Below are 54608 nucleotides of genomic sequence, written 5' to 3'. Positions count from 1 at the left end.
CTGCCTGACGGCGGTTCTCCGCATGGCCGGGCTCCGCCCGACCCGCCAGCGGGTGGCGCTGGCCGAATTGCTGTTCGGCGGCCCGCACCGCCATGTCAGCGCCGAGCAATTGCATGCCGAGGCCGGCACCGCCAAGGTCAATGTCTCGCTGGCCACCATCTACAATACCCTGCATCAATTCCATGAAGCCGGGCTGCTGCGCGAAGTCGCCATCGACGCCTCGCGCTCCTATTTCGACACCGACACTTCGGACCATCATCACTTCTTCGTGGAAGAAGAGCAGCGGATGATCGACATTCCCGCCGAGGCGGTCGCCTTCAAGTCGCTGCCGGCGGCGCCGGCCGGCATGGAAGTGGCGCATGTCGATGTGGTGATCCGCGTCCGCAAGACCCCGGCCTGATCCGGATCTGTCAAGCCTCTTGCAGGCATCGCCGCGACATTAGCCGCTCGTGACAAAGCGCTTCGGCTTGCCCATATTGGGGCCGGTTTCAACAGCAGCAAAGGTGGTCGATGCCTGAAAAGGTCAATCTGAACGCCTATTTCGAGCGAATCGGCTTTGCCGGCTCCATCGCACCTACATTGGCGACTCTGGGAATGCTGCATGCGCTGCATCCCGCGATCATCCCGTTTGAAAATCTCAATCCGCTGATGGGCGAGCCGGTGCGGCTCGACCAGCCCAGCCTGGAACGCAAGTTCCTGGCCGAAAAGCGCGGCGGCTATTGTTTCGAGCACAATCTGCTGTTCAAGCGCATGCTCGAAGACCTCGATTACACCACCCGTCCGCTCCTCGCCCGGGTGATCTGGAACAATCCCGACCATCTGGAGCGGCCGCCCAGCCATATGCTGCTGCTGGTCGAGGTCAACGGCCAGAATTATATCGCCGATGTCGGCTTTGGCGGATTGACGCTGACCGCGCCGCTGCGCCTGCGCGCCGGGGTGGAGCAGGAAACGCCGCACGAGACCTTCCGCCTCAGCGGCGGCGATCCCGACTGGACGCTGGAAGCCAGGATCGGCGAGGATTGGCGCGCCCTCTATAGCTTCAATCTCGATCCGGTCAGCGAGGACGCCATCGCCCTGCTCAACCAGGCCATCGCCGCCGACCCCGCCTCCCCGTTCACCCATGAATTGCGCGTCGCCCTGTCCCCGGGCGGACGCCGGCTCAAGCTGCATAATGCCGATTTCACCGTGCAGAGGGCCGAGGCGGACGCCGAAAAGCGCGAGATCACCCGGATGGAGACGCTGCGCTCGGTGCTGACCGAGGAATTCGGGCTGACCTTGCCCAATGACGAGCGGCTCGAACCGGCCCTGGCGCAATTCCTGCCCCCGGTCCCCCCGCCGGCCGAACCGCCGGCCGAACCGGCGCCGGAGCCGGCGCCGGAGCCGGAGCAGCCGCTCGATTCCGGACCATGATAGAGACGCTTCCGCAATGATCACCATTTTCGGCTCCACCAATCTCGACCAGATCGGTACCGTCACCCGCCTGCCCCAGCCGGGTGAAACCGTGGCGGGCGGCACCTTTTCCATGGCCCCGGGCGGCAAGGGCGCCAATCAGGCGCTGGCGGCGCGGCGCGCCGGCGCCGAGGTGCTGCATGTCTCGGCGGTGGGCGACGACGCCTTCGCCGCCCTGGCGACGCGGCTGCTCGACGAGGGCGGCGTCGACCTCTCCCAGCTCCGCAGGGCCGAGGCCGCCACCGGCATCGCCATGATCTTCGTCGACGAGCAGGGCGAGAACGTCATCGCCATCCTTCCCGGCGCCAATGGCACGCTCAGCGCCGCGGACGCCGAAACCGGCCTTAAAAATCTCGGCGCCGACGATATTCTTCTGGTCCAGCAGGAAGTGCCGCAGACCGCGACCCGCCGGGCGCTGGAAATCGCGCGGGAAAGGGGGGCGCGCAGCGTGCTCAATACCGCCCCCTACCTGGCCGACACCGCCGAACTGGCGCCGCTCGCTGATATCGTCATCGCCAATGAGACCGAATTCTCGCTGCTCTCCGGCCGGCCGATCGCCGAGCTGGACGCGGCCATGGCCGATTGGGTGCGGCAGACCGGCCGCACCATCGTCGTCACCCTCGGCCCCGATGGCGCCCGGGCCGTCACCCCCGATGGCGCGCTGGCCGTGCCAGCCCACAAGGTCGAGCCCGTCGACACGGTAGGCGCCGGCGACACCTTCTGCGGCTATCTCGCCGCCGCGCTCGATGCCGGGCTCGGGCTCGAACAGGCCCTGCGCCGCGCCGCAACGGCCGGCAGCCTCGCCTGCCTCAAACCGGGCGCCCAGCCGGCGATTCCCACCAAAGCAGAGGTCGACGCGGTTCTGAAAGCCTGAAGCCCTTCCGGCTTTGACGGAATCGGCGTCTCCCCCGCCCCCCACTCGTCACCCTCGCGCTTGACGCGAGGGCGTTACCGGCATCGCGAGAGCCCTCGCGTCAAACGCGAGGGCTCTTGCGGCAGGTCCACAAACAAAGAACCCTCGCGTCAAGCGCGAGGGTGACGAGCGGGGTGAGGCGCCGATTGCGTCAAAAGCGCAGCCGGCTCACCCTGAGCTCCGCGCGCGGACACCCAACAAAAAAGCGGGCCATGCGGCCCGCTTCTTCAAACATTGTGTTGCCCGGCGTTTACCTGGGGGCCAGCACCATGACCATCTGGCGGCCTTCCGAGCGCGGCTGGCTTTCCACCTTGGCGATGGTTTCGGTCTGTTCCCGGACCTTGAGCAGCAATTGCAGGCCCAGTTCCTGGTGCGCCATTTCGCGGCCGCGGAACCGCAGCGTCACCTTGACCCGGTCACCCTCGCCGAGGAACCGATGCACGGCCTTCATCTTGGTCTCGTAATCGTGGTCATCGATGTTCGGACGCATCTGAACTTCCTTGACCTCGATGACCTTCTGTTTCTTGCGCGTTTCGGCCGCCTTCTTCTGGGCGGCATATTTGTAGCGCCCGAGATCGAGCATCTTGGCCACGGGCGGATTGGAATTGGCGGCGATCAGAACCAGGTCGAGCCCGGCTTCCTGCGCTTCGGCCAGCGCCTCACGCGTTCCTACAATGCCGCGGTTTTCACCTTCTGCATCAATGAGTTGAACGTCGGGGCTGGTGATGTCCTCGTTGGCAAGCGGCCCATCTTTCTGGGGCGCAACGGGTCTCATGGGACGGCGAATGGCAAGCTTTCCTTATGCTATTGATACCAGGGGATGAAATCGGCTCTAAAATCGTGCTAGCGGGGCGCAAAGTCAACTGGCGCAACCAGCGATTTCTTCGCTGTTGCGCCGCAGAGACGCAGCACTTCCGCAGAAAAGAAAAGTCAGAATCCGCCCATGAGTTCCCTCAATCGATTTCGTCTCACCCTCGGCGCCGGATTCGAGGCCCGCGACATCGCGGTGGAGCAGCGCTCCGGCGCGGCGCCCGGCCTGTTCTGGCTCAACGGCTTCCGTTCGGTGATGAGCGGCGCCAAGGCCATGTCGCTCGATGCCCTGGGCGCCGAAAAGGGCCTGGCGGTCACCCGTTTCGATTATTCCGGCGACGGCCAGTCGGGCGGGCATTTCGATGACGGCACCATCAGCCGCTGGCTGGAAGAGGCCGAAGCGGTCCTCGCCCGCACCCATGGCCCGCAGATCGTCTGCGGCTCGTCGATGGGCGGCTGGATCGGCCTGTTGCTGGCGCGCCGCCAATTGGCCAAGGGCAAGCCGCTCAAAGGGCTGGTGCTGATCGCCCCGGCGGTGGACGCCACCTCTACCCTATTGCCGGCCCGCATGACCCCGGACCAGCAGCGCGACCTCGACCGGCAGGGCTATTTCGAGCGCCAAAGCCGCTATGGCGACGGGCTCTATCGCTATACCAGCAATTTCATCGCCGACGGCGCCCGGCACCAATTGCTGGGCTCGGTGATCGAAACCGGCTGCCCGGTGCATATCCTGCAGGGCGGCCAGGACCCGGACGTTCCGGCAGCCCATGCCCAGCGCCTGCTCACCCATATCCTGCACGACCCCGTCACCTTCACACTGATCCCCGATGGCGATCACCGCCTGAGCCGGGACGAAGATTTGCAGCGATTGCGCGCGGCGGTGCTGGGCATGATTTAGCGGCGCCCCATCCCTGCGCAGGCGGGGACCGCGGTTCAAGCGCCCGCAATGGTGGGATAGAGATCGACCCATCGGGGATTGGCGGTCTCAATCAACGCGATCTTCCAGGCCCGCCGCCATTTCTTCAGCCGCTTCTCGCGCAGGATGGCGTTCTCGGCGTCCTCGAAAATTTCGAAATAGACCAAGTGATGGATGTGGTAGCGGCTGGTGTGGCCCGGCACCAGCTCTTCGCGATGGATGTAAACCCGCCCGGCGAGATCACTCGTTACACCAATATAAAGCGCGCCATATTTACGACTGGCGAGGATATAAACAAAATATTGTGGTCCCATCGCCCCCCTCTAAACAGAGGTTCCCGCTTTCGCGGGAATGACTTTGGTGCAATATTGGGGGCCCGTCAACAAACTGCCAGCCACCGGAAAATTACCGCGTCATCCCCGCGCAGGCGGGGACCGCGGTTTCCTCTTACCGGACCGCCAATCTGGTCCGCTGCCTTCCTTCGGCGTCGAAATTGTCCGGTGCCAGCCAGCGTTCGAATTCGCCGCGCAGCGCCGTCCATTCGCTGTCGATGATCGAGAACCAGGCGGTGTCGCGGTTCTCGCCCTTGACGATCATGTCCTGGCGGAACAATCCTTCGAAGCGGAAGCCGAAACGGGTCGCGGCGGCCTTGGACGGTTCATTGCGATTGTTGCATTTCCATTCGAGGCGCCGATAGCCCAGATCGTCGAAGGCGTGGCGGGCGAACAGATAGAAGGCCTCCGTGGCCAGCGGCGAGCGCGCCATGGGCAGGCCCCAATAGATACCGCCGATCTCGATGGAGGCGTTATGCGGAAAGACGCGCAGCCAGCCCTGCCGGCCGACGGCGCGGCCGCTGGCCTGATCGATGACCGCGACATAGCGATCCGCTCCGTCCTGCACCGCGGCGATCCAGTCTTCGACCTCGCCGATATTGGCCGGCGGATGGCTCGGCAGCCAGCGATAGCGTTCCGCCGCCGCCGCGCCTGCGGAAATGGCGAAGAGATCGGCGGCGTGATGGGCGGCGACAGGTTCGAGCCGCACATAACGGCCTTGGAGGACCACGGGCTGGGGCGCGGATTTGGCGGGCTGGATGCTCATCGTTCACTGTCCCGGATCTGGGCGAGGCCGGCGCGGTAATCGGGATAGAGCAGCTCGATCCCCAGCGCCTGCTTGATGGCGCCATTGCTCACCCGCTTGTTGTCGCGATAAAAGCTGCGCTGCATCGGCGTCATCTCCGCCGTGTCGAAGGGCAGGTCCGGGGGCACAGCCATGCCGATCATGCCGGCGGCATGGGCGATCACGTCCTGGGGCGGCGCCGGTTCGTCATCGGCGAGATTGAAGGTTCCTGCCAGCCTGTTGGCCGCCGCCAGGCCGGTCACCCGGCCAATATCGGCGACATGGATGCGGTTGAAGACCTGGCCGGGCTTGACGATGCGCCGCGCCGTGCCCTGGCGCAATTTGTCGAATGTCGACCGCCCCGGCCCGTAAATGCCGGCCAGCCGCAGGATGCAGAGCGGCACGCCGCGCGCCGCCGCGTAATCGCGCCATTGCCGTTCGGCCAGCACCCGCAGGTCGGAGCGCATATTGCGCGGCACCAGCGGCGCGCGCTCATCGATCCATTCGCCGCCGAAATCCCCATAGACCCCGATAGTGGAATAATAGCACAGCCATTGCAGATCGGCGGCCGCATCCAGGTCCGCCCGATGCTGGCGCAGCACCGGATCGCCATCCGCATCCGGGGCGATCGACATGATCACATGCGTCATGCCTGATTTCAGGGCCGGACCCACTGCCGGCCCCGGCATCTTGCCGTCGAAAATCAGGGTCCGATGATAGCGATCCGCTAACGAATTGGCCTTATCGGCGGTCCTCACCGTTCCCAATGTGTTAACGAATTGGCCGCTTTCGTGCATGAAACGCGCGCTGCTCTGCGCCGAAAATCCCAACCCGAAAAATAAAGCCCGCATCAGACCGGTCCGTCCCATTCCGCCCGCACATCGCTATCGCTTTCGCGCCCCGATCTGTCCAGTTTTATCGCCTCGGCCCGCGCCGGATCGAGCCGCCGCAGCGCCCAGATGGCGGCGCCGCGCACCAAGGGCGAGGCATCGTCGAGCCGCGCCAGAATAGCGGGCAGTAGGTCGGCATTTCCAGAATTTCCTATGCCGATCAGGACGTTGCGGATGAACCGGCTATGGCCGATACGCTTGACCGGCGAGCCGGAAAACAGCGCCCGGAACCCGGCATCGTCCAATTGCGCCAATTCGGCCAGGGCCGGCCGCTCGAATTCGGCCCGGCTGCGCAATTTGGCCTCGCGGCTGATAGAGGCGAACTTGTTCCAGGGGCAGACGGCCAGGCAATCGTCGCAGCCATAGATGCGATTGCCCATGGGCGCGCGGAATTCGCGCGGAATTTGCCCTTTATGTTCAACGGAGTAATAGGCCAGGCACTTTCGCGCATCCAGCCGGAACGGCGCCGGAAAGGCATTGGTGGGGCAGATATCGAGGCACTTTGTGCAGGAGCCGCAGCTTTCCACATGCGGCTTATCCACGGGCAGTTCGGCCGAGGTCAGAATGGCGCCCAGAAACAGCCAGGAGCCGAAGGCCCGGCTGACCAGCACCGAATGCTTGCCCTGCCAGCCCAGGCCGGCGGCTTCGGCCAGGGGTTTTTCCATCAGGGGGGCGGTATCGACGAAGACTTTGACATCCGCTCCGCTCCGCCGCGCCAACAGGCCCGCCAATTCCTTCAGCCGCCCCTTGATGATATCGTGATAATCGCGATTGCGCGCATAGGCGGAGATGATGCCGATATCCTTTTCCGCCAGCAGGCGCATGGAATCGGTTTCGGGTCCGTAGTTCACCCCAAGTAGAATTACGGAGTGCGCCTGATCCCAGAGCCGCTGCGGATCGCCGCGCCGTTCCTCGGTCTCCGCCATCCAGTCCATGCCCGCATGCCAGTCCTCGGCCAGGGCATGGGCCAGCTTGTCCGGCAGATCGGGCCGCGCATCGGCCCGGGCGATGCCGAAGGCATCGAAGCCCAGCGCCTCGGCGCGGACCTTGAGCTCGGCAACAAGTTTTTGCGGGTCAAGCAAGATGGAGCCTGCAACCTTCATCCGGGTCATTCCCACGAAAGCGGGAACCCCTGTTTAGGTGCAAGGCCGCAAAGTCGCAAACCGAGGCCCCCGCTTTCGCGGGGACGACCCCGGTGGCAACGCCTAGAAATCGAGGTCCGCATAGCCCTTGGAGGGCGGCATGGCGACGACGCGGTCATTGAGCAGGGTGCGGAAGGCCGGGCGCGATTTGAGGCGCGAATACCAGTCGCGGGTTTCGACCGGCACTTTGGACCAATCGACATCGCCCATATAATCCAGGGTGGCGAAATGCGCGGCGAGGGCGAAATCGGCCAGGGTCAGCTCGTCGCCGCCCAGCCAGTTGCGGCTGGCCAGGAGCCAGTTGAAATAGAGCAGGTGCTCGCCCAGATTGGCCTTGGCCGCCCGCAGCACCGAGGGCTCGGGGGTGGCGCCGCGTATATCGCGCTTGGCAATTTTTTCCTCGATGAGATAACGGGTTACCTCTTCATTGAGCTTGATCAGCACCCATTCCACCAGCCGCCACATCTCGGCCCGCGCCAGCGGATCGGCTGGAAACAATCCGCCCACCGCGTCGGGCGTATAGAAATCCTCCACCGCATGGATCGTCGCCATGATGCCGATCACCGCTTCTCCGGAATCGAAGAAGAGAATGGGCAGGGTGGCGGCGGGATTGAGTTCCAGCAGGGCTTCCTCGCGCAGCCAGGGCTTGATCTCCTCCAGGTCCAGCGGCACGCCATATTCGGCGCACATCAGCCGGATGAGGCGGGAGGCGGGATCGAGGGGATAATGCACGAGGCTGGGCATGAACGACGCTCTGGTTGACGCGGACCTGCTCTATATCCTTCGGCTTGGCGCTGATAGCGAACACAGCTAAAGGATGGGCGAAGCGGCCCATGAAACGAGTTAGGGGATCAGATGAACGCCGATCAAGGTCTTTTTGTGCCCCTGGTGCTGGGAATTCTCGAAGGGCTTACCGAATTCCTGCCGGTCAGCTCCACCGGACACCTGTTGCTGGCCGGTCATTTCTTCGGTCTCAGCCAGCCGGCGACCTTCATCGTGCTGATCCAGCTCGGGGCGATCCTGGCGGTCATCACCGTCTACTTCGCTAAATTGGGCATGCTCATCCGCGATGCGCTGACCGGCAAGGCCTATGCGTGGCACTTTGCCCTGGCGGTGATCCTCGCCTCGCTTCCCGCCGTGATCGTCGGGGTGCTGTTCCGCGAATATATTCAGCAGGTAATCTACGAATCCCCGCTGGTGATCTGCATTTCGCTGCTGATCGGCGGCGTGGTGCTGCTGATCGTCGACCGCATGCCCAAGCAGGTCCGCTATGACGACATCTATGTCTTTCCCTGGCACCTGGCGCTGATCGTCGGGCTGTTCCAGATGCTGAGCCTCATTCCGGGCGTGTCGCGCTCCGGCTCCACCGTGGTCGGCGCCATGCTGTTCGGCGCCTCCAAGCGTTCGGCCGCCGAATTCACCTTCTTCATCGCCCTGCCGATCATGATCGGCGCCTTCGGCTACGATCTCTACAAGAGCCGCGACCTCATCGATATGAGCCTCGGGCTCAATATCGCCGTGGGCTTTGCCGCCGCCTTCGTGGTCGGCGCGCTGGTGGTCCGCTACCTGCTCGACTTCGTCTCGCGCCACGGCTTCGCCCCCTTCGCCTGGTGGCGGATCGCCGTGGGCGGCGCCGGGCTGATCGCTATCCTGGTTTTCGGGCTTTAGGAGCCCGGCTCGCGGCTCGTATAGGTCGAGGGGATGGAGAAGAAGGCCGGCGGAATCTCCACGTCCTGCTGCACGTCATAGAGCGAGAAGGTGAGCTCGGACCCCGAAGGTTCCACCAGGGTCCATTGCGCCAGGTCCTTGGTGTCGACGTCAAAGATCAGCGAGACCTGCACGGTGCCGGCAACCGTATTGTCGATCACCGTGATGCTGATATAGCCGTCGGACGTGGTCACATCGACCACATTGGCGTTGAGCAGGTCGATGCTGCTGCCCAGGAACTGGCGCAGCGGAATCGAATCCTGCGGATAGGCGTAATAGGTCTCCTCGCGCCGGTCGAGCACGTAGAAGCCGCGACCCTGGGAGACGATTTCCTCGCGGCTGGGCGGCGCGTAGCGGAAGGTGATCTTGTCCGGGCGCTGGAGAAAAAAGGTCCCTTCGGTGCGCCCGCCCTGGCTGTCGATCTGCAGGAACCGCCCCACCATGGTGCGGATCGCGGAATTATGGGCGTTGATCTCGGCGATCAATTGCTGCTCTTCGGGCGTCAGGGCGCGATCCAGCGCCAGGACAGGCAAAGCGGGCGCCAAGGCGGCGGCGATACCGAGCATCAGGGCATGGCGTCGAATCATGGGCGGGACATCCTCGCGGGCTTTCGATGAACGCTAATCTAGGCAGCAATTGCGGCAAGAGGTGGAAAGTTCCGCCCGTCCCCTAATAGCCATCCGCATTGTTGCCGACCAGGATTTCGCGTTTGCCGGCATGGTTTGCCGCGCTGATGACGCCTTCGCTTTCCATGCGCTCGATCAGGGTCGCCGCCTTGTTATAGCCGACGCCCAGGCGCCGCTGCACATAGGAGGTGGATGCCTTCTTGTCGGTGAGAACGACATGGACGGCCTTGTCGTAGAGCTCATCGCCCGAGCCGGCATAGCCGTCATCGCCGCCTCCTTCGCCGAAGGCGCCGTCCTCGGCCTCCTCGGTGATGTTGTCGAGATAATCCGGGCTGCCCTGGCTCTTGAGGTGAGCGACCACCGCTTCCACCTCGGCATCGGAGACGAAGGCGCCGTGCAGGCGCTTGGTGCGGCCGCCCGACGCCATATAGAGCATGTCGCCATTGCCCAGCAATTGCTCGGCGCCCTGCTCGCCAAGAATGGTGCGGCTGTCGATCTTGGACGTCACCATGAAGGAGATGCGGGTGGGGAAATTGGCCTTGATCGTGCCGGTGATGACGTCGACCGAGGGCCGCTGGGTGGCGGTGACCATGTGGATGCCGGCGGCGCGGGCCATCTGCGCCAGGCGCTGGATGGCGCCTTCGATGTCCTTGCCGGCCACCATCATCAGGTCCGCCATTTCGTCGACGATGACGACGATATAGGGCAAGGGCTCGAGATCGAATTCTTCGCTTTCGAAGATCGCCTCGCCGGTCTCGCGGTCGAAACCGGTCTGTACGGTGCGGGTAATGGTGCGGCCTTCCTTGGCGGCTTCGGCGACCCGCTGGTTGAAGCCGTCGATATTGCGCACCCCGATCTTGCTCATCTTGCGATAGCGGTCTTCCATTTCGCGCACCGCCCATTTGAGCGCCACCACCGCCTTTTGCGGGTCGGTGACCACCGGGGTCAGCAGGTGCGGAATGCCGTCATAGATCGAGAGTTCCAGCATTTTGGGGTCGATCATGATCATGCGGCACTGCTCGGGGGTCATCTGGTAGAGCAGCGAGAGAATGAAGGTATTGATGCCCACCGACTTGCCCGAACCGGTGGTGCCGGCGATGAGCAGATGCGGCATGCGCGCCAGGTCGGCGATCACCGGCTCGCCGCCAATGGTCTTGCCCAGGCAGATCGGCAGCTTGCCCTTCATCTTCTCGAAATCGGAAGAGGCGAGCATTTCGCGGAAATAGACGGTTTCGCGGCTCTGATTCGGCAATTCGATACCGATGGCATTGCGGCCCGGCACCACCGCGACGCGGGCGGAAATGGCGCTCATTGAGCGGGCAATGTCGTCGGCCAGGGAGATGACGCGGGAGGATTTGATGCCCGGAGCCGGCTCCAGCTCGAACAGCGTCACCACCGGGCCGGGGCGGACATTGATAATGTCGCCCTTGACCCCGAAGTCCTGGAGCACGGCTTCGAGCTGGCGCGCCATTGCCTCCAGCCGCGCGGGAGCATGCTCGGCCGAGGGGCCGGACCGTTTGGGTTCGGCCAGCAGGCTCAATTCCGGCAGATCGAAGCTTGCCGGCTCGTCCAGCAAGGAGCCCTGCGCTTCACGGAATACGCGCTGTCCCGGAGCAGGGCGGGGCGCCGGCGCGGTCACGGCGACGCGCGGCGCCGCCGGATCGACCGGGTGGAAACGCGAATCGCCGCGCTGGGTGCGGGCCGGCATGGGCGCATCCGGCACGAAGGGCAGGTTTTCATCCTCTCCCTCATCGGGATAATCGATGGCGGTGTCGTCATAATCGGGCTGCGCCATGATGCGGTCGCTGCCGGCGAAGCTGGGTTGGACCAGCGGGGCCGGGGAATGGATGCGGCGCTGCGATGTTGTTGCATGCGGCTCGCGGTCAAAAACCACTTCGGGCCCGCCGCCATGCAGGGTCGGCTCGGCCTGGTCGAAATCGTCCATGGCCTCGGCGGCGCGGCGTTCCTGGTGCGCGGCGCGGGCGCGGCGGAAGGCGGTGCGCAGCGAATAGCCCATATGGACCACTGCACCCATCGCCACTTCCAGCAGGGGATTGGGCTCGCTTTCCGGCGCCTCTTCGGCCTTTCGGCCGCTTGCGGGCCTGTGCTGCCTGACCGGAACGGCGGCGCCAAGCCCCATGGCGATCCAGAGCAGCGCCAGGGCCGGGGCCGCCAGGATGATGGCAAAGAGGATCGAGGTCACCGGCTGCGGATCGTCCCCGGCGATCATCGATGCCAGGGTGGAGAATATCATGCCGGCAAGGCCACCGAGCCCGGTGGGCAGGGGCCAGCTTTGCGGCATTTCAATGAAGGAAAAGACCCCGGCGAACAATAGGACCGCGCCCAGCCAGGCGCCCAGGCGCAGGCCCATATGGGTCACGGCATAGCGCCGCGACATGGCCCAGCCCCACAGCGCCAGCGGCGCGACCATGACCAGGCCGGCGAGGCCCAGGAACTGGAAGACCAGATCGGCGATTACGGCGCCCGGATAGCCCAGCCAATTCGCCGGGCTCTTGCTCGTGGCCAGCGACAGGGAGGGATCGTCCACCGACCAGGAGGCGAGCGAAGCCAGCAGCACCGCGCAGAGCGCCAGAAGCAGCAGGCCCGCCAAGCGCAGCGGAATGCGGATGGCGATGGCCGGTGGCGGCATCGGCGCCTTGGCGCTTTTGCCGGAATTGCGGCCGCGGCTACGCGAGGGCGCGGGGCGGATATCGTCGATCATGGGGACGGGATGGCTGGACATGGACACGCATTACTCGTTGCCGGCCCGCAAACCATCAGAGTGGGCCGAATGCCGCCATGCTAGCTTGGTGTAGTTAATCGCGTGCTAACCATCGCCGCTGCCGCTGCCGGGGCCGGCCGGATGCGGGCGGCGATATCGCCGCCCGAGATCGGTTCAATTGTAGGCGCGTTCGCCATGGGTCGAGAGATCGAGGCCATCGCTTTCCGCCGTGTCGGAAACCCGGAGACCGCCGAACAGGATGCGGACGATCCATAGCGCCATGAAGGTCACGGCCGCCGACCAGACGATGGCGACCGATACCGCCAGAACCTGCGTGACCAATTGGCCGCTCATGACATAGCCCTCGGCGCCGAACCCGCCCAAGGCCGGATCGGCGACGATGCCGGTGCCGATGGCGCCGACGATGCCGCCAATGCCATGGATGCCGAAGACGTCGAGACTGTCGTCATATTTCAGCTTTGGCTTGAGGCTGACCACAGCCCAGAGGCACACCAGGCCGGCGATGGCACCCAGGATGATGGCGCAGAGCGTGCCGGAGAAACCCGCCGCCGGCGTGATCGCGACCAGACCGGCCACCGCGCCGGAAAACGCGCCCAGAGCCGAGGCATGGCCGCGGGTGATTCGCTCGCCCAGGGCCCAGGCCAGGGCGGCGGCAGCGGGGGCGGTGATGGTGTTGAGAAAGGCCTGGGCGGCAACGCCGTCCGCAGCCAGGGCCGAGCCGGCATTGAAACCGAACCAGCCAACCCAGAGCAGGCTCGCGCCGATAAAGACGAAGACCAGGTTATGCGGGGCGATCGGCTCCTTCAAATAGCCGAGGCGGGGGCCAAGCACGATGGCGGCAATCAAGGCTGCGACACCTGAATTGATATGCACCACGGTGCCGCCGGCAAAATCGAGCGCACCCATATTGAACAAAAGGCCGGCGCCCGACCACACCATATGCGCCATGGGCAGATAGGAGAAGGTGAACCAGATGGCCAGGAACGCCATCACCGCGCCGAACTTCATGCGCTCGGCAATGCCGCCGACGATCAGGGTAGCGGTGATGCAGGCAAAGGTCAGCTGGAAGCAGACAAAGACCAATTCGGGAATGGTGCCGGCGAGGGTTTCGGGACCGAGAGCACCGAGCAGCACATTGGAGAAATCACCGATAAAGGCCGAGAAGCCGCCTTGTTCCGGACCGCCAAAGGCCAGGGAATAGCCATAGGTCACCCAGAGCAGGGCGATAAGGCAGAAGCCGGCAAAAACCTGGGTCAGCACCGACAGGATGTTCTTGGAACGAACCAGGCCGCCATAGAACAGGGCCAGGCCCGGGATGACCATGAGAATGACGAGGATAGTGGAAACGAGCATCCAGGCGGTGTCACCGGCATCGATGGCGGCAATTTCCTCGATTGCCACAGGCAGCTCGGCGGCAATTTCCTGGGCAAAGGCCGGCAAGACCAGCAACAGGAAGGCCGAAACGACGCTTCCCAGCATTTTTAATGTGTTGAACAACATGATGTAGCTCCGAATGGGAAGGCGGCTTAAAGCGCCGCGGCGCCGGTTTCGCCGGTGCGGATACGGGTGACGGCAAGCAGGTCGAGCACGAAGATTTTGCCGTCGCCGATGCGGCTGGTCTGGGCGGCGTCGCGAATGGACATGCTGACGGAATCGGCGAGGTCGTCGTCGACAGCGATCTCGACCTTGAGCTTGGGCAGGAAATGCACGGCATATTCCGTGCCGCGATAGATTTCGGAATGACCTTTTTGCCGGCCGTAGCCTTTCGCCTCGGTGACGGTCATGCCGTGCACGTCGAGCGAATTAAGCGCCTGCCGCACTTCTTCGAGCCGGGAGGGTTTGATGATCGCAACCACCAGTTTCATGGCAGCCCCTTTCTTGTCTTGCCTTGATAGACAGCAAGACCAGATTCAAGAGCTGTGCCAGACGGGCCCGGATCGATAAAAAGCCTTATTGAACAATAACTTCGAGAAGCCGGTGCTCCCGGACCTAGTCTGTGTCAGAGCAGGCCATGCATAATCGACGTGCATTTTTGAAAAATCGCACAATTTTTGCGCAAGCGATCCGCGGCAAGCCGTACACTTGCTTTCGTCGTCATCCGGGCGGAAAACGGGGCCATGAAGGAGTGCCGCCATGAACAAGACGCCGACGGCGCGATTTGACGTCATCATCGTCGGGGCCGGCCCGGTCGGGCTGACACTGGTGCTGACGCTGGCACGTTCGGCGCCCGGCATCAGGCTGGCGCTGGTGGATCGGCGACCATTGGGTATGCCGCGCGACAATCGAGCCTCGGCCATCGCCGCCGGTGTACGCCGCCTCTTCGAGACCCTCGGCGTCTGGCAGGAAATGGAGGCGCATTCCCAGCCCATAGCGGCGATGCGCATTACCGATTCCGGCTCGGGCGATCTGACGCGGCCCCTGCTGCTGCAATTCGACGGCGAGGTGGCACCGGGCGAGCCCTTTGCCCATATGGTGCCCAATCAGGCGAGCGGCGCCACCCTGCTCAAGCACACCGAAGGCCTGTTCGAGATGGTGGCGCCTGCCGAAATCGCCGGCTGGAGCGGCGCCGGGGCATTGGCGCAGTTGATATTGACCGATGGCAGGACGCTTGCGGCGCCGCTCATCATCGCGGCGGATGGCGCGCAATCGGGTCTGCGCCAGCGCGCCAATATCGGCACGTTCGCGCATGATTACCGGCAGATCGGGCTGGTGGCGACGATTGCCCATGAAATGCCACATGAGGGCATCGCCTATGAGCATTTCCGCCCCGCCGGCCCCTTTGCCAGCCTGCCGCTGCCCGGCAATCGCTCCTCGCTGGTCTGGGCCGAAGCGGCGGCGAGCGCTCCGCGCTTTCTCGCCATGGAGGCGGAAGAGCTCGGCATGGAAATCGAAGCCGTGATGGGATCAACCCTGGGCGCGGTCACGCTGGAAGACAAGCTGATGGGCTTTCCCCTGCGGCTGCAATTGGCGCGCAGCTTTGTCGGGCCGCGCCTGGCGCTGGTCGGAGACGCAGCCCATGTCGTGCATCCGGTCGCCGGGCAAGGCCTCAATCTGGGCCTGAAAGACGTGGCGGCGCTGACGGAAGTGGTGGTGGAGGCCATGCGATTGGGGCTCGACCATGGTGGCACCGATATTCTGGAACGCTACCAGTCCTGGCGTCGGCTCGATACCGCGGCCATGGCCCTGGTCACCGACGGGATGAACCGATTGTTTTCCAACGATGCCGCACCAATCCGGGCCCTGCGCGATTTCGGGCTGGGTCTGGTGGACCGCGCCGGCCCGGTCAAATCGGCGTTGATCCGCGCCGCCTCGGCGACGTCCGGGCCGCGCCTGCTCAACGGCTTGCCGATATAGCGCCGCTAATGCAGCCGATGCGTGATCCGCGCCAATTCGTCGGGATCGATAGGACGCGCTTCTTCCAGGCTGAGCAGCGGTACGCCGCTGGTAATGGGAAAGGCCAGACGGGCCGCGATCGAGACCAGTTCGGTTCGGTCCGCCGACAGCGTCAGTCTGGTCTTGGTCAGCGGACAGACCAGCATTTCAAGCACAAGCGGATCAAGCTTGTGCCGGCGGTTTTCGGCCCCGGTCATTAATTGAGCGGCGCGGCGGTGCCCCGCGCCATTTCATATTCGGTCATGGCAATCAGGGTTTCGGCCCGCGCCTCCAATGTCGGCGCCTCCAGCAGAACCTGCTTTTCCGCCGCGCCATAGGGCGAGACCATGCAGCAGAAATTGACCAGATCGGCGGTGCCGGTATTCTCGATCTCCTCCCAGTTGAGATCGATATTGGCGAATTCGGCATAATCGCGCATCATCCGCACAAAACGGCGGCGATCGACCTCCGCCTCACCGAAATTGCGGGTAAAATCGCCGGCGAAATCATCCACGCTGATTTCAGCCTGGCGGAAGGAAGTGGAGGTCTCCAGCTCCTGCACCAGCCGAAAGCGGGTGACCCCTTCGAGGATGATGAAATAGCGCCCATCGCCACTTTCCTCGAAATGGGTAATGCGGCCCAGGCAGCCGATATCCTGTAATGGCGCGGCGTCTTTGGGGCTTTCTTCGGAGATATTTTCGGGTTGAATGAGCCCGATCAGCCGATCGCCGCCCAGGACCGCGTCGACCATGTCGATATAGCGCGCTTCGAAAATATTGAGCGGCCGATGCGAAAACGGCAGGAGCAATGCCCCGCTCAAGGGAAAGAGCGGAACCCGGCTCGGGACTTCGGATGGCTGGCTGGGACGTTTGGACATTACCGGCCTTATGAGAACAGGGCCGTCGAGAGTAGGCGCCGGCCCTTGAGCGTGGCGGGGTCCTTGGGCCCCCAGGCTTCGAGGAGTTCCAGCAGCTTCTTGCGGGCGCCGTCCTCGTTCCAGGCGCGATCGCGCCTGATGATCGCCACCAGCGCTTCGGCTGCCTCCAGCCTCTTGCCCTCGGCATTGAGAACGAGCGCCAGCTCGAAGCGCGCCTGATGATTGTCGGGGTCGGCGGCGACGGCCGCTTCCAGCGCCGACGCCTCGGACAGCCCGGCCGCCTCTTCCCGCAGGCGAATGGCATTGGTTAAGGCCAGATAAGCATCGCCGCTGCGCTGGTCTTCGGGCAGCAGATCGAGAGTGGCCTTGGCCTGATCGATCTCCTCGGCGCCCATATAGGCCCCGGCCAGCCCGATCAGGGCTTCGGCGTGGTCGGGCACGCGCTGCAGGATCATGCCATAAATCTGCGCGGCCTGGCCCAGCTCGCCCGCATCGCGCGCCGCATTGGCCATGTCGAGAGCCTCGGCAATCTGACCTTCGAGAGAATCGGCTGCCGGCTCCGGCGCGCCCGCGGCCGCAATCACCCGCTCGGCAAAGCGGCGCACCTCGCCCTCCGGCATGGCGCCCATAAAGCCATCGACCGGACGGCCGCCGGCAAAGGCGAAGACCGCCGGAATGGATTGTACGCCCAATTGCCCGGCGATCTGGGGATGTTCGTCGATATTGATCTTGACCAGACGAATCTGCCCGGCCTTCTCGGCCACGATCTTTTCAATGGCCGGGCCGAGCTGCCTGCAAGGACCGCACCAGGGGGCCCAAAAATCGACCAGCACCGGCACCTCGGCGGAGGCGTCGATAACATCGGCCTTGAAGCCGGCATCGCTGCCATCACGGACGAGGTCGGCGGGATTGGGCGCGGCTGCTGGGGCGCCATTGAGGGAAACAGTCATCGCTAGCGGCTCTCGGTCGTGTTCGGTTCTTGTTCTATGCGGCCTTTTTGGGCCCAGCGGGCCGCCGGTGGCAAGCCTTCTTTCCCACAGGCGCGAGAGAAGATGACGGCGCCAGGAAAAACTGGGTTGCAATCGGTCCGGCGATTGGGCATATAGGCGCGCGTCACCGCCCTGCCAAGGGCAGCGACATGGAGCGCGGGTGTAGCTCAGGGGTAGAGCATAACCTTGCCAAGGTTAGGGTCGTGGGTTCGAATCCCATCGCCCGCTCCAGATTTCCAAAGGAAATCAAGGACTTATATAGAGGCCGCCTTCGGGCGGCCTTTCTTTTTTGTTCGAGCAACCACCGAGCTACCACCGAAAGTGAGGGAACTGAGCCGTGGCAATGGCGGCCCCATAGTACGATCGTGCCGCTTTGATGGCACTCTCGTGCGCCGATGGCGTCAAAGGGGTGGGATACGGACAGGCAGCTTTCGACGCGCTTACCCCAGCTTTGCGCCAAAAGAGGACATCCGGCCAAGGGTGCTCCTGCCGCTCGCGATCCTTCATGTCGGCATTGGGCGGCACGCATCCTCGCAATCGTCTCCTCGGTCGCGTCCGTTCCCTTGCCATCTTCGTGCTAGGTGGTGGCGACGCCTCGCCCACGTGCACCGGGGATTGTGCGAAGCCCCGCCCCGGAGATCGGACTCGTCTGACCAGTATTCGTGGTAGAGAAGGGAGATATTGTCGAAAAGCGGCGTCAATCTCTCTTTGAATGTTGAAAAATGCGTCTCACGGGATCTGTCAATCTTCGCCCTGTGCGTTTGGGATTTCTGGTTCCACCGAACGACCTTTCGGTTGTCTCGCGCGTGGCAAGGCTCGCCGCCTGCGTCTGGGGCGGCAGATACTGCCCCATCATCCCGTTCTTCGAGAATGGCGGCGAGCACTGGACTGCGCCGCACAGTCTGACCAAAGGTCTCGATGTCGCAAGGGGATACATAGATTTTTTCGAGCCCGACACCCTGGTCGAAGCTGTACCCGGCATGGCGGAACAACTGGGCTGGAAGGATACGCCGTTCCACATGGGTCTGCCACGTGTCGTGTCCTTGGAGCAATTCTTCGAGGTCGACGAACGTGGTCGCGTGAATTTTTCGGCAGGCATCGACATTCTTGAGGTCATGCAGGAGTTATACGATCGGGAGTTCAAGTACGAGCGACGGCGCAAGCGGTCATTCTCGATTGTCGATGAGAGCGACGGAGACGCGTTCTTTGATCTTGTCGGCGGAAGGTACCCACTCGACGAGGCGCTCGACGAAACTCGGCACGCATACAAGGAAGTGTTCTCGGCCGAGCCTTTAGTAGCTAACGCGGATGCCGCGCTTAAATTCGTTCGCGAGGGAAACGCCGGTCCGCTGTGGATCACTCGACATGGACTGGAAGAGTCGCTGGGTCGCGGCGGCCGCGACGACACGTTCTTCATTTTCGATCCGAAGAACGCGGGCGATGCCATCGACTACTGGAATTTCCGGCTGGTCGAGCGGCATGTCACGCCGATTAATGTCGAATGGCTGGCCGAACATCGCGACTTTGTCCGCGAGCGCATCCTCGAAACCTTCCGGCCAATCCCCGGCAACCCGTCGGGTATAAAGTTTCACACGACACTGGTCTTTGGAACGTCGATCTCCGAGGAGCGGCGCAAGGCGCTTTGGACGGAGCATTTCTCCCGGCTGCCGGATTGGTCTGTAGTTGGCGCTCATATGCCGACGCTTTCAGCGCATTCCCGGCGGAACCACGGACCGCGCGAGGATAAGATACTTGTGTCCGCCGCAACGGCGTCATTCGACGAGACGCTGAGCCCGGATCGGTACGTCAAGCTGCCCGCGCCCATGCCGGGCTTTGTGAATGCCACGAAGACCTACCGGCGCGCGCGCTGGGTCAATGTCATCGCCACTGGCTCTTCCGTGTACGGCGACGAGGCGGCGACGGTGTACCCATCCAATCTCTGGTCGCCCGAGTATCCCCGTCTGGCTACGGGCGATACGTTGCGGATAGGCCGTGAGGGCTGGGTGCTCGCCAAGGAACACCCCATCGATTACTCGCTGGTGCGTCCGGAAAACGGGCGCGATGCGATAGTTGGTTGGCTGAAGTCCCAAGGCATCGAGGCCCAACCATCTTCTGAAGGCCAAGTCGCCGCTCAGGTCATTGCTGCCGTGGGCGGCATTGCGCAAGCGGCAATATTCGCTGATCGCAGAACCATCGAGCTGCTGGGCGAGATGGCCGAGAACCATGCCGAGGTCAGCCGCGGCGACAAGCGCGTGATCTCTACAGTTCCGGACCGCGCGAAACACGTCGGTGTCATCAAAGAGCACTTCGACGCACGCGCTAAGGGTGCGTTCGGTCTCTGGAATGGGCTGGAACGATACCTTAAGGCCAACGTCTTTCGGGCTGGTCTGAGGGTGCAATGTCCGGTCTGCCAGTACCAGAACTGGTACGACCTCGACTCGCTGACCTATCGCCCGACCTGCACGCGCTGCCTGAACCAGTTCGACTTCGCCCAGACGCCGGAGGCCCTAAACCGGGTGAACTGGTTCTACCGCGTCATCGGCCCGTTCGCTGCGCCTGACTACGCTGGCGGCGGATATGCTGTGGCCCTAACCCTGCGGGCTTTGGCTCATCCCAACCACGCCGAGATGACCTGGTCCACGGGCCTTCGTCTTCGGCAGCTCAACAGAGAGGTCGACTTCATCGGATGGCATCGTCGCGACGGTATCCTCCGCGACGAACGCGAAGAGCCACTGCTGGTGTTCGGCGAGGCAAAGAGCTTTGGGCGCGGCGCGTTCGACGCGAAAACGGTCGATGGGCTGAGGCAGGTCGCCGCACGGTTTCCTGGCTCAGTGATGGTTGTTTCATCGCTCCGCCACATATCCGAGTACATGCCGCAGGAACTGGCGGTCTTACGCGGCCTTGCGCTGTGGGGACGACGCGACGTATTTCGTGGCCATGCCTGCAATCCGCTGGTGGTGCTGACAGGGACAGAACTATTTGCCGGATACGGGATTTTCCAGGCGTGGCAGGAGCAGGACGGTGAACGCGTGCATTCGGTTTACGACGAGTCCGACCTGCACGAACTCTCCGATCTGACGTTAGCGCGCTACTTGGGCATGCAGGGATACTGGGCAGAGCGGTTCGCGGAACGGAGTCTGCCTGATCAGCGTGCGCGTCTGACTAGGTTAATCAGAGCGCGTGCTCTAGGCGAATAGCCATTGCAAGGCGGGATCAACGACATCGGGCCCGCCTTTCCAGTATCGGCAACTCGGCGGTCCTATTCTGGAATGGCAAGTCCGCTTCGGCTAAAAGCGGTCCTAGTGAAAGCGGGTGCTGAACGACCGAAATGGGGTCGATGGCTGACTGGCAACACCGGGGTGGGGAGCGGACCGGCCGCTTACAGCGGCCAGGCCGCAATACCAGACACGGCGGCATGGAGCCTAGCTCAGCCGCCACTTCAATAAATTCGTGGCTAGCTAGGACGCGGTAGTTGTCCGCGTCGCTAAGAAAGATGTTCTTAGTATTAGCAAAATTGGAGACGCTTAGAACGGGTTCCTTCGCCAATCTCCTTCAAAGTTTCCCTTCGATAGGCACGCGCTCTGGAAGTTGAATGACGGGGTCCCCCGTGCCTGCATCTTGCAAGATTACCCCCAATGCTCGGATCCATCGCGTATTGCACGAGACAACTCTCGGAAAAGTGGGTAAGGCAAAGCTGATAGACAAGCCCGTGGTCACCGGAACGGTCGCGGCCGAGTTGGACGATGATGTTCAGCACGATGCTGAACAACCGAAAAAGTCCGGTCTCCAGCGGTCGGGCGGCCTGCAGGTGGGGCCGTCAGGCAAGCTGCGCTTCGGCACCGGCAGGGTGAAATCGCGGTCGTTTTAATTCGGCCAGGTCGAAATCGTCGCGCGCATAAATAGGTGTGAACACAACCGATAGGAGATTTATGATGTTCACACACTACCTGGCGAGAGCCGCTTTCACCCATCTCGAAACCCAGCAGGACGGCAGCCTCAAAACCGTGCTGCAGGTCTATACCGCGTTGCCGATGACACCGAATTCACCAGCCCAGAAAAGGCTGGTCGGTGCCATCGTCAGTCACATGCAGCGGTTTCCGCATATAGACCGGGCTGACATCAACTAGCAGGCGGTATCCCCGCATACTTCATAGCAATGGCAGTGAGCGTGGCGGTTGCCACGTCGCTGCCTATCTTCACGCCGGCCTTTCCCGTGGCCACGGCAGCCTTGCCAACCCATTCCAGGGCGCGTTTACCGAGGCCCTTGTGTTTTCCGTCTTCCTTCTCGTCAGCCTCAACGGCGGCCTTCAGCTCGTCGGCGTCATCAGCCGTAAGGCCCAGCCCGGCAAGGGCGTTCTTGAGGCTGTCCATGTCGCCGGCGATGACGGTGTTCGCGTTGATAGTGCCATTGTCGCCGAAATTGTTATTGCCGCCGTATATGATGTACTGGACCAAGTGCTGTACCTTTTCAGAAGGCAGTTCCTTGACCGCCTGTTCGGTGTCGTCGGGCAGCTCGGACTGTATCTCGAGCGCGAATGTGAGGACCCTGGTTCGGACATTGTCGACCATTCCCGCCATGAGGCTTCCCGGGATGGGCATCCAAGCGGAGACTAGCGTGTAACCGTGGAAGAACGAGCTTTGGTGGATGACGACCACATCTTGCGGCCATGGCTGCCGGTAGGTGCCGGTCAAGTCGGCATCCTGGTACGCGGCTATCTGCTGCCGCAGCTCGATATCCCGCGCCAGATGCTGGAACTGCTCCTTCATCACCATCGAAAGAAGCGGCTGATTTGATATCCGGGCACCCAGTGGGCCCGCGAAATGCCCGATGGCTGTGCCTGTCGCCTTCCGATAATCGGGCAGCTCTGCGTCTGCGGGGTATCCGTTAAGCTCTCTCTACCCAGGCCTTGAACGCATCGTTCTTGAGCTTATGGGCGAGGACCAGGCAGCGCCGCAGGATGTCCGCGATCGGCTCCTTGGTCTCAGTGACACTCTGAATTATCCCGTCCAGCAGTGTCATGGCGCCACCACGCTGCACTTACCGACAGCGATTGCGAGGCTGTCCCTATAGTCGTCGGCGCGCAGCGCGTTGATGCGCGTCAATGTGAACTCGCCGCTGGGCTCGAAATTGTAAGGCGCGTAGGCCTTGTCGCAGCGGACGAAGTTGGTTTCCGTCCCGTTCAGCGGGAATTCGGTGCACTGTGTCACGTCACTGGACCCCGGTGTCTCGCCGACTTCATAGCGTGCGTAGCATGCCTGCCGCTTGTCGGAGCTTTCTGCGATCGCTTCCCGGCAGTACCGCCCGATCGTCTCGCTCTCGGCGATTGGCCTGATGATGTACGACGCCGTGAAAAAGTTGGACTGCACCCATTTACCGTTTTCCCAGTTGAATCCGGTAGCGGCGTCCTCGACACACAGCGACGTCGCCGCCAGCGTAGGCATCGTCAGGACAGCTGTGGCCAGTAGTGTCGCCATGGTCCTCATTTCACCCACTCCGAGCAATTCCCTAATGTCATGACGATGGGGCCGGCGTTGTCGACTGCGTCGGATTTCGCCAGCGGCGACGGCGTCTCCATGAACTCGCCTCCCGGAGTGGCCGACAGGCTCGATAGCCGGAATCCATCGCATATGATATCCGTGATCTTGCCCAGCGTGGAGACCACCATGCAGCGCGACACCTCGGCCAGCGTGGGAGTCTGGTCCACTTCGTGACGCGCGAAGCAGCTGAACGAAAGGCCGTAGACCTCGTTCGCCGGAACCTCGATCGTGGCACCCTCGGCGCGGAGCATCCGAAAACAGATGCCGGCGATCTCGTCAGTCTCGTCCAGTTCCTGGATGAAGAACGGCGCCACGTCGAATTGCCCAGCCTTCCAGACATCGCCATCGCGACTATAGCCGGTAGATGTCTGCGGAATGCACAGCATACCGCCTGCCATCGTCTGGCCCGTCATCGCGGCCAGCGCAATCGACGCGAATATTGCCCTTGTGCCCCTCAAGTCCTCGCTCCCTCGAATATTTATCCCTGTTCTAGCGGCATCCACTCGTCCACCGCCAGCCCGATTATCCCTTTTTTGCAACGACCTCGGCGCGGACCATCCGGCAAAAGCGGAGCCGCGCGTATTCGCAAGCAACAGACATTGCTGCTTCACCAAGGGGTAAGCATGTCGGCTCTTGGGCCGATTTAATTACGACATAGATGTCTGTATTGGTGAAGGGTTTGGGATGCCGTTTGGCGTCGCAAAGCCACCCATGCAGGAACCCGCGGTCCGCATGCGCTGGCTATGGGGTTTTCAGATTTGGCCTGATCAAGTGCCGGCCGCAACTGCGGCATATGGCGTGGCGCGTTGGCCAGGTGGACGTGGTCCGGGCAGCATTTGAGCCTCAGCGGCGACGATAGTGGTGAGATCGGCGTGCATGATGATGGTCGCTGGAGCGCCTGGCGCGAACCATCCCGTCGGCCAGCGATGCGTCGCTGCCGTTTGAACAGGCAGGTCATGCCGGGTCATGGACGGTCTCCCGGGTTGATGGTCGGGCGGTCGGCGGGGCCCGCGGTTGGCACCATGCAGCGAAGGTCTCGATGATCACCATGGTGCCACCGCAGTAGGGACAAGGCGGGCGCTGGTCTGAAGTCTCGGCGGTCGGCGGTTCGTCCGTCGCCGGCGCCACCCCCAGCATGTCGCGGGCCTGGACGAGGCAGTCCTTGCGGGCGGAGCTGGCGAGCAGACCGTAGTGCCGGATGCGGTGGAACCCGCGTGGCAGAACGTGGATCAGGAAGCGGCGGATGAACTCGTCGGCGACCAGAGTCATGACGCGCTGCCTTTCGGCGCCGGAGCAGCGATAGTTCTTGTAGCGGAAGGTCACCTCATTGCCGTCGAAGGCGATGAGGCGGCTGTTCGAGATCGCCACGCGATGGGTGTAGCGCGAGAGATAGGCGAGCACCGCCTCGGGCCCAGCAAAGGGCGGCTTGGCATAAACCACCCAGCGCTTTCTGCGGACCGGAGCAAGGTGGCGGATGAAGGTACGCCGGTCGCTGAGCCCTGCCATCTGTCCGAAGAAAGCGAGCTTTCTGGCACCATGGAGGTCGAGCAGCCGGGTGATGAACAGCCGCCGGAACAGCGCGCCGAGCACCCTGACCGGCAGCAGAAAGGCTGGTCGCGATGATATCCACCGACCATCCGGCGCGATGCCGCCACCCGGCACGATCATGTGGATATGGGGATGGTGGGTCATGGCCGAGCCCCAGGTGTGGAGCACTGCGGTGATGCCGATGCGGGCACCCAGGTGCCTGGGATCGGCGGCGATGGTCAGCATGGTCTCGGACGCCGCCTTGAACAGCAGGTCATAGATCAGCGCCTTGTTGTGGAAGGCGATGTCGGCGATCTCGGCGGGCAGCGTGAAGACGACATGGAAGTAGCCAACCGGCAGCAGGTCGGCTTCGCGCTGCTCCAGCCAGGTGCGTGCCGCGGCACCCTGGCACCGGGGACAATGCCGGTTGCGACACGAGTTATAGGCGATACGCTGATGCCCGCAGTCGGAACAGGCTTCGACGTGACCACCCAGGGCAGCGGTGCGACAGGTCTCGATTGCCGACATGACCTTGAGGTGGCTGAGGCTCAGGTGTCCGGCATGGGCAGCGCGATAGGCAGGACCGGCGGCCCGGAAGATATCGGCGACCTCAATGGTGGCGCGCACCGGGTCAGGCGGGTGGAGGCTTGTCCTCCATCAGGGCCATCAGCCGGTCGAGGGGACTGGCGACCGCCTGGATCGTGCGGGTCGAGACCTTGGTGTAGAGCGCGGTCGTCTCTAGCTTGGAGTGCCCGAGCAGCACCTGGATGACCCGGATATCGACATCCTGCTCCAGCAGGTGCGTGGCAAAGCTGTGCCGCAAGGTATGCGGGCTGACCCGTTTGCGGATGCCGGCGACTTCGGCCGCTTCCTGCACCGCGCGATGCAATTGCCGCGACGAGATCGGATCCGTGCGCGAGCGCCCCGGAAACAGCCAGCCATGGGGCAGCATGACGCCCCGCTGCTTGCCCTCGCGCCACCACAGTCGCAGCAGGTCAAGCAGCTGAGGCGAGAGCATGGCATTGCGATCCTTGCGGCCCTTGCCCTGTTCGACCCGGATCAGCATCCGGGCGCTGTCGATATCGTCGACCTTGAGGTGGGCCACCTCGGAGACGCGCAGGCCTGCGCCATAGGCGACCCCGAGTGCAGCCTTGTACTTGATGCTTGGCGCCGCCTCGAGCAGCCGGGCCGCTTCCTCGATGCTGAGCACGTCGGGCAGCTGGCGCTGATAGCGGGTGATCACCAGGGCCCGCGACAGATCCCGCCGCTTCAGCGTCACGTCGAACAGGAAGCGCAAAGCCGAGACCGCGCCGTTTATCGTGGAAGGACTGACACCACTTTCATGCTGGTGCAGCTGGAAGCGGCGGATATCATCGGGCGTGGCGGTATCGGGTGTGCGGCCCAGAAACGCAGCAAAGCCCCGAACGTGCCGGATGTAGTCTTGCTGGGTGTGCCAGCCCAGACCGCGCATCAGCATGTCCTGCTGCATGCGCTGGCGAAGCGGAGTGGCGGGAGCGGCCGTCGGTGACGTAATCATGGGGAGTTCCTCTCGTTGAAAGAAACTCCATGGTCCGACTGCGACCGCAGCCGCTCAAAGGCTTAAACGACGACGCTGAACCAGCAGCGCACACCCTCCCGCGGAGCGGGTTAGTGCATGGGGTCGGAAGCCGCCGTGCTGATGCGCCCAGGTCAACTGCAGCTTTTGATCTATGGCACCAGAAGCGGGCAGACTGCTCCCGGCCCGAGGCTGTGTGAGAACTCGCTGAGCTTGTCGCGTCAGTATAGTTTGGGCCAGCGCGCGTCGGCTCGGTTCAGCCCTCTATTGCCTTGAGGGTGGATGCAACGCCGGCGACGGCGATGGCCCGCTTGATGTTGTAGGCCAGGACGGTCAGGCTTGCTTCAGTGGCAACGTTCTTGAGGCCACGCGTTCGGAAGTGGGTAGCGCCCATCCAGCCCTTGATGGTGCCAAAGACGTGCTCGACCGTACAGCGCCGGACCGCCATCGCCTCGGGCATTGCGTCGAACCTGCGCTCCATCTCATCGAGCACGGCCTCGTGCTCCCACCGTCGGATGCGCTTTTCCTTGCCCGCCGTGCACAGGGGACGCGAGGGGCATGCGCTGCAGGCCTTCTGGTTGAAGTAGACGCTGATGAGCTTGCCGCCCTCCACTCGGGCGAAGCGCTTCTGCAACTGCTGGCCGGCGGGGCACCGATAGGTGTCGGTCTCAGGCTCATGCACGAACATGGCCTTGCCCCAAAAGCCACGCGCCTGCGCCGGTGACGTATTCGGCTTGGGCACCATGGGGATGATGCCGGCTTGGGCGCAGGAGCGGATCTGCTCGCCCTCATAGTATCCGCGATCGGCAAGGGCGATCATCCCGGCAGCGCCCGTCTCGGCCTGTGCAGCCTTGGCCATCTCCAGCAGATGGGAGCGGTCATGGCCGCGGTTGGTCACCGCATTGGCGACGACGATATGATGCTTGGTGTCAACGGCCGCCTGGACGTTGTAGCCAACGACGCCGCGATGATCGCTGCCGGTTGCCATGGCGCGTGCATCTGGATCGGTCAGCGAGATCTGCCCGTCAGGCGCGGCTTCCAACTGCCGGCCAATCTCCTCAAGTTCACCGAGGCGCCCACGCAGCGCCGCCAACCGCTCCGTCAGGTGATCGATCCGTGGGGTCGCCGGGCCTGTGTCTGCCCTGTCGGCTTCTTCGAGCTCGGCAAGATAGCGGGCGATGCTCTCTTCGACATGGGCCTTCCGGCGCGCAAGCTTGCCCTTGGTGTAGTTCTTCTCGTGCGTGTTCACGGCCCGAAGCCGCGAACCGTCAATGGCAACCATGCCCCCGCCAACCAGGCCAAGCGCGCGGCAAATGGCAACAAAGCGCTGGCATGCGATCTGGATGGCAACAGGGTTGTCGTGGCGGAAGTCGGCGATGGTCTTGAAGTCCGGCACCAGCTTGCCAACCAGCCACATCAGCTCGATATTGCGGCCTGCCTCACGCTCGAGCTTCCGGCTCGACGTCAGCTGATGAAGGTAGCCATAGACGTAGAGCCTGAGCATCGTGTGTTTCGGCATGCAAATTTGACCCCTTACCGGGGGTAATCGGCGTCCAATATTGACCCCCCATTTTGTGTTTTAGGCAGACTGTCCGTCCTTTGGTTTGGGATAGGCGGTTGGGGGATGAAGTGCGTGGATACGATTGCACGGGTTCGTCGGGCATATTTTGTGCAGGGCAAGTCCATCAAGCAGATTGAGCGGGAGTTGCATGTTGCGCGCAACACGGTGCGCAAGATCATCCGGTCGGGTGAGACGAGCTTTTCCTATGAGCGTGAGAAGCAGCCGCTGCCCCGGATCGGTCCGTGGCAGGGGGATCTGGATAAGCTATTGCTGGCCAATGAAGGGAAGGCTGCGCGTGAGCGGCTGACGCTGATCCGGGTGTTCGAGGAACTCACGGGACTGGGCTATTCGGGCAGCTACGATGCAGTTCGTCGCTATGCCCGGAACTGGGATCAGGATCGCTCCGCTACGGTTGCATCCGCCTTCGTGCCGCTGAGCTTTGCGCCGGGCGAGGCCTACCAGTTCGACTGGAGCCACGACGTGGTGCTGATCAACGGCACCACGGTGACGGTCAAGGTCGCCCATGTCCGGCTCTGCCATAGCCGGATGCTGTTCGTGCGGGCCTATCCACGCGAGACCCAGGAGATGGTGTTCGACGCTCATGATCGGGCCTTCGCCTTCTTCAAGGGCACCTGCACGCGCGGCATCTACGACAACATGAAGACGGCGGTCGATACGATCCTGGTGGGCAAGGATCGAGTCTACAATCGCCGGTTCCTGCAGATGTGCGGGCATTATCTGATCGACCCTGTGGCCTGCACACCCGCCTCAGGTTGGGAGAAGGGCCAGGTCGAGAACCAGGTCGGGCTGGTGCGGGAGCGCTTCTTCACGCCCCGCCTGCGCGTGAGCAGCTATGACGAGCTCAATGCCCTGCTGCTGGACAAGACCATTGCCTATGCCCGGGCGCATCGCCATCCCGAGTTCCGCGACCAGACCATCTGGGAAGCCTTCGAGGCAGAGCGCGGCAGTCTGGTGCCTTATGCCGGCCGGTTCGACGGCTTCCATGCGGTGACGGCCTCGGTCTCCAAGACCTGCCTGGTTCGGTTCGATAACAACAAGTACTCGGTGATGGCCAGTGCGGTGGGGCGACCGGTCGAGATCCGGGCCTATGCCGATCGGATCGAGCTGCGTCAGGACGGCAGGCCAGTGGGTGAACATCCCCGCATCTTCGGTCGCGACCAGACCGTCTATGACCCCTGGCATTACGTGCCGGTGCTGGCGCGCAAGCCCGGCGCCTGGCGCAATGGCGCGCCCTTCAAGGACTGGGTGCTGCCGGCCAGCATCGAGAAGATCCGGCGCCGGTTGGGCTCGGCAACCGATGGGGGCCGGCAGATGGTCACCATCCTGACCGCCGTGCTCAGCGATGGCTTGCCGGCGGTCGAGGCGGCCTGTGCCGAGGCGCTGCGTGAAGGGGTCTGCTCCGCCGATATCGTGCTCAACATCCTGGCCCGGCAGCGCGAACCCCGCAGCCCGGTCACCATCCTCAATACCCCACAGGCCCTCCGGCTCCGCGTCGAGCCCATGGCCGACTGTTCCCGCTACGACAGCCTGAGGAGGGCAATATGATGGAACGCTCCGAGATCCTGACCACCATGAACACGCTCAAGCTCTATGGCATGAAGAGCGCCTATGACGAGATCATCGCCACGGCGATCAAACGCGAGCATCAGCCCGCTCGCATCGTCTCGGACCTGCTCACCTCCGAGATCGCCGAGAAGCAGGCCCGCTCGATCAAGTACCAGATGACCATCGCCAAGCTGCCCCTGGCCAAGGACATCGACGACTTCACCTTCGAAGGCACTGGCATCAACGAGACCCTGGTGCGCGATCTGGCCGCCGGCAACTTCCTGGCCATGCAGCGTAACCTGGTGCTGGTCGGTGGTACCGGAACTGGCAAGACCCATCTGGCGATCGCCATTGCCCGGGCCTGCATCCGCAACGGCGCGCGAGGCCGCTTCTTCAACGTCGTCGATCTGGTCAACCGGCTCGAGGCAGAGACCCGCGCCGGTCGGCAGGGGCGCCTGGCCGACTATATGGGCCGCAAGGACGTCGTCGTGCTCGATGAACTGGGCTATCTGCCCTTCGCCCAGTCAGGAGGCCAGTTGCTGTTCCACCTGATCAGCCGCCTCTACGAGCAGACCTCGGTCATCGTCACCACCAACCTCACCTTCGGGGAATGGCCGTCCGTCTTCGGCGACGCCAAGATGACCACGGCGCTGCTCGACCGGCTCACCCATCACTGCGATATCGTCGAAACCGGCAACGACAGCTGGCGCTTCAAAAACCGTATCTGACATCCTGCCCCCGCGGGCCGGATAGCGCCGCAACCCTGACCAGCTCTGCCATCCGCCCCGCTCCACAGCCATCCAATAAGGGGGTCAATATTGGGCGCCGATAAGGGGTCAAAGTTCGGTGCCGATTGACAAAATAGGGCTTTTGCGGCATGAACAGATGCTCGCCAGTCGTCTCGAAGCGGCCGTTGGCATGTGGCCAGAGGCCGGCCAGGGCCTTGAACAGGGTGGTCTTTCCAAGACCCGAAGCGCCGCGCACCCAGATAACCTCGCCTTGCGCCAGGGAGGTTTGCGGCACCTCAAGCAGGGTGCGGCCATCCGGCGTGGCCACACTGACCTCGGAGATTGTCGCGGTCTGCGCGCCCGACCGCAATGTCAGGCCGCCATGGATTCGTCCGGCGCGCTTGGCAGCCTCGAGAAAATTGTCGAGGCGCGAGGACGCCGCCACAAGATCGGCGAGATCGCGATAGGAGAAAATGAACCAGGACAGTGTGGTCACAACGCTCGAAAACGCGGTGGCCAGCTGCATCAATCCGCCAAAAGCGACGTGTCCGGCAAGATAGCCGGGCAGGGCGACGAAAAGCGGGATGCGCAGGACGGAATGATTGAATGGGAAGGTGAAGCTCGACAGGATGAGTTCGCGGTTCACCAGTTTGCGCCAGTTCTGCACGACGCCGTCGAAGCGCTTGTCGAGAACGCGGCGTTCGGCCGCTTCGCCTTGGCCCAGAGCCACCGCATCGGTATTGGCGCGCAAGCGGGCAAGGCCGAAGCGGAAATCGGCTTCGCGGCGTTGCTGCTGCATCAGAAGTGGTTTGAGCGGCTTGCCGAGAAGATGAGTCAGGACGCTGGAGAGCGCCACATAAAGGAAGGCGGCCCAGATCATATAATGCGGGATTTCGACCGGCAGGCCGATAAAGGCCAGCGAGAGAGGGAATTGCGCCAGGCCCCAGAGTACGACGATATAGGAGAGAAGGCCGACCACCCGGGAAATCAGGTCCAGCGCCTCGCCCATCAGCTTCTGCAGAAAGATGATGCAATCCTCGGCGATGCGCTGGTCGGGATTGTCGATGCCTTCCTTGCCATCCGCAGCCAGATGCCAAAAGGCCTTGTTGCTCAACCAGATGTCCAGCGCGTTGGCGGTCAAGCTCGTGCGCCAGCGCATTTCGAGCCGCTTGCGCATGAACATGCTGCACAGATGCCGCACTGTATTGGCCGCGACGATGATACCGAAGGCCCCGACCTGCCAGATGGCTTCGTTGACCTCCATGCGTTCGAGTGCACCATAGAAATCGCCGGTCCACTGAATGATGCGCAGACTGACCGCAACGCTGAGCAGTTCGAGCCCCACTACGGCGGCAAACAGGACCAGGCCCAGCTTGTAGGGATCGCCCTTCAGGCAAAGAGCCATTAGCCGCCAGAATTGTGAGAGGACTTTCAGCATGATCATGCCCATTGCGCGAAAAAGCCGCCGGAGGGCTGGTTCCCCCGGCCTGGGATTGCGGATCAGAAGCGGACGGTGGTGCCGACCTTGAAGGTGCGGCCAGGGCCGCGCTGAAGTTCCAATGGGTTCTGCGCCTTGACTCTGTCATCGGCTTGGATCGTGTCGTAGCCGGTCAAGGTATTGGGGAAATAGGCGGTGTCGAAGATGTTCTGCACGCCGAAGCTGATCTCGACGTTCTCGGACGGCTTCCAGCGACCGAAGGCGTCGAAGATGGCGTAACCATCGGGCTTGAAAGTCGTGGCGCTGGCGCGTTCGGTCGGGCCGGCGGCGAATGTGCCCAGCACTTCGAAATCGAGACCATGCTCGGGCAGTTCGTAGCGAACGCCGAGCACGGCGGTCAGCGGAACGGCACCGTCAAAGGCGGTTTCCGCCGCATTGGCCGCAAGCTGCTGCCGTCCGATCTGCCAGCTCACATTGGCAGAGGCAAAGATATTCTCATAAACCTCGTACTCACCAGCGACTTCGATGCCCCACAAATTCACCGATTCCACATTGTCGGACCAATAGGTGTCGGGCTGACCGGGGACGGGCTGAAGGCTGCGGATGAAATTGTCGTATTTGGCATAGAAACCGCCAAGGCTGAACCAGCCCTGGTCGTACTCGCCGCGCAGACCAACCTCAAAATTCTGCACCGATTCCGGTTGCAGGTTGGGATTGGGAATAATGTTGACAAATCCCGTCGCGCCGATGCCCTGACTCGACTGGAACAATTGCTGGGCATTGGGCATCTTGAAGCCCTCGCCATAGGCGGCGAACACCGAGAGAGTGTCGTCGAGTTCATAGGAAACCGACAATTTCTTCAGCAGCGTCGTGTTACTGACTGGTCCCGGCGTATAGCCCGGCAGACCGGTGTAGGCGCCCTCGGGCTCCATGTAGTAATTGGCGATGCGGATACCGGGCGTAACGGTCAGACGATCTTCGAATAGCTTGATTTCGTCCTGGATGAAGAAGTCGGCACGGGCCGTCGTGGTGCGGGGGAAGCTGAAGCCCTGGTTCTCCAGAACGGTCGTCAGGCCCGTCAGCGAATTGTAGGTCGAGTTCGTGCCGACATAATCGCCGCGCATGATGTCGCCATCAAAGCCGTAGGTCAGCGTATGGAAGGTGTCGCCGGCGTCGAAGGAGGATTGCAATTGCAGGTCGGCTTCGAGAAAGCTCTCGCTGTAATTGCGGATCTGCTCGACGATCTGCTGGCGGTTCGCATAAGTCCTGAACGCTGTGCTCTTCATATCGCGCGTTTGTGGCGAATAGGACAGGTTCCACTTCACCGAATCCAGCCAGTCAGCCCCGACCTGCCAGTCATGCGAGACTGCGAGACGCGAGCGCAACATCTCGAGAACGCGCGGATAAGCATCTGACGTATAGTATTCAGACGGGGGAGCGGCAGCCGCAAACGGGTCCCATAGCTGATCGACATTGGTCTCACGGGCGAAGAATTCGCCGGTCAGCTTGAATTCGTGATCGGCATTGGGGGTCCAGACCACCTTGGCCAAGCCATTATAAGCAGACGTATCTGCCGGGAAGAGGCGGTCGCAGCGGAAGCTTGCCGGACGCAGCGGGCAGCCCCAGATGCCACCTTCAGGATCGGCTTTGATGGCCTTGGGCTCGGTGCTGGTCAGGTTGCCGAAGCTGCCGAGTACCTGCACATCGCCGAAATCATAGGCAGCGGTGATCTGCTTCCTCCAGCTGGTGTCGAAGCTGTCAAAGCTGGTCTTGATTTCCACCGCCCAGGGCTTGTCCTGGCCATCGAGAAGGTCCGAGGGGTCCTTGGTGCGGAAGGCGACGGTGCCGCCCAATGCGTCTGCACCCCAGAGAACCGAATTGGGGCCGCGTACGATCTCGACCGCCTTCATGTTGAACGGATCGACAAAATCGCGACTGCCGTCGGTGATGCGTTCCTGAACACGCGAGCCATCCACGGTCATCTGAACCCGATTGCCGCCCATGCCGCGAATGTTGAACTGGGTGAGCTGGCCGAACGGATTGGTGACTGCCGTCTGCCGGTCCACTGACACGCCCGGCTGGTAGCGCACCAGATCCTGAATGTCGCGCACGACGCGCTTTTCAAGATCTTCGGCGCTGACAACCGAAACCGACGCCGGCACGTCCAGCACCTGCGCGGCGCGGCGCGTCGCGGTGACGGTCAGCCGCTTGAGTTGCGTCACCTGTGCGCTCGAAAGCGTCGTCTGTGCATAGGCGGGCACTGCCGCCAACACCGTTCCTGCGAGCAGACCTGCTGTGACGAGCAGCCCTAAGCGTGTGCCAAAACTCGGCGCAGCAGGTCGCGCACCCCAAGCATGATTATTCATGAGAGCCCCAAACTATATTTCGCTTTATTTGAAATAGCTGGCTGGCAGGCCCGAGGTGTCGGGAGAGGCTCGCTGGCAGATGCGCGGCGCCCGCAAGCGCCGCCATCCCGGATCATTATTATGACCGAATTCATCATCTATTATTCTCTGGAACGAAAGGGAGTCAAGCGAGCATTGCCCGCATGGCCGGAATTTACGCAAAATTCTGAATTTTCCTGAGCATAGGCGCTGGTCATGACACCTCTTGCATGCATCATAAAAATATGATTCTGAATGTCAGCTATTGTTACGAGGGAAAAGAGCAGGTACCACCGGCCCTGAGAACCAGCGGGGTCCGACCCTTTGCCGCTCTGGCATAAACGTTGTGAAAGTCAGATCGACATGACCCGCCCCGAGAACGACAAGAAGTATTCAGAGTCGAAGTTGGAAGCAACTACACCTAAAAAATCGGTCAAAAGCGAGGATATTTTCCATGACAGTCGTTCTTTGACGATTATTCACGCTGGTTCAGAATATACGCTTCGCATTACCAAGCAGAATAAACTCATTCTCACAAAATAAGACATTCCCGATGAGCAGCAAATCCGCCGCGGAAATCCGCGATCTTCGCCAAACCAATCCAACGATGCGTGCGCGTGACCTGGCGCGCATCCACGGCTTTTCGGAAGCAGAACTGGTGGCCGCTCAGGTCGGCGCCGATATCGTGGCCATCAAGCCCGATGTCAGTGCTCTGCTCAATGGCCTGGCCGGAGCAGGGGAGATTATGGCGCTGACACGCAACGAAAGCTGCGTGAGCGAAAAGATCGGACCGGTAGAGCGCGTCGAAATATCCCCGCACGCCGCCATGGTCATCGGCGAGCAGATCGACCTGCGGATTTTCCCCAGGCATTGGCAGCATGGCTTTGCCATCGAACGGCATGATGACAAGGGCAAGGTGCATCGGTCCATGCAGTTTTTCGATGCCCAGGGCAATGCGGTGCATAAGGTGCATGCGCGGCCACGCACCGACCTGGCGGCCTGGGCGGGTATCGCGGGCCAGCTAACGCTGCCCGAACAGGCGGACACGATTGCCGTCCAGCCCGCCGCTGCCAAGGCGGAGTTTGCGGACAAGGTGGACGAAGCGCTTTTGCGGCAGCGCTGGCAGGGTATGACCGATACCCATCAGGTTTTCGGCCTATTGCGCGAGTTACGCATTTCCAGGTTGCAGGCCTTGCAGGCGCTTGGGCCCGAACTGGCCTGGGAACTCGATCATTCGGCGGTAGAGACGCTGTTCAACCGGGCAGCGATTGAGGCCGTGCCATTGCTGGTTTTCGTCGCCAATCAGGGCTGTACCCAGATCCATGGGGGGCCGATCAAGACGATCAAGATGATGGGGCCGTGGCTCAATGTGATGGAGCCCAATTTCCATATGCATTTACGCCTCGACCAGATCAGTTGTGCCTGGGCGGTGCGTAAGCCGACACAGGATGGTGTGCTGACGTCGATCGAGCTGTTTGACGAAGCTGGCGATCCGATCCTGCAAATGTTCGGGCGGCGTGGGCGAGGACAGGCGGAACGCGACGATTGGCGGATGCTGGCCGAGAAATTGCCGCTCAAGCTTGAAAGGAGCGCCTGATGCGCCTCGCCCGGATCGCCATAGCGCTGACAATGGCGTTGGTTCCCGTCAATACCCTTGCTCAGCAGGACGCCGCTATGCCCTCGCTCCTTATCGAACTCAATGCCATCGAGGCGGCCGATGCGGGCTGCAAGGTGACGTTTCTCGCCACCAACGGCCTTGAGGCGCCCATCGACAGGACGGCGCTCGAGGTCGCTTTGTTTCGGGCGGATGGTGCCATCGAGCGCATGGTGACCCTTGAGTTCAAGGCGCTGCCGCAGGGCAAGACCAAGGTGTTGCAATTCCAGGTTCCAGCGCTCGATTGCGACAATCTGGGGCGTATATTGATCAATGACGTCAAGGCCTGCGAGGGCCCCGAGCTGAATGTCGACATGTGCTTCGACCGGCTCGAAACGCGGGCATTGCCAGCGTTCGCCTTCGGAGTCTGAGATGGGCGAGGCGCATGATTTTTCGCTGTTCAGCCTGTTCATGCAGGCCGATTGGGTAGTGAAAACGGTGATGGTGGGGCTGTTGTTCGCTTCGGTTTGGTGCTGGGCCATCATCGCCAATAGGGCCATCGCCTATGGTCGTTCGCAGCGGCAGATGCGCATTTTCGAACAGGCTTTTGCCGGTGGCGCGAGCTTCGAACAACTGCGCGCTCTGGCGGAGACGCAGAATGGCGGGCTTTCGGCGGTGTTTGCCGCCGCCATGGATGAATGGGAAAAAAGCCACGCAGAACAAGCCGCCAATGCGCCAGGGCTGCAAAGCCGGCTGGAACTGGCGCTCGATCTGGCGGTCAGCGAGGAAAGCCAGGCGCTGGAAAAACAGCTCGGTTTTCTGGCGACCATCGGCAGCGCCGGGCCGTTCATTGGCCTGTTCGGCACCGTCTGGGGTATCATGAATGCCTTTACTGCCATCGCGGCCGCGGAAAATACGAGCCTTGCCGTGGTGGCGCCGGGCATTGCCGAGGCCCTGCTGGCAACCGCATTGGGTCTTTTGGCCGCTATTCCGGCGGTGATCGCCTATAATAAGCTCAGCGCCGATGCCGGCAATCTCATCGCGCGGATGGAAGGCTTTTCAGACAGGCTTGCCGCCATGCTGTCGCGTCAGCTCGATGCCGGAAGGGCAGCCTGATGGGCATGTCCATGGGCAAGGACAAAAAGGGCCGGGGACGACGACGCCGGGCGCCAATCGGCGAGATCAATGTCACGCCATTGGTCGACGTCATGCTGGTGCTGCTGATCGTCTTCATGGTGGCGTCGCCGCTGATGGCTATGGGTGTGGCGATAGACCTGCCCAAGGCGGCGGCAAACCCGATCCCTCTCGACAAGCCGCCGGTTTCCATCACCGTATCCGCTGACGGTGGAATCTCGGTGGATCGCGAGCCTGTGGCCGAGGATGAGCTGCTCGCTTTGGTGGCGCAGAAGGTCAATGATGATGCCGATGAGCGCCTGCTGATCCGCGGAGACAACGCGACGGCCTATGGTATGGTGATGAAGGTGATGGGCCTGCTCTCCAGTGCCGGCTATAACCGGATCGGGCTGGTGACGGAGCCCGAGGCGCAGCCATAATGCAGAAGGAATTCATCGGCTCTGCGCTGGTGCATGGCAGCCTGATCGTTGCGGCCCTGCTATGGATGGGGCTGCCGATGCCGGACGATGCGCCGGCGGAGGGCAGCGTCGTGGTCGACATCATCAGTAGTAGCCTGGTGACGAGCAATCTCTCGGAAGTGATCGCAAGCGATGCCAATGAAGACATGGTGCTGGGCGGCAGTGAAGTAAGCATCGTGTCCACGGATAATGCGCCGGTGATCGAGCCTCTGGCGCCGGAAACACTGGCGGCGCTGACCGAAATGCTCGAACCAATGCCCACATCGGAGATGGTCGAGCCGTTCCCGACCGAGCCCGTTGAGGTACTCGACGCCATCGAGGCGCAGACGACACCAAGTGAAACGGTCGAAACGCCGGAGCATCCCGAAATCATGACGATTGCGGCGCTCGACGGGGATAGTATCGAAGTTGCCAATGTGGCGCCCCTGCTGATGCCGGGAGAGGGGAGCGAAACACTGGATATCGTGGGGGCCGTCATGCCCACGCCGCGCCCGGCGGACCTCGAAGCGATCAGGGCTGCGGCAGTGCCGCCGCCGCCCGCTAGGGAGACACCCCGCCCCGCGCCACAGCAGGCCGGCAATGGTGGAAACAGCAATCAGAACAGTGCTGCGGCGCAATCATTGGGCGGGCAGGCGGGTGCCGGCTCGGGGGGCAATGCGGATATTGCCCGCTATCCGGGTCAGGTGGAACGCCGGGTTGCCCGGTTGCTGCGCTATCCCAATGGCGCAAATGGTGCGCGTGGCGAAGTACAGATCAATTTCACGCTCGACGCGTCCGGGGGATTGATCAAGTTGGCCATCGGCCGCTCATCGGGCAATGATGTGCTGGATCAAGCCGCTCTGGTCAGTGTCCAGCGCGCAGCCCCCTTCCCCGCCTTTCCAGCCGGAACGTCACGCAATCACTGGGATTTTTCTATCCCTTTGGCCTTTTCTCGCTAACACATCGGTAGCATCGAACACGTTATTCGGTATCTTTGATGACGCAGGATGAACCTCACGCTGCCCGTCAGAGGACGACGATGGGCTCGAGTAATCGGATGCCGGAACCGCGAAGGACCTGCAGAGGCAATTCCGTGCCGGCTCAGCGCGGTGCATGTCCGTCCGGGCGATATCGTCCGCCGGGGCGACGTGCTGGCCGAATTCGATACCCGCGAATTGCTGCTGCGCCAGGCGCGCATCGGCACTCAGAATCGAGCAGACCGCGAGCCGGCGCATGAGCGCCATGGCGGCGCATCTGGATCACCAAAATCGTGATGTCGCGCTATGTCGAAGAGGAGGTTTAGCTCCGATGCGGCGGAGGACGACAGCCTGCGGCCTCGGTTCGGATGGAGGGACGGAGACGCCTCTTCATCCTCTTGAACCAAAGAAAAGGGCGATGGCTATGCCATCGCCCAGTCGGTCAGGGAGATTTGATGTCGGGGCTCAGCCCTGGGGCTGGGCCACGATGCGCAGATAGGGCTTCAGCTCTTTCCAGCCATCGGGATATTTGGCCTTGGCCTGCTCGTCGGACACGGCGGGGACGATGATGACGTCTTCACCGTTCTGCCAGTTGACCGGGGTGGCGACCTGGTGCTTGGCGGTCAATTGCAGGCTGTCGATGACGCGCAGGACTTCATCGAAATTGCGGCCGGTCGAGGCCGGATATTCGATCTTGAGCTTGACCTTCTTGTCCGGGCCGATGACGAAGACCGAGCGTACGGTCAGGGTATTGTCGGCATTGGGATGGATCATGTCGTAGAGACGAGCCACCTTGCCTTCGGGATCGGCGAGAAGCGGGAAATTGAGGGCCGAGCCCTGGGTTTCCTCGATATCCTTGGCCCAGCCGCCATGGTCTTCGAGCTTGTCGACGGACAGGCCAAGGACCTTGACGCCGCGCTTTTCGAATTCGGGCTTCAGCTTGGCAGTATAGCCCAGCTCGGTGGTGCAGACCGGGGTGAAATTCTTGGGATGGCTGAACAGGACCGCCCAGGAGCCATCGATGAAATCATGAAAATGGATGGGGCCCTCGGTGGACTCGAGGGTGAAATCGGGGGCGGTGTCGCCAATCAGGATCGCCATATTCGTCTTCCTTTTGCCCGCCGGGGCGGGTTCATTGTTCCGTCACGACAATATCGTGCTCAAAGCGGCCGCATTAAACGGCAGCGGAGAGAATGCTTTTGCCTTGTTTGGGCCGCACTCGGCAAGCCATTGCAAGCTTGCCGCGAGAACGAGAATGGCAGGGATTATTCACCAGTGACCATGACCGAGCCCTGCATGGGCCGGGCATCGGGAGCGCCGTGCTTCCAAGTGACGTCCGGGCCGTCGAGCGGCACTACCGACAGGCTCATTTTGCCCGAGCCCTGCTGAATCTGGCGGGCATGAGCGAGATAGATGAGGGCATTGTTGCTGGCGTCGTAGATGCGGGTGACGCGGAGAGTCTTCCAGATCAGCGAGCGCCCCTGCTGGAATATTTCCTGGCCGCCGGCGCCGGTGCGGATATCACCAATGGTGATCGGGCCGATAGCGGTGCAATCGAGCGCCGAATAGGCCGGGTCCTCGAACCAATTGCCCTGACTGACCCGGTCGATGAAGGAGCGGTTGAAAAAGGCCAGATGACAGACAACGCCGTCCACGTCCGGATCGGCGACCGCCTCAATGGAGATGTCATTGCCGGTCCAGTCCACTCCCACATTGCCGATCTCGCCGCCCCGGCCGCAGGCGGCAAGGGCGATGGCGGCGATGGCGACGACGGCAAAGCGGGCAATGGGGTGCATGGCGGCCTCCGGAACTGATGGGAGCAAGATGGGGTGGATGACCCCAGGGTGCAAGGCAGGCTAGCGCTTCACCCGGCCATCCATCACCTTTTCCAGCCAGCGCACCAGCAGCGACAGCGAGATGGTCATGGTCAGATAGAGGAAGGCCACCACGTTATAGGTCTCGAAGAACAGAAAGCTCGACGCGGCCGAGAGTTTTCCCAATTGAGTGATGTCCTGCACGCCCAGCGCCGAGACCAGGGCGGAATCCTTGACCATGGAGACGAAATCATTGCCCAGCGGCGGCAGGATCATGCGCAGGGCCTGAGGAAAGATGATGAAGCGGAAGCAATGCCAGCGGCTGAGGCCGAGCGAGCGCGCCGCCTCGATCTGGCCGCGTCCCACCGCCTCGATGCCGGCGCGGAAGATTTCGGCGATGAAGGCCGAATAGCAGATGGTGAGCGCGAAAATGGCGCGCCAGACGAAATCGAAGCCGCGTATGCTGGCGGCGGGAACCCAGCCCCACTCGATCAGCGGCGCCAATGCCCAGTTGAAGCCGGCCACCATGGCGGGGGCGGCGACGAAGGCGACATAGAACAGAAAGACCAGGATGGGGATGCCGCGGATGATCTCCACGTAGAAGGTGGCGATCTCGCGCAGCATTCTGATGCCGGAGGTGCGCGCCAGGGCGATCAGCAGGCCCAGAATGGTGGCGGCAAAGAAGGCGAAGAACGTCACCCATAAAGTGGTGAGGACGCCGCCGGACAGGGTGCGGAAAATGCCCGAATAGGTCTGGTCGCTGGTGATGGCCCACAGGCCGAGCACGAACAGCAGCAGGATCGCCAAGAGCCAATAGGGCAGGCGAACGAAAAGTGACGGGCGGCGGGGCGAATGAGATTTCATGGGCGGGATGGATAGGGGAAGGCAATGGGCATGGCCATGGCCCCCCAGGATTGCATTGGCAGGCTCAATGCGCCCGGCGCCTTCGCCCTCTCAACGGAGAGAGGGCGAAGGACCTTCCGGTTCCGGGACGCGATTATTCCGCGGCGTATTCGAAGAACCAGTAATTGATGCGTTCATCGAGCCAGCCTTCCTCGCGCAATTGATCGAGGGCGGCGTTGAAGGGCGCGGCGAGATCGGAGCCGGGGGTGAGGATGAAGCCGAGCGGGTCGGACTTGATGCTCTCGCCGACCTGTTTGAAGGCCCCGGGATCGGCGCCGATATAGCCGGAGGCGGCGGCCTGGTCGGCAATGACGGCGTCGACGTCGCCGGCCTTGACCGCCTGCACGGCGGCGCCGAAGCTGTCGAAGGTCTTGACGCGCGGATTGGCCTCGTCGCCATCGAGAATGTCGTAGATGGCGGTATAGAATGAGGACGTGCCGGCCTGGGCGCCGAATAGCAGGTCTTCATCCTCGGCAAAGCTCTCGGCGCCGGTGATGCGCTCTTCATCGGCGCGGACGAGGAAATATTGCTCGACGGTGATGAAGGGATCGGTGAAGTCGATCTGTTCGGCGCGCTCGGCGGTGATGGTGATGCCATCGGCGCCGATATCGAACTGGCCGGTGCGCACCGATTCAATCATCACGTCCCAGGCGGTCAGATTCCATTCGATTGTCGCATTGAGGCGGCTGGCTACTTCGTTGACGACATCATATTCCAGCCCGATGCCATTGCCGTCCGCATCGGCGAAGTTCAGCGGATAATAGGCGTTTTCGGTGACGGCGTGGATGACGCGGCCATCGAGATCGGGCAGGTCCTGCGCCGCGACCGGCGCGGCGGCCAGCACCAGGGCGGCGCTGGCGAGAAGAGCGGAAATCTTGACCATCTGAATATTGTCTCCCGGAATGTTCCACCGGGAGACTAGACCAAGGTGGTCAGCGTTGTGAATGGGCTCCAGCATGGAAGAAGCCCGCCTCGTCAGAACCTTCCTCCTGGGAAAGGCGAAGAGTGGTTACGTCTGGTCGCTGCTGTCGGCTTGCGGGCCGTTGTTTTTAAGCGAGTCGATGGCGTTCTGGGCGCTGGCCTTCTGCTTGTAGCGTTCGGTGCGCACCATGATCTCGCCATTGGGGGCCACGAAGGTCACGTAGAATTGGTCATCGGTGGATTTCTTGATCTCGAAACGGTAGCCCGAACCGGTCTCGTCCCTGGACAGGTCGACAATGCCGGCGCCGGGCGCGTTCTTCTTCAGCGAATCAATGGCGCTTTTGGCGCTGGCCTTCTGCTTGTAGTTCTCCGACCAGAAGATTTTCTCCGCATTGTAGGAGAAGTCGAATTTGAACTGGTCGTTCGCCGCCGCGGTGATGTTGAACCTGTGTGCCATGACGCTGGCCTCCCGTGAGTCTGGTCCCAAGAGACTATCCAAAAAAGGCGAATTGGAAAGTCCCTCGTTTTCGGGCCGACACGGTTTCAGACCTGGTGAACTTGTCGACCCATGAGGACGGAGCGGCAAGGGCCGCGACCTCGTCCTTCGACAAGCTCAGGATGAGGTCTTCGACGGCTCGGGATGGGGCCTATGAAGCACCGGTCTGGCGGCGCTCCAGTTCTTCCAGCCTCTCGGCCAGTTCCTGCACCGCCTTGGTCAGGGGGGCGATGAACTGGTCGTAGCGCAGGGCCTGCTGGCCATCGGCGACGACATGGCCGCCGAAATTTGCGACGCCGCTCGCCGAAAGCGCCTCGGCCACCTGCTGGGCGACGAGGCCGTAATGCACATCGCCATCGTCCGCGATCCAGGAAAAGCGCACCGGTTGCAGGGCGCGGATGAAATCGAGGCCGAGATCGGACGGCGCGATGTTGGTCTTATGCCGGGCATCCGAGGTCTGGATGGTGCCGGTGGCCGCCCAGATGGCGGACCAGCGGGCGCCGCTGGCCCCCAGGCTGACATTATTGTCGGTGGCGGGGCGGAGCGGGCCGGACATGGTGACGGCACCGGTCGCCGCATCGATGGTCACGGCATTCATCCAGTTCGACCCATCGGGGCTGACCTTGATACGCCAATGATCGTCGCCCATCAGCCCCATTTCGGCATGGCCATGCCAATTGGACTGGAACAGCAGGCTGGCGGTGTCGGCGGTGGCGGATTTGTTGAGCTTGAGCTGGTGGCCGGCGCCGGCATGAGTCAGGAGCGTGGCCTCGGCGGCGACGGCGAGGCGATTGGTGCTGTCGGCGGAGGTGTTGACGCCCAATTGCGGCAGGCCGGCACCAAGGCCGGCCACCGGCACCCAGGCCGCGCCCGAATAGATCAGCAGCGCGCCGCTTTGCCGGTCGAAGACCTGCCAGCCCTGGGCCGGATCGTAGAAGCGCCAGGCGCCGGACTGGAAGGCGGCGATCTCGTCGGCATGGCCGGCCCAGAAGCCGCTGGCCCCGGCGGGAACGATCCAGGCCTCGCCGGGCAGCGGCGTGGCGGGCGGGGTGGCCAGCGAGGCCGATTGCACGATCGGCTGCACCAGGGCGTCGAGGCGCTCCAGGGCATCGTTATGAGTGATGTGCTTGAGGGCCTGGCCGGCCATGATGAAGGGCAGGTCGAGGCGGGCGGTGTGATCCATGAACAGGCTCCAGGTTCGAATGGAGCCTAGTGTGAGCGGAGAGGGGATGGTGGGGATAAGTGGCGGGATCGATGCTCACACCATTGCCACGCTCCGCCGCTGCGTCAGCAGGAAGGCCAGGATGAAGCAGGCGCTCATCAGCAGCACGATGGTGGGGGCGGGGGCGCTGTCGAGGAAGAAGCTCAGATAGACGCCGAGCAGGCTGCAGGAGACCGAGATGGCGGTCGCCACCAGCAGCATGATGCCGAAACGTCTGGTGACCAGGAAGGCAATAGCGCCGGGGGCGATCAACAGGCCGATGACCAGCACGATGCCGACCGCCTGCAGCGCCCCGACCACGGTGAGCGAGATCATGGCGAGCAGGCCATAATGCAGCAGACGCGTCGGCAGGCCGATGGCGCCGGCCTGTTGCGGATCGAAGATGAAGAGCATGAGATCGCGCCATTTAGCGACGATCAGCGCGACCACAACGAGAGCGATGATCGAGGAGGTGACGAGGTCGCCCATGCCGATGCCCAGCATATTGCCGAACAGGATATGGTCGAGATGCACATCGGTGCGGATGGCGGTGTAGAGGACAATGCCCAGCCCGAACAGGCCGGCAAAGACCACGCCCATGACCGTATCTTCCTTGATGCGGCTGTTTTCCTTGAGAAAGCCGACCGACAGCGCGCAGACCATGCCGGCGATGAAGGCGCCGATGCCCAGGGGAATGCCGACCACATAGGCCAGCACCACGCCGGGCAGCACCGCATGGGAAATGGCGTCGCCCATCAGCGACCAGCCCTTGAGCACCAGGAAGCAGGAGAGCAAAGCGGTGGGCACGGCGACCAGCACGGCGATGAGCATGGCCTGGACCATGAAGCCCATCTGGAACGGCCAGAGCGCGATGTCATACCAGGCCATCAGCGGGTCTCCGTGGCGATGCGGCGGCGGGCGGCGAGCAGGCCGTGCCGGGGGGCGAAGACGAAGGCGGTGAGAAAGACCAGGGTCTGCAGCACCACGATGACGCCGCCGGTGGCGCCATCGAGGAAATAGCTGAGATAGGCGCCGATCGCGGAGGTGAGAACGCCCAGAACAATGGCGATGACAATGAGGCGCGAGAAGCGGTCGGCCAGGAGATAGGCGGTGGCGCCGGGGGTGACGACCATGGCGATAACGAGGAAGGCGCCGACGGTCTGCATGGCGGCGACGGTGGCGGCGCTGAGCAGGGTGAAGAATACAATCTTGAGCGCATCGGTCTTGAGGCCAATGGAGCGGGCATGGCTTTCATCGAAAAAGGTGACCATGAGGTCCTTCCAGATGACCAGCATCACCCCCAGCGTCACCGCCGAGATCAGCACCAATTGCAGCGTGTCCTCGGGGGTGATGGCGAGGATATTGCCGAGCACGATCGATTGCACATCCACCGAGACCGGCGAGACCGAGACCATGAACAGGCCGAGCCCGAAAAAGGTGGTGAAGATCAGCCCGATAACGGCATCCTCGCGCAGTTTGGTGCGCTGGGAGAGGAACAGCATGGCGCCGGCCGCCATGCCGCCCGACAGGAAGGCGCCGAGCGAAAAGGGCAGGCCCAGCATATAGGCGCCGGCGACGCCGGGGACGATGGAATGGCTCAGCGCATCGCCGATCAGCGACCAGCCCTTGAGCATCAGATAGGCCGAGAGAAAGGCGCAGACGCCGCCGACCAGCGCCGAGACCCACATGGCATTGACCATGTAATGATAGGAAAAAGGTTCGAGCAGGGTTTCGATCATTTGCCATTGCTCGATTGCTGATGGGTTTCGCGACCCTTTTCGCCATAGAGAACCAGCGGGCGTTCATCATCGGTCAGCACCGAGAGATGGCGCGGATCGTCATCGGCATGCAGGCCTGGACCGGCCAGCACGAAATGGCGCAGCACGCCGCCGAAGGCCTCCTCAAGCCGGTCGCGGGTAAAGACCTCCTCGGTGGGGCCATGGGCGAGCACCGTGCCCTTGACCAGGACGGTGCGGTCGCAGAATTCGGGGACAGAGCCCAGATTATGGGTGGAGACCAGGATCACCTTGCCCTCGTCGCGCAGGGCGCGCAGCAGGGCGACGATGGCGTCCTCGGTCTTGACGTCGACGCCGGTAAAGGGCTCGTCGAGCAGGATCACCTCGCCCTCCTGTGCCAGGGCGCGGGCCAGGAAGACGCGCTTTTTCTGGCCGCCGGACAGCTCGCCGATCTGGCGCCTGGCGAAGCCGGTCATGTCGACGCGGGCCAGGGCGTCGGCGACCTTGTGCCGGTCGAGGGGCCGGGGCATGCGGAACATGTTCATGTGGCCGAAACGGCCCATCATCACCACGTCCTCGACGAGGACCGGGAAATTCCAGTCCACTTCCTCCGATTGCGGCACATAGGCGACCTGGTTACGCCGCTGCGCCTTGCGCCCTTCCTGACCAAGAATGGTGATGGCGCCGCCAGCCAGGGGCACGAAGCCCATAATGGCCTTGAAGATGGTGGATTTGCCGGCGCCGTTGACCCCGACCAGCGCGGTGATGGAGCCGCGCGGCGAAGCGAAACTGGCATGGCGCAGGGCGGTGGTGCCGTTGCGATAGGCGACGGTGATATCCTTGACCTCGATGCCGGGGGCCGCACTCATCGGGTCAGGCCCGCGGCGATGGTGCTGGCGGTGACGCGCAGCAGGTCGAGATAGGTCGGCACTTCGCCGTCGGGATCGGACAGGGAATCCACATAGAGTACGCCGCCATATTCTATGCCGGTTTCGCGGGCGACCTGCTCGGCGGGCTTGGGGGAGATGGTGGATTCAGAAAAGATCACCGGAATATCATGTTCGCGCACGGCGTCGATCACGGCGCGTACCTGGCGTGGCGTGCCCTGCTGGTCGGCATTGATCGGCCAGAGATAGAGCTCCTTGAGGCCGAAATCGCGGGCGAGATAGGCAAAGGCGCCTTCCGAGGTCACCAGCCAGCGGCGATCCTCGGGAATGTCGGAAAGAGCGGCGCGGATGGGCTCGATAGTGGCGGTGATGTCCGCGGCATAGGCGGCGGCATTGGCGGCATAGAGATCGGCATTGGCCGGATCGGCGGCGGCCAAGGCGGCGCGGATATTGTCGACATAGATCAGCGCGTCGTTGGGCGACATCCAGGCATGGGGATTGGGTTTACCCTCATAGGGCCCCTCGCCAATGCCGATGGGCGCGATGCCCTCGGTCAGGACCACATTGGGCACATCCGGCAGATTGTCGAGAAACTGGGCGAACCATTGCTCGAGATTGAGCCCGTTCCACAGCACCAGATCGGCATCCTGGGCGGCAAGCAGGTCGCCGGGCGTGGGCTGATAATTGTGAATCTCGGCGCCGGGCTTGGTGATCGACACCACTTCCGCCGCCTCGCCGGCCACATTGCGCGCCATGTCGGCCAGGATGGTGAAGCTGGTGACCGCCTTGATGCGCTCCTGAGCCATGGCGGGAAGCGCCAGGGCCAGCGGCGCGGCAAGAATGAGGGCGGTGACGAGGCGACGGTGCATAAGGCTCTCCGAACTGAACAAACGAAGAGATAGTGCAATTGCAAATCATTTGCAACTAAAAGTCTTGTGCCTGATTGAGCATGAAAAATGCTTGCCACCGGTGCTGCACCCGTCCTACTCCGACGCCATAGGAGTGGCGCGGTGGCGCCCCGATCCCGTGAGCGCAGAGATAAAAAACGGCATGGTCAGAAATTTAGAGCGCGGTGCAGCCTGGATAGCGTTGGGGGCCTTACTGATCGGCGCCAACTTGATCGGCAATCTGTCGGCCTATCTCTATGCCGCAACGCTGGTTTTCATCTTGCCAGCTCTGCTTACGGACAATGCCGCAAGACAGCATATGTGGCGCCCGGAATCTGCGGCGTATCTTCTGGCCTTCTTGTTGCTTCTGGTAGCATTTGCCCTGTCGGCGCAGGATCTGTCCGATATGCAATATATTGGGAACTTCATATTCTTTCTGATGTTCATCCCGGCAATCGCCACGTTTTCAACCGTCGCACGTCCTCAGGCGTCATTCTTGTTCGCTGCATTCGCATTGGCCGGAGCGGCGGTTTCCCTGGCCGTGGCAATCTACGAAGTCCGGGTTCTCGGTATTGGTCGCGCCGTCGGCTTTCTAAACCTCACCAATCCGTTCGCTATGGCCTCGGTGATGCTGGGTTTCCTCTCGCTCATGGGGCTGTTCGCTCGCAAGGGCGTCTGGCGTTTCCTGTTTCTTCTGGGACCCGTGTTTGCTGCGGGCGCGACAACCTTGGCCGGTACGCGCAACGCCATGGTGATGATGGCCTTTCTCGTCGTCCTGTCAGCCGGATTTTGGGCCGCAATGCTGCAGGGTCGCCACAGGTTCTATTTCTTGGCGGCATGCGCGGCGCTCGGCGCCACCTTGGTGGCTCTAGTAGCTCTGCTTAGCGGCCAGGTTCGGGCGCTGTCAGCATTCCAAGCGCTTGCGACCTTCGCAAACCAAGGTCAGGCTATTGATTTTTCTACTGAAATCAGACTCAATCTATACTACGGCGGCCTGCGCGCGTTTCTGGAATCGCCCATTTACGGACATGGCTGGTGGCACCATGTGGAAGCCGCAAGACCGTATATGAGTGAGTTAGTGCAGCAAAACACCGTCCGCTGGTCGCACCTTCACAATGATTATGTGAATTTTTCTGCGCTGGCCGGGATATTGGGACTTGGTGCCTACCTCCTCTATATGGCCATCCCGGTCGCCGGCGCCATCAAATCCGTCCGAGACAACCAATATGTGCCGCGCCTATTTGGCGCCTGCGTAATCGCCAGTTGCTATGCTGTCTTTGGGCTTTTCGACACAAGTTTTTCCATGGAATTACTGCTGGGGTTTGGTCCGGTGTGTACAGCTGCCTTGCTGGGCTTCTGCGTGGATCAGCCTTGGCCGAGCCGATTGTAAGGAAAGCTCTGCCCATGCATATCGCCCTGACTTTCGACGCCAATTTCTGGGCGCCGGCCTATGCCACCATGCGTTCGGTGTGCCTGTTCACCAAGCGCCGCGAGGAATTGGTGTTCCACCTGTGCCATCGTACGCTTTCGGATCAACATCGTTCCGATCTGACGGCAATCACCCGCGAATTTCCGGTGACGCTCAAATGGTACGATCTCGATCAGTCGGACATGTTCCGCGATCTTGCCGCGCGCATGCCGGAAAACAAGCGGTTGTCGAACATTGTCTATGCGCGGTTGATGATCGATCGACTGGTCGGGTCCGAGGTGGAACGCATACTCTACCTCGATTGTGACATGCTGGTCCGCGACGATATCGGCCAGTTATACGACATCGATCTGGGCGAACATGCCATCGCCGCCGTGCGCGACACAGTCGGCGCGTTTATCACCGGAAGGCGGGATCTCAAGAGCAATCGTGATCTGTTCGATCCGGCCGAATATTATTTCAACGCGGGCATGGTACTTATCGATGTCGCAAAGTGGCGCGCGGCCGACGTCATCGGACGCATGGAAGAGGCATATGCGTCCGGTGTCATGCAACGGATTTATTACGACCAGGATTTGCTCAATCTTGTCTTCATGGGCCGCTGGCTGAAGCTACCTTGGCGGTGGAACACCATCGATGCCCGCCATGCCCATGAAGGGCTCGATCCGGCGATCCTGCATTATACCGGCCACAACAAGCCGTGGGGCATTTTCTCGGGAATGTTGCAGACGGTGGCCTACGCGCAGCTCTATCGTCACGTGATGACCAATGAACTCTTCTATCGCTTTGCGCGGCACCGGTGGAAGCGTTGGTGGCTGAAACGGCTGGGATTGCGGCGTTAGGCGGAGGCTGGCTCGAGGTTTTCGCGGGCGCATAGAGCAGCAAGAGCGCTGCCCTGCTGGGGCAAGGGCATATCGGCGCGGCCGCGGTCGGTGAGCTGGCTGCGCCAGAGATGGATGCCCAGCGTTTCGGGGCGGATGGCCTTTTCCAGGCTCGAGCCGGACTGCATGAGGGCCGGAATATCCTTATAGGGCACTGGGTAGAAGGTAGAGGAAGGGCGCACCTCTGCGGTCAGGCCGTGCTTGTTGATGTAATAGGTCAGCGCCATGGGGCCGGTGGCGCCATATTGCATGTGCTCGGGCGTTACCCGGTCGCCGAACAGCCGGCGAATGGCGACTTCGGCGCGGCGGAGCGGCGGCAGATGCGGCTCGAGGAGCGGGCGCGGCCCATCCGCGAAGATGGTTTCGAGATCGTCCAGCACCGGGGCATCGGCGGGAATATGCAGCACCGCGCCATTGACCGAGCCGGGATGTTCCCAGGCCATGAGATAGGCGGGCGGCCCTTCGATGGGGCGAACGCAATAGACATCGAGATCGGCATAGACGCCGAGCCCGGCGCGCAGCACTGCATAGCGGAAATGGTCGGAAAAGACGCCGGGCGTGCCGCGCCCCTTGTAGAAGATCAGTTTTTCCTGCGGCAGTACGCTGGCAGCGTCGTGCCATTCGGCGCCGGCGGGGAGGTTGGCGAGAGGCTCGTAGGAATAGACGGCGACGGGATGGCCCTGGCGAAGGAAGGAGCGAATGCAGAGCACTTCCAGCCAGCTCAAAGGGCCGTGCCAGAAGCTGACGATTTTGGGCAGGATCATGTCGGTCCGCGGGCTGGGCATTTGCAGCCTCTAGCATAGAGGCCGGCGCCGCCCAAATGGAAAAGGCCGCGCCCGGGCGGCGCGGCCATCATGGTCAGTTCGCCGGGGCGCGGCGGCGATATTCGGAGGCGATATAGAGGACGAGCAGGGCGAAGGCCGCGCCGATGCCGACCTGCAGCCAGTCGAATTTCTGCAGGAAGTCGGTGATGAAGAGCGTGGCGTCGAACGGCACCTGCCCTTCCCAGACCCGGTCGAGATGATCGACGGAAACCGGCATCTGGCTGCGATATTCGAGATAGGCCCAGGTGCGGGTGGAGAAGGGATGCAGGCCTCCCAGGGTCACCCATTCCAGCGCCGAGACGATGGTGGGCAGAAGCAGGGCCAGCGGAATGGCCCAGCGGCCCACGGCACTGCCCATGGCGCCGACCAGGGCCATATAGGGAAGGTACCAGAGCAGGCCGCAGACCATGACCACGAGGAAGACCAGGGCCATCTGGAAATAGATGCCGACAATGCTGCCCAGCAGCGCGCCGCTGCCCAGCCCGGCAATCATGGTGGTGACATAGGCGACGCCGAACATCAGCAGGATGCTGACCAGGCCTACGGCAAAGATTGAGCCGGGCAGGATGGTCAAAGCGGCGGCGAGCTTGCTGAGTAGCACCTTGAAGTCGGAAACCGGCATGGATTTCCAGAACAGCATGGCATTGTCGCGCTTGTCGGCGGCAAAGCCATCGGCACAATAGAAGAATAGCACGAAGCCGAGATAGGCCAGCCAGGCGGCGGCCAGGCCGGCAAAGCCGGCCTCGAACACCCAGGTGGGCACCACGGTCAGCAATTGCCCGGAAAAGCGGGTGTCGAGGCGGTCGACGCTGAAGGCCAGCAGGGTCAGCGCGAAGACGATGACCACCAGCACCAGCGGAGCCAGGAAGAAGGCGCCGCGATGCTCGATGAACTCGCGGTGGACAAGGGCGAAGAAAGCCTTCATCGGGCGGCCTCCGGATTGGCGGTCGGCCGCTGCATGAGGGCCACGAACAGGTCGGACATGGTGGGGGTGGAAACCCGGCCCAGTGGCGCGATCAAGGCGCGATCGACACCGTCATAGATCATCACCGTCTGGCCGAAGCGGGTTTCCTCATAAACCGGATGCAGGGCCCGCGCCTGTTCCTGCAATTCCGGCTCGCTGACCACGAGCTGGGAGAATTTCTCGCTGATCGTTTCCATCTGCATGTGCAGGATCAGCTCGCCATCGCGGATGAACATGATGTCGGAGAGCATGAACTCGATCTCGTCCACCTGATGGGTGGTGATGATCAGGGTCCGCTCCTCGGTCATGTAATCCTCGAGCAGGCGGCGATAAAAGCGCTTGCGATAGGTGATGTCGAGACCGAGCGTCGGCTCGTCCAGCACCAGGAGCTTGGCATCGATGGCCATGACCACGGCCAGATGCAATTGCGCGATCATGCCCTTGGAGAGGGTGCGGATTTTCAGTTCCGGCTTGATATCGGTGCCTTCGAGGAAGCTGCGGGCCTTTTCCGGGCTGAAATTGGGGTGGATATTGGCGAGCAGGGCGAAGAGCTCGCGCACCCGCAGGAAGCGCGGCAGGCTGGCGACATCGGAAATGAAAGCGACATTTTCCATGAGCCGGGCGCGCCGGGCGAAGGGGTCTTCGCCCAATACCCGGATAGTGCCCTCATAGCTGGTCAGGCCCAGCATGGCGTTGAGCGTCGTGGTCTTGCCGGCGCCATTATGGCCGATCAGGCCATAGATGCGTCCCGGCGGAATGTCGAAATCCAAGCCCTGCAGGATCTGCTTGCGGCCGAAGGACTTCCTGAGCCCGCGGGCGGAAACGATGGCGTCGCTGGAGGGGGAAAGGTCGGTCATTTTTGCGTGCCTTCCGGCTGGATGTCATCTTTGAGCAGGCTGGAGAGGTCGAGTTCCAAGGCCCTGATCTGCGCGGCGATGCGCGGCCAGTCGTCCTTGAGAAATTTCTCGCGCTCATGGCCGAGCAGACGAATGCGCGCGCCTTCGGTGACAAACATGCCCAAGCCTCTCCGTTTTTCGACCACACCGATCTCGACCAGGGCCTCGAAGGCCTTGGTCACCGTCAAGGGATTGACCGAGAGTTCCGCCGCAATCTGGCGAACCGAAGGCAGGGCATCGCCCTCCCCGACCTGTCTGCGCAGGATCATCTCGATCAGCCTTTGCCGGATCTGTATGAAGATCGGCTGACTGGCGTGAAAATCGTCCATCTGTATTGCCTACCTAGTGTGCTATATATCTAGCACACCGAGACAGCCTGTCAAGCGGTTACGAAAATGACGCTCAGCCGACGAGAACCGGATGGGTGCAGCGGACGCCATGGACGCGGATATCGGCCTCGCCAATGCCAAGGCCCAAAGGGGCCAAAGCGGCATTGACGGTGAGATCGAGCACCGGGCTAAGGGGGAGGAGCAGAGTGCCCAGGGCCTGAACGATGGCGCTTTTCGAGCCTGGGCCCAGCCCGAGAATTTCAGGCTCCAGATGCAGATTGCCCAATAGGCTGCCGAAAAGCGAGGTGGCAATAGTCTGGGTGCGGGCGGTCCTGACCACGCCAGCGGCGATATCGGCGGAGCTGAAATCGAGCCTGATGGCGCTGGTTTGCGCCGCCTCGACCAGCCCGGCGGCGGTGACGCGCAATAGCAGCGCGTCGATGAGGCGGACGGGCGCGGTGCTGGGCGTGGCGCCGAAATCGGTGAGAACGGCATCGCTCATGTCCCCGACTGCGAGGCGCAGCAGGCCGGGACGCACGGCGATGCTGGCTTCCCCTTTCGGCGCGCCGGTGCTGGGACAACTGGCGGCGACGATTATGGCTTCGGAATGGGCGAGATCGAGCCAGAGCGGCAGCTTGACCCCGGCCCCGGCCAGCAGGGTTCCGCCGAGCAATTCGGCGCGCAGTCGCAGCCGCGTCTGCGCGGTGCGCAGCACGGTGCCGCTGGGGCCGATGGCGAACCAGCCGCCGCCTTGTGCCGGCTCGCCCACATGCAGGGAGAGATTGAGCTTGGCGAGGCCCGGGACATTGGCGCTCAAGGGCAGCGAGATCTGGTTCTTGCCGTCGGCGACGATAGCGGCGCCGGACAGGATATCGAGCGCCGACAGGGAAATGCCGAGCCCCCCGGAGCCGCCGGAGCCGCCGGAGCCGATGGAGTGCCGGCCCAGGGCGCCCAGCGACAGGAGCTTGCCGATGGAGAAGGAATTGCCGGCGCCGCCCAGGGCCAGCGAGGTCAGCAGGGCGCGCGAGGCGTCGCCGCTGAGGCTGGCCAGCGCCGCGGCCGTCATGCCGGAGCCGGCGCGCATGGCCAGCAGGTCATCATAGGTGCCGGCATTGACGCCCAATTGCTGGGCCAGGGCGTCGAGAAAGGCGAAGGCGTCGACCCTGGTGGCGGCGAGAGCCTGGTAATCCATGGCGCTGAGGGAAATGCTGGTGCCCAGCAGGGCGCCGAGAATGGTGTTGACGAGGCCGCCATTGAGGCTGGCCAGCCGGGAGCCGATGGAGAAGGAGACCTCGGGCCGGACCGCCGCGACGCCGCGCACGCCAATGGCGGGCGCGGCGGCGAAGGTGCTGGCGAAATAGAGGGCGCCGGAGCGCTGCAGCGACACTTCCACGGCGTTGAATGGGGCCATGCCAGGCTGGAAACGCTGGTCGACCTGGGCAATTTCGGGGTCGTAATGGCCGGGAACGACGCTCAGCCCCTCCGTGCTGGCCGGGGCGAGGAGCCGGGCCTCGACCAGCACGGATTGAGCGATTTCGACGGCCCTTGAGGGGTCCGACGCCGCCGAAATAGCCGCCAGGTCGACCCCGGCCTGCATCTGCCGCCGCTCATGATAGAGGGCGGCAGCGTCCACCGCCAAGGCCGAAACCAGGGCGGAAAGCGTGAAGCCGAAGGCAAAGAGCAGCGCCATATTGCCCCGCTCATCGGCACGGAAACGACGCCAGCTCATAGCCCGCCCCGGCGGATGGTCGCCCAATGGACAATGTGCGGGCTGGGCAGCGGCAAGGGCGGATAGAGGTTCCAGATGGGCAGGTCGCTGGCGTCGTAACTGACCCTGACCAGATATTGGTCGCGATTGTCCTCGGCGACCGCGACATCGTAATCCAGCAGCAGCGGGTCGATCAGCATATAGACCCCGCCATTGCGACGCAGATAATCCCGCGCCAATCTTTGACCTTCAGGGGCATCGACCCCGGCAATGGCGGTGCGGGCGGCATCGGCGGCCAATTGCTGGATGGCATGGGCGGCACCGAAATAAATGCCATAGGCCAGCATGCCCATGAGCATCAGCAGAAAGACCGGGGTGAGGATGGCGAATTCGATGATCGCGGCGCCATGATCGTCGTCGGCCCAATGGTGCGGGCGCAGAACCATGCCGGCCTCCCGTACTGGTTTGTCCGCCCCGATTGTGGCCCGATCCGCTGCCGGCCCGGTGAAGGCGAGAGCCGGTACAATTGCGAGCCCCGAAGCGGGTTTGTCCGCATGGCGGGGAAGCGGGCGGGGTTTCCCCCACGCCCCTCTTCGGGTTAGGGAAAGGCAGGTTCGAGGTTCACCATTGAGCGCCCGCAATTATCTCTTCGCCCAGACCGACAATGATGCGGCCCTGACCCGGCTGATCGCTACGGTGGCAAAAGCCACCGGCTTCATGAAGGGGGCGCCCGGCAGGACGCC

Annotated in this window: 57 protein-coding genes, 1 tRNA gene and 1 pseudogene (1 of these 59 only partly in view); 22 read left to right on the top strand and 37 right to left on the bottom strand. The window is 62.6% G+C overall.

The features are described from left to right. Nucleotides 1–22: 22 nt before the first annotated feature. From irrA to O9Z70_RS16130, 3 genes are all read left to right on the top strand, one after another. Nucleotides 23–400 (top strand): iron response transcriptional regulator IrrA, encoded by a 378-nt coding sequence (gene irrA / locus O9Z70_RS16140; RefSeq protein WP_502870207.1) that lies wholly within the window; start codon nucleotides 23–25, stop codon nucleotides 398–400. A gap of 110 nt (nucleotides 401–510) precedes the next feature. Further along, nucleotides 511–1410, top strand: coding sequence for an arylamine N-acetyltransferase family protein (locus O9Z70_RS16135; RefSeq protein ID WP_286020452.1), 900 nt, complete (start codon nucleotides 511–513; stop codon nucleotides 1408–1410). A gap of 16 nt (nucleotides 1411–1426) precedes the next feature. Further along, nucleotides 1427–2323 (top strand): ribokinase, encoded by an 897-nt coding sequence (locus O9Z70_RS16130; protein ID WP_286020451.1) that lies wholly within the window; start codon nucleotides 1427–1429, stop codon nucleotides 2321–2323. Between the two features lie 289 nt (nucleotides 2324–2612). Here the strand turns inward: O9Z70_RS16130 and infC are convergent, their stop codons facing one another. Further along, nucleotides 2613–3149 (bottom strand): translation initiation factor IF-3, encoded by a 537-nt coding sequence (gene infC, locus O9Z70_RS16125; protein WP_286022038.1) that lies wholly within the window; start codon nucleotides 3147–3149, stop codon nucleotides 2613–2615. Between the two features lie 156 nt (nucleotides 3150–3305). On the opposite strand from infC, the gene O9Z70_RS16120 reads away from it, so the two are divergent. Next, nucleotides 3306–4070 carry an alpha/beta hydrolase gene (locus O9Z70_RS16120; protein ID WP_286020450.1) on the top strand — a complete coding sequence of 255 codons (765 nt, stop codon included), beginning with the start codon at nucleotides 3306–3308 and terminating at the stop codon, nucleotides 4068–4070. Between the two features lie 35 nt (nucleotides 4071–4105). On the opposite strand, the gene O9Z70_RS16115 is transcribed toward O9Z70_RS16120, so the two are convergent. From O9Z70_RS16115 to O9Z70_RS16095, 5 genes are all read right to left on the bottom strand, one after another. After that, complete coding sequence (locus O9Z70_RS16115; RefSeq protein ID WP_286020449.1) at nucleotides 4106–4402, bottom strand: GIY-YIG nuclease family protein; 297 nt, start codon at nucleotides 4400–4402, stop codon at nucleotides 4106–4108. A gap of 133 nt (nucleotides 4403–4535) precedes the next feature. Then, complete coding sequence (locus O9Z70_RS16110) at nucleotides 4536–5186, bottom strand: GNAT family N-acetyltransferase (RefSeq protein ID WP_286020448.1); 651 nt, start codon at nucleotides 5184–5186, stop codon at nucleotides 4536–4538. After that, nucleotides 5183–6055 carry an NAD-dependent epimerase/dehydratase family protein gene (locus O9Z70_RS16105; protein ID WP_286020447.1) on the bottom strand — a complete coding sequence of 291 codons (873 nt, stop codon included), beginning with the start codon at nucleotides 6053–6055 and terminating at the stop codon, nucleotides 5183–5185. The genes O9Z70_RS16110 and O9Z70_RS16105 overlap by 4 nt, the downstream gene beginning before the upstream one ends. Next, on the bottom strand, nucleotides 6055–7197 hold the full coding sequence (gene queG, locus O9Z70_RS16100; protein WP_286020446.1) for a tRNA epoxyqueuosine(34) reductase QueG: 1143 nt from the start codon (nucleotides 7195–7197) through the stop codon (nucleotides 6055–6057). The genes O9Z70_RS16105 and queG overlap by 1 nt, the downstream gene beginning before the upstream one ends. Before the next feature lie 102 nt (nucleotides 7198–7299). Next, nucleotides 7300–7980 carry a glutathione S-transferase family protein gene (locus tag O9Z70_RS16095; protein ID WP_286020445.1) on the bottom strand — a complete coding sequence of 227 codons (681 nt, stop codon included), beginning with the start codon at nucleotides 7978–7980 and terminating at the stop codon, nucleotides 7300–7302. A gap of 111 nt (nucleotides 7981–8091) precedes the next feature. Between O9Z70_RS16095 and O9Z70_RS16090 the strand changes: the two genes are divergently transcribed. After that, the gene (locus O9Z70_RS16090; protein ID WP_286020444.1) at nucleotides 8092–8904 is read left to right on the top strand and encodes an undecaprenyl-diphosphate phosphatase; all 813 of its coding nucleotides are present in this window, start codon (nucleotides 8092–8094) and stop codon (nucleotides 8902–8904) included. Here O9Z70_RS16090 and O9Z70_RS16085 read toward each other — a convergent pair. The 4 genes from O9Z70_RS16085 to O9Z70_RS16070 all read right to left on the bottom strand — a co-directional run bounded on the left by O9Z70_RS16085 (nucleotide 8901) and on the right by O9Z70_RS16070 (nucleotide 14177). Continuing rightward, complete coding sequence (locus O9Z70_RS16085; RefSeq protein WP_286020443.1) at nucleotides 8901–9530, bottom strand: LolA family protein; 630 nt, start codon at nucleotides 9528–9530, stop codon at nucleotides 8901–8903. The genes O9Z70_RS16090 and O9Z70_RS16085 overlap by 4 nt on opposite strands. 82 nt (nucleotides 9531–9612) lie before the next feature. Next, nucleotides 9613–12312: an FtsK/SpoIIIE family DNA translocase gene (locus O9Z70_RS16080; RefSeq protein ID WP_502870206.1), complete on the bottom strand. Its 2700-nt coding sequence runs from the start codon at nucleotides 12310–12312 to the stop codon at nucleotides 9613–9615. Nucleotides 12313–12465: 153 nt separating this feature from the next. Then, a complete protein-coding gene (locus tag O9Z70_RS16075; RefSeq protein WP_286020442.1) occupies nucleotides 12466–13812 on the bottom strand; it encodes an ammonium transporter in 1347 nt (448 codons plus the stop codon). Between the two features lie 26 nt (nucleotides 13813–13838). Continuing rightward, nucleotides 13839–14177 carry a P-II family nitrogen regulator gene (locus O9Z70_RS16070; RefSeq protein WP_286020441.1) on the bottom strand — a complete coding sequence of 113 codons (339 nt, stop codon included), beginning with the start codon at nucleotides 14175–14177 and terminating at the stop codon, nucleotides 13839–13841. 268 nt (nucleotides 14178–14445) lie between these two features. Between O9Z70_RS16070 and O9Z70_RS16065 the strand changes: the two genes are divergently transcribed. Next, nucleotides 14446–15666, top strand: coding sequence for an FAD-dependent monooxygenase (locus tag O9Z70_RS16065; protein WP_286020440.1), 1221 nt, complete (start codon nucleotides 14446–14448; stop codon nucleotides 15664–15666). A gap of 5 nt (nucleotides 15667–15671) precedes the next feature. Here O9Z70_RS16065 and O9Z70_RS16060 read toward each other — a convergent pair whose 3' ends face one another. Genes O9Z70_RS16060 through O9Z70_RS16050 form a run of 3 tightly spaced genes read right to left on the bottom strand, consistent with a single transcriptional unit; the run spans nucleotide 15672 to nucleotide 17511 of the window. Next, nucleotides 15672–15902, bottom strand: coding sequence for a Trm112 family protein (locus tag O9Z70_RS16060; protein ID WP_286020439.1), 231 nt, complete (start codon nucleotides 15900–15902; stop codon nucleotides 15672–15674). Then, the gene (locus O9Z70_RS16055; protein WP_286020438.1) at nucleotides 15902–16561 is read right to left on the bottom strand and encodes an LON peptidase substrate-binding domain-containing protein; all 660 of its coding nucleotides are present in this window, start codon (nucleotides 16559–16561) and stop codon (nucleotides 15902–15904) included. The genes O9Z70_RS16060 and O9Z70_RS16055 overlap by 1 nt, the downstream gene beginning before the upstream one ends. Before the next feature lie 8 nt (nucleotides 16562–16569). Further along, entirely contained in the window at nucleotides 16570–17511 is a 942-nt protein-coding gene (locus O9Z70_RS16050; protein WP_286020437.1) for a thioredoxin family protein, read from the bottom strand. 195 nt (nucleotides 17512–17706) lie between these two features. Between O9Z70_RS16050 and O9Z70_RS16045 the strand changes: the two genes are divergently transcribed. The 4 genes from O9Z70_RS16045 to O9Z70_RS16030 all read left to right on the top strand — a co-directional run bounded on the left by O9Z70_RS16045 (nucleotide 17707) and on the right by O9Z70_RS16030 (nucleotide 21677). After that, nucleotides 17707–17781, top strand: a tRNA-Gly gene (locus tag O9Z70_RS16045). Nucleotides 17782–18272: 491 nt separating this feature from the next. Continuing rightward, nucleotides 18273–20747 (top strand): hypothetical protein, encoded by a 2475-nt coding sequence (locus O9Z70_RS16040; RefSeq protein ID WP_286020436.1) that lies wholly within the window; start codon nucleotides 18273–18275, stop codon nucleotides 20745–20747. Nucleotides 20748–21205: 458 nt separating this feature from the next. Then, a complete protein-coding gene (locus O9Z70_RS16035) occupies nucleotides 21206–21418 on the top strand; it encodes a hypothetical protein (protein ID WP_286020435.1) in 213 nt (70 codons plus the stop codon). 61 nt (nucleotides 21419–21479) lie between these two features. Continuing rightward, complete coding sequence (locus O9Z70_RS16030) at nucleotides 21480–21677, top strand: hypothetical protein (protein ID WP_286020434.1); 198 nt, start codon at nucleotides 21480–21482, stop codon at nucleotides 21675–21677. Here O9Z70_RS16030 and O9Z70_RS16025 read toward each other — a convergent pair. The 6 genes and pseudogenes from O9Z70_RS16025 to O9Z70_RS16000 all read right to left on the bottom strand — a co-directional run bounded on the left by O9Z70_RS16025 (nucleotide 21670) and on the right by O9Z70_RS16000 (nucleotide 27689). Next, nucleotides 21670–22570, bottom strand: a pseudogene (locus O9Z70_RS16025) (AbiTii domain-containing protein). The gene O9Z70_RS16030 and the pseudogene O9Z70_RS16025 sit on opposite strands and share 8 nt — an antisense overlap. Then, nucleotides 22567–23025: a hypothetical protein gene (locus O9Z70_RS16020; protein WP_286020433.1), complete on the bottom strand. Its 459-nt coding sequence runs from the start codon at nucleotides 23023–23025 to the stop codon at nucleotides 22567–22569. The pseudogene O9Z70_RS16025 and the gene O9Z70_RS16020 overlap by 4 nt, the downstream one beginning before the upstream one ends. A 5-nt stretch (nucleotides 23026–23030) precedes the next feature. Next, complete coding sequence (locus O9Z70_RS16015; RefSeq protein ID WP_286020432.1) at nucleotides 23031–23546, bottom strand: hypothetical protein; 516 nt, start codon at nucleotides 23544–23546, stop codon at nucleotides 23031–23033. Between the two features lie 496 nt (nucleotides 23547–24042). Continuing rightward, nucleotides 24043–25242: an IS91 family transposase gene (locus O9Z70_RS16010; protein ID WP_286020431.1), complete on the bottom strand. Its 1200-nt coding sequence runs from the start codon at nucleotides 25240–25242 to the stop codon at nucleotides 24043–24045. Nucleotides 25243–25246: 4 nt separating this feature from the next. Then, a complete protein-coding gene (locus tag O9Z70_RS16005) occupies nucleotides 25247–26152 on the bottom strand; it encodes a tyrosine-type recombinase/integrase (RefSeq protein ID WP_286020430.1) in 906 nt (301 codons plus the stop codon). 274 nt (nucleotides 26153–26426) lie between these two features. After that, on the bottom strand, nucleotides 26427–27689 hold the full coding sequence (locus O9Z70_RS16000) for an IS1182 family transposase (protein ID WP_286020429.1): 1263 nt from the start codon (nucleotides 27687–27689) through the stop codon (nucleotides 26427–26429). 105 nt (nucleotides 27690–27794) lie between these two features. Here O9Z70_RS16000 and istA point away from each other — a divergent pair, with 105 nt between their 5' ends. Together istA and istB are read left to right on the top strand one after the other, a co-directional pair. Beyond that, nucleotides 27795–29297, top strand: a complete 1503-nt coding sequence (istA, locus tag O9Z70_RS15995) for an IS21 family transposase (protein WP_286018323.1) — start codon at nucleotides 27795–27797, stop codon at nucleotides 29295–29297. After that, the gene (gene istB, locus O9Z70_RS15990) at nucleotides 29297–30025 is read left to right on the top strand and encodes an IS21-like element helper ATPase IstB (protein WP_286021956.1); all 729 of its coding nucleotides are present in this window, start codon (nucleotides 29297–29299) and stop codon (nucleotides 30023–30025) included. The genes istA and istB overlap by 1 nt, the downstream gene beginning before the upstream one ends. On the opposite strand, the gene O9Z70_RS15985 is transcribed toward istB, so the two are convergent. Together O9Z70_RS15985 and O9Z70_RS15980 are read right to left on the bottom strand one after the other, a co-directional pair. Continuing rightward, nucleotides 30009–31430, bottom strand: coding sequence for an ABC transporter ATP-binding protein/permease (locus O9Z70_RS15985; protein ID WP_286020428.1), 1422 nt, complete (start codon nucleotides 31428–31430; stop codon nucleotides 30009–30011). The two genes, istB and O9Z70_RS15985, sit on opposite strands and share 17 nt — an antisense overlap. A gap of 95 nt (nucleotides 31431–31525) precedes the next feature. Then, the gene (locus tag O9Z70_RS15980) at nucleotides 31526–33724 is read right to left on the bottom strand and encodes a TonB-dependent hemoglobin/transferrin/lactoferrin family receptor (protein WP_286022036.1); all 2199 of its coding nucleotides are present in this window, start codon (nucleotides 33722–33724) and stop codon (nucleotides 31526–31528) included. 486 nt (nucleotides 33725–34210) lie between these two features. Here O9Z70_RS15980 and hemP point away from each other — a divergent pair, with 486 nt between their 5' ends. The 7 genes from hemP to O9Z70_RS16360 all read left to right on the top strand — a co-directional run bounded on the left by hemP (nucleotide 34211) and on the right by O9Z70_RS16360 (nucleotide 38286). Continuing rightward, nucleotides 34211–34390, top strand: coding sequence for a hemin uptake protein HemP (gene hemP, locus O9Z70_RS16365; protein ID WP_286020427.1), 180 nt, complete (start codon nucleotides 34211–34213; stop codon nucleotides 34388–34390). Nucleotides 34391–34400: 10 nt separating this feature from the next. Beyond that, nucleotides 34401–35444: a hemin-degrading factor gene (locus O9Z70_RS15970; protein ID WP_286020426.1), complete on the top strand. Its 1044-nt coding sequence runs from the start codon at nucleotides 34401–34403 to the stop codon at nucleotides 35442–35444. Beyond that, nucleotides 35444–35872, top strand: coding sequence for a hypothetical protein (locus tag O9Z70_RS15965; protein ID WP_286020425.1), 429 nt, complete (start codon nucleotides 35444–35446; stop codon nucleotides 35870–35872). The genes O9Z70_RS15970 and O9Z70_RS15965 overlap by 1 nt, the downstream gene beginning before the upstream one ends. A gap of 1 nt (nucleotide 35873) precedes the next feature. Beyond that, nucleotides 35874–36557, top strand: coding sequence for a protein TolQ (gene tolQ / locus O9Z70_RS15960; protein WP_286020424.1), 684 nt, complete (start codon nucleotides 35874–35876; stop codon nucleotides 36555–36557). Nucleotides 36558–36568: 11 nt separating this feature from the next. After that, entirely contained in the window at nucleotides 36569–36994 is a 426-nt protein-coding gene (locus O9Z70_RS15955) for an ExbD/TolR family protein (protein ID WP_286020423.1), read from the top strand. Next, entirely contained in the window at nucleotides 36994–37971 is a 978-nt protein-coding gene (locus O9Z70_RS15950; RefSeq protein WP_286020422.1) for an energy transducer TonB family protein, read from the top strand. Before O9Z70_RS15955 ends, O9Z70_RS15950 begins: the two co-directional genes overlap by 1 nt. Nucleotides 37972–38121: 150 nt before the next feature. Further along, nucleotides 38122–38286, top strand: coding sequence for a biotin/lipoyl attachment domain-containing protein (locus tag O9Z70_RS16360; protein WP_502870141.1), 165 nt, complete (start codon nucleotides 38122–38124; stop codon nucleotides 38284–38286). 168 nt (nucleotides 38287–38454) lie between these two features. Here O9Z70_RS16360 and O9Z70_RS15940 read toward each other — a convergent pair whose 3' ends face one another. The 10 genes from O9Z70_RS15940 to O9Z70_RS15890 all read right to left on the bottom strand — a co-directional run bounded on the left by O9Z70_RS15940 (nucleotide 38455) and on the right by O9Z70_RS15890 (nucleotide 46816). Then, nucleotides 38455–39090 (bottom strand): peroxiredoxin, encoded by a 636-nt coding sequence (locus O9Z70_RS15940; protein ID WP_286020420.1) that lies wholly within the window; start codon nucleotides 39088–39090, stop codon nucleotides 38455–38457. A gap of 164 nt (nucleotides 39091–39254) precedes the next feature. Then, the gene (locus O9Z70_RS15935; RefSeq protein WP_353057801.1) at nucleotides 39255–39785 is read right to left on the bottom strand and encodes a CreA family protein; all 531 of its coding nucleotides are present in this window, start codon (nucleotides 39783–39785) and stop codon (nucleotides 39255–39257) included. Between the two features lie 60 nt (nucleotides 39786–39845). Further along, entirely contained in the window at nucleotides 39846–40667 is an 822-nt protein-coding gene (locus O9Z70_RS15930; RefSeq protein ID WP_286020419.1) for an amino acid ABC transporter permease, read from the bottom strand. A 133-nt stretch (nucleotides 40668–40800) separates the two neighbouring features. Next, nucleotides 40801–41589, bottom strand: coding sequence for a substrate-binding periplasmic protein (locus O9Z70_RS15925; RefSeq protein WP_286020418.1), 789 nt, complete (start codon nucleotides 41587–41589; stop codon nucleotides 40801–40803). Between the two features lie 126 nt (nucleotides 41590–41715). Further along, nucleotides 41716–42084, bottom strand: coding sequence for a YegP family protein (locus O9Z70_RS16355; protein WP_502870140.1), 369 nt, complete (start codon nucleotides 42082–42084; stop codon nucleotides 41716–41718). Nucleotides 42085–42274: 190 nt separating this feature from the next. Next, entirely contained in the window at nucleotides 42275–43306 is a 1032-nt protein-coding gene (locus O9Z70_RS15910; protein WP_286020417.1) for a DUF2793 domain-containing protein, read from the bottom strand. Nucleotides 43307–43381: 75 nt separating this feature from the next. Beyond that, nucleotides 43382–44212, bottom strand: a complete 831-nt coding sequence (locus O9Z70_RS15905) for a metal ABC transporter permease (RefSeq protein ID WP_286020416.1) — start codon at nucleotides 44210–44212, stop codon at nucleotides 43382–43384. Beyond that, nucleotides 44212–45063, bottom strand: a complete 852-nt coding sequence (locus tag O9Z70_RS15900; protein WP_286020415.1) for a metal ABC transporter permease — start codon at nucleotides 45061–45063, stop codon at nucleotides 44212–44214. Before O9Z70_RS15900 ends, O9Z70_RS15905 begins: the two co-directional genes overlap by 1 nt. Next, complete coding sequence (locus O9Z70_RS15895) at nucleotides 45060–45929, bottom strand: manganese/iron ABC transporter ATP-binding protein (RefSeq protein WP_286020414.1); 870 nt, start codon at nucleotides 45927–45929, stop codon at nucleotides 45060–45062. Before O9Z70_RS15895 ends, O9Z70_RS15900 begins: the two co-directional genes overlap by 4 nt. Next, the gene (locus tag O9Z70_RS15890; protein WP_286020413.1) at nucleotides 45926–46816 is read right to left on the bottom strand and encodes a metal ABC transporter substrate-binding protein; all 891 of its coding nucleotides are present in this window, start codon (nucleotides 46814–46816) and stop codon (nucleotides 45926–45928) included. Before O9Z70_RS15890 ends, O9Z70_RS15895 begins: the two co-directional genes overlap by 4 nt. A gap of 157 nt (nucleotides 46817–46973) precedes the next feature. Between O9Z70_RS15890 and O9Z70_RS15885 the strand changes: the two genes are divergently transcribed. Both O9Z70_RS15885 and O9Z70_RS15880 read left to right on the top strand, forming a co-directional pair. Then, nucleotides 46974–48224 carry an O-antigen ligase family protein gene (locus O9Z70_RS15885; protein ID WP_286020412.1) on the top strand — a complete coding sequence of 417 codons (1251 nt, stop codon included), beginning with the start codon at nucleotides 46974–46976 and terminating at the stop codon, nucleotides 48222–48224. Between the two features lie 14 nt (nucleotides 48225–48238). Further along, nucleotides 48239–49105, top strand: coding sequence for a glycosyltransferase family 8 protein (locus tag O9Z70_RS15880; RefSeq protein WP_286020411.1), 867 nt, complete (start codon nucleotides 48239–48241; stop codon nucleotides 49103–49105). Here the strand turns inward: O9Z70_RS15880 and O9Z70_RS15875 are convergent. The 6 genes from O9Z70_RS15875 to O9Z70_RS15850 all read right to left on the bottom strand — a co-directional run bounded on the left by O9Z70_RS15875 (nucleotide 49102) and on the right by O9Z70_RS15850 (nucleotide 54311). Further along, complete coding sequence (locus tag O9Z70_RS15875; protein WP_286020410.1) at nucleotides 49102–49929, bottom strand: hypothetical protein; 828 nt, start codon at nucleotides 49927–49929, stop codon at nucleotides 49102–49104. The genes O9Z70_RS15880 and O9Z70_RS15875 overlap by 4 nt on opposite strands. Before the next feature lie 73 nt (nucleotides 49930–50002). Further along, nucleotides 50003–50893 carry a hypothetical protein gene (locus O9Z70_RS15870; protein ID WP_286020409.1) on the bottom strand — a complete coding sequence of 297 codons (891 nt, stop codon included), beginning with the start codon at nucleotides 50891–50893 and terminating at the stop codon, nucleotides 50003–50005. Then, a complete protein-coding gene (locus tag O9Z70_RS15865) occupies nucleotides 50890–51789 on the bottom strand; it encodes an ABC transporter ATP-binding protein (RefSeq protein WP_286020408.1) in 900 nt (299 codons plus the stop codon). The genes O9Z70_RS15870 and O9Z70_RS15865 overlap by 4 nt, the downstream gene beginning before the upstream one ends. Then, nucleotides 51786–52157 carry a GntR family transcriptional regulator gene (locus O9Z70_RS15860; protein WP_286020407.1) on the bottom strand — a complete coding sequence of 124 codons (372 nt, stop codon included), beginning with the start codon at nucleotides 52155–52157 and terminating at the stop codon, nucleotides 51786–51788. Before O9Z70_RS15860 ends, O9Z70_RS15865 begins: the two co-directional genes overlap by 4 nt. A 73-nt stretch (nucleotides 52158–52230) precedes the next feature. Then, nucleotides 52231–53886 (bottom strand): pilus assembly protein TadG-related protein, encoded by a 1656-nt coding sequence (locus tag O9Z70_RS15855; RefSeq protein WP_286020406.1) that lies wholly within the window; start codon nucleotides 53884–53886, stop codon nucleotides 52231–52233. Further along, nucleotides 53883–54311, bottom strand: a complete 429-nt coding sequence (locus O9Z70_RS15850) for a TadE family protein (protein ID WP_286020405.1) — start codon at nucleotides 54309–54311, stop codon at nucleotides 53883–53885. The genes O9Z70_RS15855 and O9Z70_RS15850 overlap by 4 nt, the downstream gene beginning before the upstream one ends. Nucleotides 54312–54492: 181 nt before the next feature. Here O9Z70_RS15850 and O9Z70_RS15845 point away from each other — a divergent pair, with 181 nt between their 5' ends. Next, nucleotides 54493–54608, top strand: the beginning of a protein-coding gene (locus tag O9Z70_RS15845; protein WP_286020404.1) for a siderophore ferric iron reductase. 700 nt of this gene lie beyond the right edge of the window; the window shows 116 of its 816 coding nt (coding positions 1–116); it begins with the start codon at nucleotides 54493–54495; its stop codon lies off the right edge, out of view.

Origin of the sequence: Devosia sp. YIM 151766, assembly GCF_030285925.1 — a bacterium.
Classification (GTDB): domain Bacteria; phylum Pseudomonadota; class Alphaproteobacteria; order Rhizobiales; family Devosiaceae; genus Devosia.
Note: the sequence above shows the minus strand (reverse complement) of the source record. Positions and strands in the feature narration are given on the sequence as shown.

What these genes read in the sequence shown, in the direction of transcription:
- O9Z70_RS15890 (WP_286020413.1), bottom strand. Translation starts at nt 46,816, where the DNA reads ATGCACCGTCGCCTCGTCACCGCCCTCATTCTTGCCGCGCCGCTGGCC.
- O9Z70_RS15910 (WP_286020417.1), bottom strand. Translation starts at nt 43,306, where the DNA reads ATGGATCACACCGCCCGCCTCGACCTGCCCTTCATCATGGCCGGCCAG.
- O9Z70_RS15895 (WP_286020414.1), bottom strand. Translation starts at nt 45,929, where the DNA reads ATGAGTGCGGCCCCCGGCATCGAGGTCAAGGATATCACCGTCGCCTAT.
- queG (WP_286020446.1), bottom strand. Translation starts at nt 7,197, where the DNA reads ATGAAGGTTGCAGGCTCCATCTTGCTTGACCCGCAAAAACTTGTTGCC.
- O9Z70_RS16050 (WP_286020437.1), bottom strand. Translation starts at nt 17,511, where the DNA reads ATGACTGTTTCCCTCAATGGCGCCCCAGCAGCCGCGCCCAATCCCGCC.
- istA (WP_286018323.1), top strand. Translation starts at nt 27,795, where the DNA reads ATGAAGTGCGTGGATACGATTGCACGGGTTCGTCGGGCATATTTTGTG.
- O9Z70_RS15855 (WP_286020406.1), bottom strand. Translation starts at nt 53,886, where the DNA reads ATGAGCTGGCGTCGTTTCCGTGCCGATGAGCGGGGCAATATGGCGCTG.
- O9Z70_RS15870 (WP_286020409.1), bottom strand. Translation starts at nt 50,893, where the DNA reads ATGAAGGCTTTCTTCGCCCTTGTCCACCGCGAGTTCATCGAGCATCGC.
- O9Z70_RS15955 (WP_286020423.1), top strand. Translation starts at nt 36,569, where the DNA reads ATGGGCAAGGACAAAAAGGGCCGGGGACGACGACGCCGGGCGCCAATC.
- O9Z70_RS16110 (WP_286020448.1), bottom strand. Translation starts at nt 5,186, where the DNA reads ATGAGCATCCAGCCCGCCAAATCCGCGCCCCAGCCCGTGGTCCTCCAA.
- O9Z70_RS16080 (WP_502870206.1), bottom strand. Translation starts at nt 12,312, where the DNA reads ATGTCCAGCCATCCCGTCCCCATGATCGACGATATCCGCCCCGCGCCC.
- O9Z70_RS16105 (WP_286020447.1), bottom strand. Translation starts at nt 6,055, where the DNA reads ATGCGGGCTTTATTTTTCGGGTTGGGATTTTCGGCGCAGAGCAGCGCG.
- O9Z70_RS15875 (WP_286020410.1), bottom strand. Translation starts at nt 49,929, where the DNA reads ATGCCCAGCCCGCGGACCGACATGATCCTGCCCAAAATCGTCAGCTTC.
- O9Z70_RS16055 (WP_286020438.1), bottom strand. Translation starts at nt 16,561, where the DNA reads ATGTCCAAACGTCCCAGCCAGCCATCCGAAGTCCCGAGCCGGGTTCCG.
- O9Z70_RS15985 (WP_286020428.1), bottom strand. Translation starts at nt 31,430, where the DNA reads ATGGCTCTTTGCCTGAAGGGCGATCCCTACAAGCTGGGCCTGGTCCTG.
- O9Z70_RS15965 (WP_286020425.1), top strand. Translation starts at nt 35,444, where the DNA reads ATGCGCCTCGCCCGGATCGCCATAGCGCTGACAATGGCGTTGGTTCCC.
- O9Z70_RS15935 (WP_353057801.1), bottom strand. Translation starts at nt 39,785, where the DNA reads ATGCACCCCATTGCCCGCTTTGCCGTCGTCGCCATCGCCGCCATCGCC.
- O9Z70_RS16060 (WP_286020439.1), bottom strand. Translation starts at nt 15,902, where the DNA reads ATGACCGGGGCCGAAAACCGCCGGCACAAGCTTGATCCGCTTGTGCTT.
- O9Z70_RS15860 (WP_286020407.1), bottom strand. Translation starts at nt 52,157, where the DNA reads ATGGACGATTTTCACGCCAGTCAGCCGATCTTCATACAGATCCGGCAA.
- O9Z70_RS16095 (WP_286020445.1), bottom strand. Translation starts at nt 7,980, where the DNA reads ATGCCCAGCCTCGTGCATTATCCCCTCGATCCCGCCTCCCGCCTCATC.
- O9Z70_RS16005 (WP_286020430.1), bottom strand. Translation starts at nt 26,152, where the DNA reads ATGATTACGTCACCGACGGCCGCTCCCGCCACTCCGCTTCGCCAGCGC.
- O9Z70_RS16135 (WP_286020452.1), top strand. Translation starts at nt 511, where the DNA reads ATGCCTGAAAAGGTCAATCTGAACGCCTATTTCGAGCGAATCGGCTTT.
- O9Z70_RS15940 (WP_286020420.1), bottom strand. Translation starts at nt 39,090, where the DNA reads ATGGCGATCCTGATTGGCGACACCGCCCCCGATTTCACCCTCGAGTCC.
- O9Z70_RS16040 (WP_286020436.1), top strand. Translation starts at nt 18,273, where the DNA reads ATGCGTCTCACGGGATCTGTCAATCTTCGCCCTGTGCGTTTGGGATTT.
- O9Z70_RS15930 (WP_286020419.1), bottom strand. Translation starts at nt 40,667, where the DNA reads ATGAAATCTCATTCGCCCCGCCGCCCGTCACTTTTCGTTCGCCTGCCC.
- O9Z70_RS15900 (WP_286020415.1), bottom strand. Translation starts at nt 45,063, where the DNA reads ATGATCGAAACCCTGCTCGAACCTTTTTCCTATCATTACATGGTCAAT.
- O9Z70_RS15865 (WP_286020408.1), bottom strand. Translation starts at nt 51,789, where the DNA reads ATGACCGACCTTTCCCCCTCCAGCGACGCCATCGTTTCCGCCCGCGGG.
- irrA (WP_502870207.1), top strand. Translation starts at nt 23, where the DNA reads ATGGCCGGGCTCCGCCCGACCCGCCAGCGGGTGGCGCTGGCCGAATTG.
- O9Z70_RS15880 (WP_286020411.1), top strand. Translation starts at nt 48,239, where the DNA reads ATGCATATCGCCCTGACTTTCGACGCCAATTTCTGGGCGCCGGCCTAT.
- O9Z70_RS16030 (WP_286020434.1), top strand. Translation starts at nt 21,480, where the DNA reads ATGATGTTCACACACTACCTGGCGAGAGCCGCTTTCACCCATCTCGAA.
- O9Z70_RS15905 (WP_286020416.1), bottom strand. Translation starts at nt 44,212, where the DNA reads ATGGCCTGGTATGACATCGCGCTCTGGCCGTTCCAGATGGGCTTCATG.
- O9Z70_RS16085 (WP_286020443.1), bottom strand. Translation starts at nt 9,530, where the DNA reads ATGATTCGACGCCATGCCCTGATGCTCGGTATCGCCGCCGCCTTGGCG.
- O9Z70_RS16130 (WP_286020451.1), top strand. Translation starts at nt 1,427, where the DNA reads ATGATCACCATTTTCGGCTCCACCAATCTCGACCAGATCGGTACCGTC.
- O9Z70_RS15950 (WP_286020422.1), top strand. Translation starts at nt 36,994, where the DNA reads ATGCAGAAGGAATTCATCGGCTCTGCGCTGGTGCATGGCAGCCTGATC.
- O9Z70_RS16120 (WP_286020450.1), top strand. Translation starts at nt 3,306, where the DNA reads ATGAGTTCCCTCAATCGATTTCGTCTCACCCTCGGCGCCGGATTCGAG.
- O9Z70_RS16020 (WP_286020433.1), bottom strand. Translation starts at nt 23,025, where the DNA reads ATGGCGACACTACTGGCCACAGCTGTCCTGACGATGCCTACGCTGGCG.
- tolQ (WP_286020424.1), top strand. Translation starts at nt 35,874, where the DNA reads ATGGGCGAGGCGCATGATTTTTCGCTGTTCAGCCTGTTCATGCAGGCC.
- O9Z70_RS16075 (WP_286020442.1), bottom strand. Translation starts at nt 13,812, where the DNA reads ATGTTGTTCAACACATTAAAAATGCTGGGAAGCGTCGTTTCGGCCTTC.
- O9Z70_RS16065 (WP_286020440.1), top strand. Translation starts at nt 14,446, where the DNA reads ATGAACAAGACGCCGACGGCGCGATTTGACGTCATCATCGTCGGGGCC.
- O9Z70_RS15850 (WP_286020405.1), bottom strand. Translation starts at nt 54,311, where the DNA reads ATGGTTCTGCGCCCGCACCATTGGGCCGACGACGATCATGGCGCCGCG.
- O9Z70_RS15925 (WP_286020418.1), bottom strand. Translation starts at nt 41,589, where the DNA reads ATGGTCAAGATTTCCGCTCTTCTCGCCAGCGCCGCCCTGGTGCTGGCC.
- hemP (WP_286020427.1), top strand. Translation starts at nt 34,211, where the DNA reads ATGACCCGCCCCGAGAACGACAAGAAGTATTCAGAGTCGAAGTTGGAA.
- O9Z70_RS15970 (WP_286020426.1), top strand. Translation starts at nt 34,401, where the DNA reads ATGAGCAGCAAATCCGCCGCGGAAATCCGCGATCTTCGCCAAACCAAT.
- O9Z70_RS16090 (WP_286020444.1), top strand. Translation starts at nt 8,092, where the DNA reads ATGAACGCCGATCAAGGTCTTTTTGTGCCCCTGGTGCTGGGAATTCTC.
- O9Z70_RS16355 (WP_502870140.1), bottom strand. Translation starts at nt 42,084, where the DNA reads ATGGCACACAGGTTCAACATCACCGCGGCGGCGAACGACCAGTTCAAA.
- istB (WP_286021956.1), top strand. Translation starts at nt 29,297, where the DNA reads ATGGAACGCTCCGAGATCCTGACCACCATGAACACGCTCAAGCTCTAT.
- O9Z70_RS16070 (WP_286020441.1), bottom strand. Translation starts at nt 14,177, where the DNA reads ATGAAACTGGTGGTTGCGATCATCAAACCCTCCCGGCTCGAAGAAGTG.
- O9Z70_RS16000 (WP_286020429.1), bottom strand. Translation starts at nt 27,689, where the DNA reads ATGCCGAAACACACGATGCTCAGGCTCTACGTCTATGGCTACCTTCAT.
- O9Z70_RS16115 (WP_286020449.1), bottom strand. Translation starts at nt 4,402, where the DNA reads ATGGGACCACAATATTTTGTTTATATCCTCGCCAGTCGTAAATATGGC.